The sequence below is a fragment of the Frigoribacterium sp. CF331 genome (genome assembly GCF_057787905.1).
In genome coordinates this window covers 1-54,580 of sequence record NZ_JBYMEH010000002.1, presented here as the reverse complement: position 1 = coordinate 54,580, position 54,580 = coordinate 1, and the positions used below count along the sequence as shown (strand labels likewise).

62 protein-coding genes and 2 pseudogenes (1 of these 64 cut by a window edge) are annotated in these 54,580 nt (G+C 65.7%); 38 read left to right on the top strand and 26 right to left on the bottom strand.

The window, feature by feature from the left end:
* Together AC3CCI_RS15790 and AC3CCI_RS15785 are read right to left on the bottom strand one after the other, a co-directional pair.
* On the bottom strand, positions 1-122 hold the beginning of the coding sequence (locus AC3CCI_RS15790) for a hypothetical protein (RefSeq protein ID WP_488628725.1). Its footprint begins 610 nt before the window's first position; 122 of the gene's 732 nt are visible here — the first part of the coding sequence; its start codon is at positions 120-122; its stop codon lies beyond the left edge, outside the window.
* Entirely contained in the window at positions 109-1,767 is a 1,659-nt protein-coding gene (locus tag AC3CCI_RS15785) for an N-6 DNA methylase (protein ID WP_488628724.1), read from the bottom strand. The genes AC3CCI_RS15790 and AC3CCI_RS15785 overlap by 14 nt, the downstream gene beginning before the upstream one ends.
* 545 nt (positions 1,768-2,312) lie before the next feature.
* On the opposite strand from AC3CCI_RS15785, the gene AC3CCI_RS15780 reads away from it, so the two are divergent.
* The 7 genes from AC3CCI_RS15780 to AC3CCI_RS15750 all read left to right on the top strand — a co-directional run bounded on the left by AC3CCI_RS15780 (position 2,313) and on the right by AC3CCI_RS15750 (position 7,151).
* A complete protein-coding gene (locus tag AC3CCI_RS15780; protein WP_488628723.1) occupies positions 2,313-3,149 on the top strand; it encodes a hypothetical protein in 837 nt (278 codons plus the stop codon).
* 687 nt (positions 3,150-3,836) lie between these two features.
* Positions 3,837-4,022, top strand: coding sequence for a hypothetical protein (locus AC3CCI_RS15775; RefSeq protein ID WP_488628722.1), 186 nt, complete (start codon positions 3,837-3,839; stop codon positions 4,020-4,022).
* A 223-nt stretch (positions 4,023-4,245) separates the two neighbouring features.
* Positions 4,246-5,121, top strand: coding sequence for an alpha/beta hydrolase (locus AC3CCI_RS15770; RefSeq protein ID WP_488628760.1), 876 nt, complete (start codon positions 4,246-4,248; stop codon positions 5,119-5,121).
* 124 nt (positions 5,122-5,245) lie between these two features.
* Positions 5,246-5,446, top strand: a complete 201-nt coding sequence (locus tag AC3CCI_RS15765) for a hypothetical protein (RefSeq protein WP_488628721.1) — start codon at positions 5,246-5,248, stop codon at positions 5,444-5,446.
* 30 nt (positions 5,447-5,476) lie between these two features.
* Complete coding sequence (locus tag AC3CCI_RS15760) at positions 5,477-5,650, top strand: hypothetical protein (protein WP_488628720.1); 174 nt, start codon at positions 5,477-5,479, stop codon at positions 5,648-5,650.
* A gap of 76 nt (positions 5,651-5,726) precedes the next feature.
* Positions 5,727-6,227, top strand: a complete 501-nt coding sequence (locus tag AC3CCI_RS15755) for a hypothetical protein (RefSeq protein ID WP_488628719.1) — start codon at positions 5,727-5,729, stop codon at positions 6,225-6,227.
* A 129-nt stretch (positions 6,228-6,356) separates the two neighbouring features.
* Complete coding sequence (locus AC3CCI_RS15750) at positions 6,357-7,151, top strand: GH25 family lysozyme (protein ID WP_488628718.1); 795 nt, start codon at positions 6,357-6,359, stop codon at positions 7,149-7,151.
* A 63-nt stretch (positions 7,152-7,214) separates the two neighbouring features.
* Here the strand turns inward: AC3CCI_RS15750 and AC3CCI_RS15745 are convergent, their stop codons facing one another.
* Together AC3CCI_RS15745 and AC3CCI_RS15740 are read right to left on the bottom strand one after the other, a co-directional pair.
* A complete protein-coding gene (locus tag AC3CCI_RS15745; protein ID WP_488628717.1) occupies positions 7,215-7,544 on the bottom strand; it encodes a hypothetical protein in 330 nt (109 codons plus the stop codon).
* 668 nt (positions 7,545-8,212) lie between these two features.
* Positions 8,213-8,785: pseudogene (locus AC3CCI_RS15740) on the bottom strand (recombinase family protein).
* A 239-nt stretch (positions 8,786-9,024) separates the two neighbouring features.
* Here AC3CCI_RS15740 and AC3CCI_RS15735 point away from each other — a divergent pair.
* Positions 9,025-9,873: a serine/threonine-protein kinase gene (locus AC3CCI_RS15735; RefSeq protein ID WP_488628716.1), complete on the top strand. Its 849-nt coding sequence runs from the start codon at positions 9,025-9,027 to the stop codon at positions 9,871-9,873.
* The gene (locus AC3CCI_RS15730) at positions 9,870-11,066 is read left to right on the top strand and encodes a hypothetical protein (RefSeq protein ID WP_488628715.1); all 1,197 of its coding nucleotides are present in this window, start codon (positions 9,870-9,872) and stop codon (positions 11,064-11,066) included. The genes AC3CCI_RS15735 and AC3CCI_RS15730 overlap by 4 nt, the downstream gene beginning before the upstream one ends.
* A 21-nt stretch (positions 11,067-11,087) precedes the next feature.
* Here the strand turns inward: AC3CCI_RS15730 and AC3CCI_RS15725 are convergent, their stop codons facing one another.
* Positions 11,088-11,885, bottom strand: coding sequence for a hypothetical protein (locus tag AC3CCI_RS15725; RefSeq protein WP_488628714.1), 798 nt, complete (start codon positions 11,883-11,885; stop codon positions 11,088-11,090).
* Between the two features lie 811 nt (positions 11,886-12,696).
* On the opposite strand from AC3CCI_RS15725, the gene AC3CCI_RS15720 reads away from it, so the two are divergent.
* Together AC3CCI_RS15720 and AC3CCI_RS15715 are read left to right on the top strand one after the other, a co-directional pair.
* Entirely contained in the window at positions 12,697-13,113 is a 417-nt protein-coding gene (locus AC3CCI_RS15720; RefSeq protein WP_488628758.1) for a DUF7882 family protein, read from the top strand.
* A gap of 535 nt (positions 13,114-13,648) precedes the next feature.
* The gene (locus AC3CCI_RS15715) at positions 13,649-13,909 is read left to right on the top strand and encodes a hypothetical protein (RefSeq protein WP_488628757.1); all 261 of its coding nucleotides are present in this window, start codon (positions 13,649-13,651) and stop codon (positions 13,907-13,909) included.
* A gap of 32 nt (positions 13,910-13,941) precedes the next feature.
* Here the strand turns inward: AC3CCI_RS15715 and AC3CCI_RS15710 are convergent, their stop codons facing one another.
* The 3 genes from AC3CCI_RS15710 to AC3CCI_RS15700 form a co-directional block, all read right to left on the bottom strand.
* On the bottom strand, positions 13,942-14,280 hold the full coding sequence (locus tag AC3CCI_RS15710; protein WP_488628756.1) for a DUF2274 domain-containing protein: 339 nt from the start codon (positions 14,278-14,280) through the stop codon (positions 13,942-13,944).
* A complete protein-coding gene (locus AC3CCI_RS15705; RefSeq protein ID WP_488628755.1) occupies positions 14,277-14,894 on the bottom strand; it encodes a nucleotide-binding protein in 618 nt (205 codons plus the stop codon). The genes AC3CCI_RS15710 and AC3CCI_RS15705 overlap by 4 nt, the downstream gene beginning before the upstream one ends.
* A 91-nt stretch (positions 14,895-14,985) precedes the next feature.
* Positions 14,986-15,141, bottom strand: a complete 156-nt coding sequence (locus AC3CCI_RS15700; protein ID WP_488628754.1) for a hypothetical protein — start codon at positions 15,139-15,141, stop codon at positions 14,986-14,988.
* Positions 15,142-15,531: 390 nt separating this feature from the next.
* Between AC3CCI_RS15700 and AC3CCI_RS15695 the strand changes: the two genes are divergently transcribed.
* The gene (locus tag AC3CCI_RS15695; RefSeq protein ID WP_488628753.1) at positions 15,532-15,732 is read left to right on the top strand and encodes a hypothetical protein; all 201 of its coding nucleotides are present in this window, start codon (positions 15,532-15,534) and stop codon (positions 15,730-15,732) included.
* Between the two features lie 11 nt (positions 15,733-15,743).
* Here AC3CCI_RS15695 and AC3CCI_RS15690 read toward each other — a convergent pair whose 3' ends face one another.
* From AC3CCI_RS15690 to AC3CCI_RS15670, 5 genes are all read right to left on the bottom strand, one after another.
* A complete protein-coding gene (locus AC3CCI_RS15690) occupies positions 15,744-16,457 on the bottom strand; it encodes a hypothetical protein (protein WP_488628752.1) in 714 nt (237 codons plus the stop codon).
* A gap of 462 nt (positions 16,458-16,919) precedes the next feature.
* Positions 16,920-17,159, bottom strand: coding sequence for a hypothetical protein (locus AC3CCI_RS15685; RefSeq protein WP_488628751.1), 240 nt, complete (start codon positions 17,157-17,159; stop codon positions 16,920-16,922).
* Positions 17,160-17,229: 70 nt separating this feature from the next.
* Positions 17,230-17,940 (bottom strand): hypothetical protein, encoded by a 711-nt coding sequence (locus AC3CCI_RS15680; protein ID WP_488628750.1) that lies wholly within the window; start codon positions 17,938-17,940, stop codon positions 17,230-17,232.
* A 1-nt stretch (position 17,941) separates the two neighbouring features.
* Positions 17,942-18,676, bottom strand: a complete 735-nt coding sequence (locus AC3CCI_RS15675; RefSeq protein WP_488628749.1) for a hypothetical protein — start codon at positions 18,674-18,676, stop codon at positions 17,942-17,944.
* A 119-nt stretch (positions 18,677-18,795) separates the two neighbouring features.
* A complete protein-coding gene (locus AC3CCI_RS15670; RefSeq protein WP_488628748.1) occupies positions 18,796-19,107 on the bottom strand; it encodes an ArsR/SmtB family transcription factor in 312 nt (103 codons plus the stop codon).
* Between the two features lie 103 nt (positions 19,108-19,210).
* Here AC3CCI_RS15670 and AC3CCI_RS15665 point away from each other — a divergent pair, with 103 nt between their 5' ends.
* The 10 genes from AC3CCI_RS15665 to AC3CCI_RS15620 all read left to right on the top strand — a co-directional run bounded on the left by AC3CCI_RS15665 (position 19,211) and on the right by AC3CCI_RS15620 (position 30,090).
* A complete protein-coding gene (locus tag AC3CCI_RS15665) occupies positions 19,211-20,479 on the top strand; it encodes a MinD/ParA family ATP-binding protein (protein WP_488628747.1) in 1,269 nt (422 codons plus the stop codon).
* Positions 20,480-20,482: 3 nt separating this feature from the next.
* On the top strand, positions 20,483-20,797 hold the full coding sequence (locus AC3CCI_RS15660; protein ID WP_197980908.1) for a hypothetical protein: 315 nt from the start codon (positions 20,483-20,485) through the stop codon (positions 20,795-20,797).
* Between the two features lie 31 nt (positions 20,798-20,828).
* Positions 20,829-21,545: a hypothetical protein gene (locus tag AC3CCI_RS15655; protein WP_488628746.1), complete on the top strand. Its 717-nt coding sequence runs from the start codon at positions 20,829-20,831 to the stop codon at positions 21,543-21,545.
* Between the two features lie 11 nt (positions 21,546-21,556).
* Positions 21,557-23,032: a hypothetical protein gene (locus AC3CCI_RS15650; RefSeq protein ID WP_488628745.1), complete on the top strand. Its 1,476-nt coding sequence runs from the start codon at positions 21,557-21,559 to the stop codon at positions 23,030-23,032.
* Positions 23,025-24,743 (top strand): SCO6880 family protein, encoded by a 1,719-nt coding sequence (locus AC3CCI_RS15645; protein WP_488628744.1) that lies wholly within the window; start codon positions 23,025-23,027, stop codon positions 24,741-24,743. Before AC3CCI_RS15650 ends, AC3CCI_RS15645 begins: the two co-directional genes overlap by 8 nt.
* Complete coding sequence (locus tag AC3CCI_RS15640; RefSeq protein WP_488628743.1) at positions 24,740-26,263, top strand: ATP/GTP-binding protein; 1,524 nt, start codon at positions 24,740-24,742, stop codon at positions 26,261-26,263. Before AC3CCI_RS15645 ends, AC3CCI_RS15640 begins: the two co-directional genes overlap by 4 nt.
* Before the next feature lie 28 nt (positions 26,264-26,291).
* Positions 26,292-27,359, top strand: coding sequence for a hypothetical protein (locus AC3CCI_RS15635; RefSeq protein WP_488628742.1), 1,068 nt, complete (start codon positions 26,292-26,294; stop codon positions 27,357-27,359).
* A complete protein-coding gene (locus tag AC3CCI_RS15630) occupies positions 27,359-27,694 on the top strand; it encodes a hypothetical protein (protein WP_488628741.1) in 336 nt (111 codons plus the stop codon). Before AC3CCI_RS15635 ends, AC3CCI_RS15630 begins: the two co-directional genes overlap by 1 nt.
* A gap of 133 nt (positions 27,695-27,827) precedes the next feature.
* Positions 27,828-29,561 carry a type IV secretory system conjugative DNA transfer family protein gene (locus tag AC3CCI_RS15625; RefSeq protein WP_488628740.1) on the top strand — a complete coding sequence of 578 codons (1,734 nt, stop codon included), beginning with the start codon at positions 27,828-27,830 and terminating at the stop codon, positions 29,559-29,561.
* The gene (locus AC3CCI_RS15620; protein WP_488628739.1) at positions 29,554-30,090 is read left to right on the top strand and encodes a DUF4913 domain-containing protein; all 537 of its coding nucleotides are present in this window, start codon (positions 29,554-29,556) and stop codon (positions 30,088-30,090) included. Before AC3CCI_RS15625 ends, AC3CCI_RS15620 begins: the two co-directional genes overlap by 8 nt.
* 9 nt (positions 30,091-30,099) lie before the next feature.
* On the opposite strand, the gene AC3CCI_RS15615 is transcribed toward AC3CCI_RS15620, so the two are convergent.
* A complete protein-coding gene (locus AC3CCI_RS15615; RefSeq protein ID WP_488628738.1) occupies positions 30,100-30,651 on the bottom strand; it encodes a hypothetical protein in 552 nt (183 codons plus the stop codon).
* Positions 30,652-30,744: 93 nt separating this feature from the next.
* Between AC3CCI_RS15615 and AC3CCI_RS15610 the strand changes: the two genes are divergently transcribed.
* The 4 genes from AC3CCI_RS15610 (at position 30,745) to AC3CCI_RS15595 (ending at position 33,231) form a co-directional block, all read left to right on the top strand.
* The gene (locus AC3CCI_RS15610) at positions 30,745-31,305 is read left to right on the top strand and encodes a hypothetical protein (protein ID WP_488628737.1); all 561 of its coding nucleotides are present in this window, start codon (positions 30,745-30,747) and stop codon (positions 31,303-31,305) included.
* Between the two features lie 216 nt (positions 31,306-31,521).
* Positions 31,522-31,857, top strand: coding sequence for a hypothetical protein (locus AC3CCI_RS15605; RefSeq protein WP_488628736.1), 336 nt, complete (start codon positions 31,522-31,524; stop codon positions 31,855-31,857).
* The gene (locus AC3CCI_RS15600; protein WP_488628735.1) at positions 31,854-32,615 is read left to right on the top strand and encodes a TIGR02391 family protein; all 762 of its coding nucleotides are present in this window, start codon (positions 31,854-31,856) and stop codon (positions 32,613-32,615) included. Before AC3CCI_RS15605 ends, AC3CCI_RS15600 begins: the two co-directional genes overlap by 4 nt.
* 76 nt (positions 32,616-32,691) lie before the next feature.
* The gene (locus AC3CCI_RS15595; protein WP_488628734.1) at positions 32,692-33,231 is read left to right on the top strand and encodes a hypothetical protein; all 540 of its coding nucleotides are present in this window, start codon (positions 32,692-32,694) and stop codon (positions 33,229-33,231) included.
* A 36-nt stretch (positions 33,232-33,267) separates the two neighbouring features.
* Here the strand turns inward: AC3CCI_RS15595 and mobF are convergent, their stop codons facing one another.
* A complete protein-coding gene (gene mobF / locus AC3CCI_RS15590; RefSeq protein WP_488628762.1) occupies positions 33,268-37,239 on the bottom strand; it encodes a MobF family relaxase in 3,972 nt (1,323 codons plus the stop codon).
* A 369-nt stretch (positions 37,240-37,608) separates the two neighbouring features.
* On the opposite strand from mobF, the gene AC3CCI_RS15585 reads away from it, so the two are divergent.
* Both AC3CCI_RS15585 and AC3CCI_RS15580 read left to right on the top strand, forming a co-directional pair.
* A complete protein-coding gene (locus tag AC3CCI_RS15585) occupies positions 37,609-38,010 on the top strand; it encodes a hypothetical protein (protein WP_488628733.1) in 402 nt (133 codons plus the stop codon).
* A gap of 48 nt (positions 38,011-38,058) precedes the next feature.
* Complete coding sequence (locus AC3CCI_RS15580; RefSeq protein ID WP_488628761.1) at positions 38,059-38,478, top strand: helix-turn-helix domain-containing protein; 420 nt, start codon at positions 38,059-38,061, stop codon at positions 38,476-38,478.
* Between the two features lie 86 nt (positions 38,479-38,564).
* Here AC3CCI_RS15580 and AC3CCI_RS15575 read toward each other — a convergent pair whose 3' ends face one another.
* The 3 genes from AC3CCI_RS15575 to AC3CCI_RS15565 form a co-directional block, all read right to left on the bottom strand.
* Complete coding sequence (locus tag AC3CCI_RS15575) at positions 38,565-38,993, bottom strand: hypothetical protein (protein ID WP_488628732.1); 429 nt, start codon at positions 38,991-38,993, stop codon at positions 38,565-38,567.
* 88 nt (positions 38,994-39,081) lie between these two features.
* Positions 39,082-39,996, bottom strand: a complete 915-nt coding sequence (locus AC3CCI_RS15570; protein WP_488628731.1) for an ArdC-like ssDNA-binding domain-containing protein — start codon at positions 39,994-39,996, stop codon at positions 39,082-39,084.
* Between the two features lie 79 nt (positions 39,997-40,075).
* Positions 40,076-40,285 carry a hypothetical protein gene (locus tag AC3CCI_RS15565; protein ID WP_488628730.1) on the bottom strand — a complete coding sequence of 70 codons (210 nt, stop codon included), beginning with the start codon at positions 40,283-40,285 and terminating at the stop codon, positions 40,076-40,078.
* A 333-nt stretch (positions 40,286-40,618) separates the two neighbouring features.
* Here AC3CCI_RS15565 and AC3CCI_RS15560 point away from each other — a divergent pair, with 333 nt between their 5' ends.
* The gene (locus AC3CCI_RS15560) at positions 40,619-40,798 is read left to right on the top strand and encodes a hypothetical protein (protein WP_488628729.1); all 180 of its coding nucleotides are present in this window, start codon (positions 40,619-40,621) and stop codon (positions 40,796-40,798) included.
* A 196-nt stretch (positions 40,799-40,994) separates the two neighbouring features.
* Here AC3CCI_RS15560 and AC3CCI_RS15555 read toward each other — a convergent pair whose 3' ends face one another.
* The 5 genes from AC3CCI_RS15555 to AC3CCI_RS15535 form a co-directional block, all read right to left on the bottom strand.
* Positions 40,995-41,147, bottom strand: a complete 153-nt coding sequence (locus tag AC3CCI_RS15555; protein ID WP_488628728.1) for a hypothetical protein — start codon at positions 41,145-41,147, stop codon at positions 40,995-40,997.
* Between the two features lie 19 nt (positions 41,148-41,166).
* Positions 41,167-41,502 carry a hypothetical protein gene (locus AC3CCI_RS15550; protein WP_488628727.1) on the bottom strand — a complete coding sequence of 112 codons (336 nt, stop codon included), beginning with the start codon at positions 41,500-41,502 and terminating at the stop codon, positions 41,167-41,169.
* 45 nt (positions 41,503-41,547) lie between these two features.
* The gene (locus AC3CCI_RS15545; protein WP_488628726.1) at positions 41,548-41,829 is read right to left on the bottom strand and encodes a hypothetical protein; all 282 of its coding nucleotides are present in this window, start codon (positions 41,827-41,829) and stop codon (positions 41,548-41,550) included.
* A gap of 592 nt (positions 41,830-42,421) precedes the next feature.
* Entirely contained in the window at positions 42,422-43,153 is a 732-nt protein-coding gene (locus AC3CCI_RS15540) for a hypothetical protein (protein ID WP_488628725.1), read from the bottom strand.
* Positions 43,140-44,798, bottom strand: coding sequence for an N-6 DNA methylase (locus AC3CCI_RS15535; RefSeq protein WP_488628724.1), 1,659 nt, complete (start codon positions 44,796-44,798; stop codon positions 43,140-43,142). The genes AC3CCI_RS15540 and AC3CCI_RS15535 overlap by 14 nt, the downstream gene beginning before the upstream one ends.
* 545 nt (positions 44,799-45,343) lie before the next feature.
* Here AC3CCI_RS15535 and AC3CCI_RS15530 point away from each other — a divergent pair.
* The 7 genes from AC3CCI_RS15530 (at position 45,344) to AC3CCI_RS15500 (ending at position 50,182) form a co-directional block, all read left to right on the top strand.
* Positions 45,344-46,180, top strand: coding sequence for a hypothetical protein (locus AC3CCI_RS15530; protein ID WP_488628723.1), 837 nt, complete (start codon positions 45,344-45,346; stop codon positions 46,178-46,180).
* A gap of 687 nt (positions 46,181-46,867) precedes the next feature.
* Positions 46,868-47,053: a hypothetical protein gene (locus AC3CCI_RS15525; protein WP_488628722.1), complete on the top strand. Its 186-nt coding sequence runs from the start codon at positions 46,868-46,870 to the stop codon at positions 47,051-47,053.
* A 223-nt stretch (positions 47,054-47,276) separates the two neighbouring features.
* Positions 47,277-48,152, top strand: a complete 876-nt coding sequence (locus tag AC3CCI_RS15520; RefSeq protein ID WP_488628760.1) for an alpha/beta hydrolase — start codon at positions 47,277-47,279, stop codon at positions 48,150-48,152.
* Between the two features lie 124 nt (positions 48,153-48,276).
* Positions 48,277-48,477, top strand: coding sequence for a hypothetical protein (locus AC3CCI_RS15515; protein ID WP_488628721.1), 201 nt, complete (start codon positions 48,277-48,279; stop codon positions 48,475-48,477).
* A gap of 30 nt (positions 48,478-48,507) precedes the next feature.
* The gene (locus tag AC3CCI_RS15510) at positions 48,508-48,681 is read left to right on the top strand and encodes a hypothetical protein (RefSeq protein WP_488628720.1); all 174 of its coding nucleotides are present in this window, start codon (positions 48,508-48,510) and stop codon (positions 48,679-48,681) included.
* 76 nt (positions 48,682-48,757) lie between these two features.
* On the top strand, positions 48,758-49,258 hold the full coding sequence (locus AC3CCI_RS15505; RefSeq protein ID WP_488628719.1) for a hypothetical protein: 501 nt from the start codon (positions 48,758-48,760) through the stop codon (positions 49,256-49,258).
* A gap of 129 nt (positions 49,259-49,387) precedes the next feature.
* The gene (locus AC3CCI_RS15500) at positions 49,388-50,182 is read left to right on the top strand and encodes a GH25 family lysozyme (RefSeq protein WP_488628718.1); all 795 of its coding nucleotides are present in this window, start codon (positions 49,388-49,390) and stop codon (positions 50,180-50,182) included.
* Positions 50,183-50,245: 63 nt separating this feature from the next.
* On the opposite strand, the gene AC3CCI_RS15495 is transcribed toward AC3CCI_RS15500, so the two are convergent.
* A complete protein-coding gene (locus AC3CCI_RS15495) occupies positions 50,246-50,575 on the bottom strand; it encodes a hypothetical protein (protein ID WP_488628717.1) in 330 nt (109 codons plus the stop codon).
* Between the two features lie 668 nt (positions 50,576-51,243).
* A pseudogene (locus AC3CCI_RS15490) lies at positions 51,244-51,816 on the bottom strand (recombinase family protein).
* Between the two features lie 239 nt (positions 51,817-52,055).
* On the opposite strand from AC3CCI_RS15490, the gene AC3CCI_RS15485 reads away from it, so the two are divergent.
* Positions 52,056-52,904 carry a serine/threonine-protein kinase gene (locus tag AC3CCI_RS15485; RefSeq protein ID WP_488628716.1) on the top strand — a complete coding sequence of 283 codons (849 nt, stop codon included), beginning with the start codon at positions 52,056-52,058 and terminating at the stop codon, positions 52,902-52,904.
* Positions 52,901-54,097: a hypothetical protein gene (locus AC3CCI_RS15480; RefSeq protein WP_488628715.1), complete on the top strand. Its 1,197-nt coding sequence runs from the start codon at positions 52,901-52,903 to the stop codon at positions 54,095-54,097. Before AC3CCI_RS15485 ends, AC3CCI_RS15480 begins: the two co-directional genes overlap by 4 nt.
* A gap of 21 nt (positions 54,098-54,118) precedes the next feature.
* On the opposite strand, the gene AC3CCI_RS15475 is transcribed toward AC3CCI_RS15480, so the two are convergent.
* Positions 54,119-54,556 carry a hypothetical protein gene (locus tag AC3CCI_RS15475; RefSeq protein ID WP_488628759.1) on the bottom strand — a complete coding sequence of 146 codons (438 nt, stop codon included), beginning with the start codon at positions 54,554-54,556 and terminating at the stop codon, positions 54,119-54,121.
* Positions 54,557-54,580: the final 24 nt, after the last annotated feature.

Here is a 54,580-nt window from a genome sequence, read left to right as displayed (position 1 = left end):
AGAGCGACTGCCGCAGACAACTTCTCGTTGTAGTTCTTCTTCGTCGCCTGGGGGGCGTCGTTCCCAGGCTTGGATCCGCAAGAGCGGATCGCAGCGATCAGCCGGTCGTCAACCGTTGCCACGTCGGCTCCTCGCTTCCCGTCGACCGGCCAGCGCCGCACGCGCGGCGCGAATCTCTGCGACTTCGTGTCGGCGCATGCCGAGAGCACGAACTAGGAGCACATCGTCGACGAGCTTCGCCGCGTCCAGGACGTTTCCGTTGCGCAGCTTCCCTGCTACCTGTGGCCGGATCGCGAGCAAGTCGTCCCTCGCGGCCTCTACGACCGAGGGTGATGGTAGGGCCCACAAGTCGGCTTCGCCGGGCTCCATCTTCAACATGCCCCCGCCGTATGCGCGGCCGGTGAATTCTGCGCCGAGCATAGTGACTGAGTTGAGAGCGGCGACGGGCAGGAGCTCGCGGCCGAGCTTCTTGTGCTCGGCCGTGAGGTAGATCCCGTGGACGGAGTTGAGGTGTAGCGCTCCGGCGCTGTTGGTCGTCAGGCGCGGAGTGTCGGCGTTCATGTAGGTCAGCAGCATGTCGGCCTTAGCGACGAGGGGCACTCGCCACCAGTCTTTCCGCACGCGGCACTTGTAGGCCGTGTGAACGGCGTCGGCCTCGCCCTGGGCAATGTATGCGAGGGCCGCATCGGAGGGGTCGACTGAGGGACGGAACAGCATGGTTCTTTTCCCCGCCCGTCCCAGCTCAGTGTGAGCACGAGTCGAGAACTCGAGCCCTCTCAGGTGGCTTGATCCTGGCGGGGAGAGACGTAATACCTCACGGGGAAGCAGGCCTAGCTGCTCTACCTGGTCGGGGCTAAGTGCGAAGTACTTGTTGTTGCCGGTGACCATGCCCAGCGTCGTCTCGCCCCAGGTCTTCAATGCCGTGAACGTGCCGCCGAGGATGAGCTTCGCGTAGATGCCGGCCGCTTCTGGGCTGACCGTCGACCCGGACCATTTTGCGGACGGGTCGGTCGGGGTCCAGGTCGCGGCTGCCGGCATGTCGAGGGTCAGCGCGTCTGCATCTTGAACTTGCCGGATGCGGGCATGGTCGGTGGAGCCGCCGTAACCGTCGGCCAGCAGCAGCAGAGCCTCCGTCTCGGCCTCCGCAAACACCCGCTCCTCGAACAGAACGAGGTCCACCCGCGAGAAGTTCTCGAACAGGAACCGCCGCACTGGAGCGGCGTAGTTCGCGTGCAGCAGCTCCGCCGGAAGGACGTAGCCAAGACGTCCGCCAGGTTGCAGGCTCAACGCGCCGTGCACCGTGAAGGCTGCCCATGACGACGCCAGCCCGGAGAGCGCCACGCCGCCTCGCAGCGCAGCGGCGCGTGCCTTCGCGCGCGACTCGCCGGCGAAGTCCTGGAACCGGATGTAGGGCGGGTTTCCGACGACGGCCGAGTAACGGGCCGCCGCGGGGGTGTCGAAGAAGTCGCCCACCGCCATGTCGACACTGCCGCCCGCATCTGCGATCCGCTCAGCGCCGAAGTCAGCGCTCCATTGATGCAGCTCCACCCCGTGCACATGAGGTTCGGTGGCGCCGAGGTCATGCAGACGGGCGACGGCATGCACAAGGAACTCGGCGTCACCGGCGGAAGGTTCCAGCACGGCATCCTGCGGCGTGCGAACGGCCCAATCCGCCACGAACGCTGCGATCTTGGGAGGCGTGAAGAACGCTCCTCGCGCCTTCCGCAGAGGCGCGCTGTCGAGCGGATCGCGCGCACCAAGAGTCACCACACCATCTTGCCCTGTATCAGCGACGTTTCACTCCGCTGACTACCGCGCCGCCCCACAAGACGGACTGATCACGCGGTTCGGTCGAACCACCCGCGCCCCGCCGTCAGTTCCGGCTCACGGACTCGTGTAGCTGGACACAGAAGTAGCCCCTGGCCGTCATCGCCGCGGCGACTCAGGTCAAGGGCTACCCCGTCACAGCAGAGTCGGCAGACACGACGTCTGGCCCAACCGTTCTCACTGCCGCGCGGGATCCTGGACTTCCGTTGCGGTCTGGCTGCTGTAGACACAACGGTAGCGGAACTTGTCGCCCAACGCAACCTACCCATCGTCAGCGTAGCACTATCGGCTAGGAATTGCTAGGATTAGTTGTCTGCGTAGGGTCAAACCCGTGGTTTGCGTGATGCCTCAGCCATGGTTTGTGTAGCGTAGTATGAGATCACTCCATCGTAATTTCCTGGAAGGTGCCCGACATGGATGCAGTTGACGTGTCTCGGGAGCGTGCAACCCAGCTGGCTGGTCGCCTGGCTCGGAAGCGAGTAGCGGTGCGATCGTCGTTCATCGTCTCGATGGACCCAGAAACCCCGCCACCCATGACGCTGATGATGCGCGGTGGCCGAGGTGGCGAGGTAAAGCTGAAACTTCTTCTCTCGATGCTCTGGATAGCGGTCAAGGAGCCCTACGACGTCCGGCAACCGGCCCGGGTGTGGGCAGAGCTGCTCGGACTAGACGAACCGGAAACCCGAGGGGCAGCTCGAGTCAACGCAGCGGTTCGACGCCTCGTGGAAGGTGACTTCCTTGAAGTCGACAAGCGGCCAGGCCAGCCGTCTCGCCTGATCCTCCGGGAGGAGACCGGTCGGGGTGCCGCGTATACGCATCCGGGTAGCCACTGGGAGAAACGCGAAGGCCTAGCTCTGCCCAAGAACGCACCCCGGTACACGCAGCTACCAACAGGGCTCTGGACTCAGGGCTGGATGGCAACACTGAGCACATCCGCTGTCGCCATGCTTCTGGTCCTGCTCGAACAGACTCGCGGTAAGTACTACGACGACCTCTGGTTCTCCCCCTCTGTAGCCGCGAAGCGATACGGGCTGAGCGAGACCACTCGCCGCAAGGGAATCGATGAACTCGACACTCTTGGAATCATCACAGTGGATCGGGTTCCGGTTGGCCGTGGCTCACTGTCGGCGATTCGACGGCGGAACACGTACTCGGTCGATCTTGCGCGGCTGGACGAGCGCCCCGAGGACAAAGCAAAACGGCTGCTCGTACCTCGACCAGGCGCGCAGGCGCGCGAAACCGACTTCGCGGAATTGATCGAGGACATGAAGCGAAGGCAGGCGGCTGCAATGGCCGAGAGTTCCGTCGCGGCCGCTGAATAGCTGAACCCCCGTCGGCTACAGGATCATCGAGGCGATGACGTGACTGTTGAAGCTGCAAAGCAGATCTTCTAGGCCCTGGCCTTCCGGCGAATGTAAGTAGACATGGCCTCCCAAGCCGTGGCCTCTTCAACAGGCGTGCACTCCGCCTTGCCCTCACTTGAGGTCGCCGTGAATGGGCGCGACTGCTCCTGCGCCTTCACCGTGAGCCGGCCCCTCCTGGTGATGGTGACAAACCTGTGCAAACCCCCTGCTCCTTCAGACCATCTGTAGTCAACGCGAAACTTCCACTCGTGACGGTCCCTCTCCCACCAGGGGCCGTCACGTCGATCTGTGAATGGCACTTTGCGAGCGAGGGCTTCCTTGGCAAATTGCTTGGCCAACCGCTGCCACACTGCCCACGCAGTCTCTGTTGTCATGCCCGCAATTTAGTCCGCGAATTTCTGGAGCCATGAGACGCAGGCCACTACGAGCGCGCCAGGGTTCTCCCCGCTGCGGTTCTCTGCCTGCGAAGACACCGTGGGCATGGTCGAGATGGCCCTCGACCAGCACCGCGGTGATCTCGACACCTGCCGTCCACGTCGACGTCGTTTGGGCTCTGAAGTTTGGAACCAGACAGAAAAATGCGGGTGAGAACTCGCGTGCCCCTCTCGTGGCAACAATGTCGGCGGGTACCGCTACGGTCCGGCCATGGAAATGCTTCACACGGGCCTTGGAGCCCTCATCGCGGCCATCGGAGTCGCCTTCGTCGCGCTCGTAGCAACCAAGACTGCAGCCGGGCTCTGGATCGTCGTCAGTCTGGTCGGGCGCGGGCTGTACTGGGCGACGATCGGCTGGTGGGTCAATCGCATGAAGCGTGCCGTCATGGGCTACTGAGGCGTCTCGATAGACGATCGGCCACCGATCCACGGCGGAGGCTAGCCACTCCCCCGCAGCTACGGGGCGCCGACTGTCTCGATAGGTCAGTCCGAAACGTATCTCGGTGAACGATCCCCTATCGGACGCCTCTCACCGACTCGAATGCTTCTCGAGGTGGACGACATCGGTGCACCCAGCTGGTCCACTTGTCCCATGACCAACAGCACTACGCAAGCTCGTTCTGCGCCCTGCCACTGCTCGCTCGAGACCGGACACCATGCGGTCAACTGATCCGGCTCGTGTCGCATCGAAGATCGCTCACGGGTCTAAGGACACGGTCTCCGTTCGCTATTACGGCCCAACAGCGGGCGGGGAATCGGCCTCAGGCCCCACCCTGCTCTGGCTGCATGGCGGTGGCTTCTTCCGAGGCAGCCTCGACCAACCGGAAGCACATGACGTTGCAGGAGCGCTCGCACGGCAGGGACTGGCTGTGGCCACCGTGGGCTACCGCTTGGCGCCTCCTCCGGGCTTGAGCTGGGTCAGATCACGGACAGGACGTGCTCGAGGGCGATTCCCTCTGCCATTGGATGACGTCCTCGCGGCGTATCGCGAAGTGAGTGCTCGATCACCTGAAGGCGTGATCCTAGGTGGGGCAAGTGCGGGGGCGTGTCTCGCCGCCGCGGCCACCCTTCGTGCCATGGATGAGGGTCTTCGCCCGGAAGGCGCCATCTTCGTCTACGGCTTCTTCCACTCCGAGCACCCTCGAGCGCGAGACCCTCGTCAGCGATCTCGTCAGCACCGCCGGATCACTCACGCTCCGTGGGCGCTGGACGTGATGAACCGCAACTACGCCGGGTCGAGAGCTTCACTGAGCCATCGCCTCGCATTCCCGGGTGGCCACGAACTCGGCGACTTCCCTCGCACCCTCGTCGTCAATGCCGAGCACGACAACATGCGCGCATCCGGTGACCTCTTCGCCGCCGAACTCGGCGCCACGGGAGTCGATCTGGAGCATCACGTCCTCCCTGGGACACGGCACGCATTCCTGAATAGGCCCGCCCTCGACGAGTTCGCCACGACGATCTCCATGATCGGTGCATGGAGCCAAGACGGTTGACGATCACGGGCGCGGCTGGTGCCGCGTCTCGGGCTGGCCGAACCACCACGAGACCGGTGACCGATCCCCATCTGGGACGGCCTCTGAAGCGATCAACGATCCATCTCATGACAGGATCTGCACCGTGACCCTCGCGCTCGTGTGCCTCACCGCAGGCCTCACAGGTCTTTGTGCCGGCGTGTTCCTCCTTCGGAACCGAGAGGTCGTCAGTGCGAAGTTCAGCGTCGCGGCCGGCGTGGTGATCATCGTCGGATCGCTGGTACCGCTGTTGATCGGTGCCGTGGTGCTGCTGGTGACGGTGGCGCCGGGCATCTCCATCTCGTAGCCGGCCATCGACGCTCTCGAAAGGACCCCGGTGGCGTTCTCCCTGACCTTGATCATCGTCGGCGCCCTCGGCGTGGTCGGCGGCATCTGGCTGGCGATGGACAAGCGCGCAGCGAGCGTCGTCGGTGGCGTGATCATCGCGCTGCTTTCCCCGGTGCCGGTGCTCGTCGGGGTGGTCTTCCTCACCTGGGACACTTCCGTCTGACGAGTCATCCGCAGGGCGCACCCCTTTCGGGCGCCAGGCGGACGCGTCCGTGGTCGCCGTCGCTGAGGATGGGCAGATGGACGAGTACGCCCCGCCCCGGCTCGGCCGGCAGCTGCTTCTGCTCGTCGGCCTGTTCTTGGTCATCGGGCTCATCGTCGCGGGTGTCGTGGCGGCGCCGATCATCGCGGTGAACACGAAGCTGAACGAGCCGGGCGAGTACGGCGTCTGCAACCCCTTCTCCACGCGCTGCCACGACGTACCGCTTGAGACCATCAGCGCCGTGACAGGGGTGGACTTCCCCGAGGGGGCCAAGGTCATCACCTCGGAGGCCGTGGAGCATTCGATGCTGGGCATGGGCATCGAGTACGTCGAGGGCGCCGTCGAGGTGCCCGACGGCTGGGTCATCGAGCAACTGCCGGACAGTCCCGGGTACTCCACGATGGTCGAGCAGGAGCTCCTAGACCTCGGGGCCGACTCGATCGTCGTCTCCTCAGAGAGGACGGGCTACCTGCAGCACGGTCAGGGACAGGTCGGCGGCCAGAACGTCGTTGCGGTCTGGAGGCGCACCAACCCCTGAGACCAACCGGCTCGCTCGACGCCCCGCGAGCTGCAGCACGCACTGGGATCATCTGCCGGAACCGGTAGCGGGTTCGAGAACGTGCCCGCTCGCCCTGCCCCCGTAGCCTCGTCTCCTGTGGAGCCCAACGTGAACGAACACGAGAACAGAGACGACGCCTCAGCCCGAGCAGGCGCGCTTCCTCGACGACGCCGACAGCGCCGAGTCGCCATCTCGGCCGCCGCAGTCGCCCTCACGTTGCTCGTCATCGCCGCACTTCTCTTCACGGGCACGCTCTGGCCCACTCGCACAGCGGCCCTCCGGTACCCGGTGCAGGGCGTCGACGTGTCCGCGTACCAAGGCACGATCAACTGGGACGTCCTGGCGTCGCAGGACATCGACTTCGCCTGGATCAAGGCGACGGAAGGCTCGAGCTACCAAGACCCCCGGTTCGCCCGCAACTGGGCCGAAGCCCACGACACCGACCTGCTCGTCGGCGCCTACCACTTTCTCAGCGTCGACAGCCCGGGAACCGACCAAGCAGCCAACGTCATAGCCACCGTCTCCCGGAACCGGGGCGACCTGCCCGTCGTGGTCGACGTCGAGTGCTACGCCAAGTACTGCGATAGCCCTCCCCCGGCAGCCACAGTCAAGGAAGCGCTGGACCCGCTCCTGCTTGCCATCGAACAGCACTACGGCCGACCGGCCGTGCTGTACGCGACCCGCGACTGGTACGAGCGATACCTCGCCGGGAGCTACCCCGACAACCCCATCTGGTTCCGCTCGGTCGCCACCTCCCCGCATCTCACCGACCACCGCGACTGGGCCTTTTGGCAGTGGTCGGCACGCGAGCAGCTCGACGGGTACGACGGCGACGAAAAGTTCATCGATATGAACGCCTTCAGAGGCAACCGCGAAGAACTGGAGTCGTTGCTGCTGCCCTGACACCCCGCCGTCGCGTCCGCCCTGACGCCCGGAGCAGGATCCCCTATCGGGCGTCGTGGCTGACTAGGTCCAGTCGTCGGGCAGGCTTGTCCCAAGCCGCTTCTCGGAGTTTCGCGATGATGAGGTGCGTTTCTGCCGTTCCTGTTCCTCGAACTTCGCGTTCCAAGCTGCTTGTTCTGCCCGGTTTAGACGAGCGTCCTTGATGCCTCTGTAGATGAAGCCAACGAACAGGACGACGAAGACGCCTAGCCAGAGCATCCACGAGGCAAAGGTGGGCACGTCGAAAATGGCTCGGTACAGGAATGTCCCCTGCACGCCCATCGCAGCCATGGTCAAACCAGCAGTACGAACCCCGCGCTGAGTTTTTCCCGGAAGAGGGTCGTACTTGTTCATGGCCACCTCCGAGTATCGGACCACTTTGTGCCCAGCTCCCTGGACGATGGCTTACCGGACGCTGCACCTACCAATTCAGGTTCAGGAAGCTAAGAACGATGCCCAATGTTCCGATGGCCACAAAGCCGATTCCGGCGGCTTTGGCGTTCCGTGAGGTGTAGGCACCATCAACTCCCTCGCGACCGGGCACTCGACTGCTCGTCTTTCCTAGCCAAGACGCGAGAGACGCTGAGTTCCGGAGGACAAGAGCACCCGAGACCAGCAGCACAAGACCGACGATGAGAGCGGGCCAGAACACAGTCATGCCCTGAGGCTAGGGCCCCGTGCGGTATTTGGGTTAGGGACCGGCGACCGGGCAGACCTGCGAGGGGTGTTCGCTCTATGTTCGTACTCATGCCCAAGCCCGCACGTAAACCTGCAGGTTGGGCGGTCGTCCCCTTGTACGCCGCCGGGGTCGCATTCATCGCCGACAGCTCGTACCGGTGGGCGACGACTGTCCCTGATGACTTCACGGAATGGTCCTCAGGAAGAAGCCTTGCCCTTCCGGGCTGGGGCTGGATAGCGCTCGGATATGGCTTGGGTCTCGCGATGCTCGCGTTCGCAACTCATGCCGAGCGGTGGCGTCGACGCTGGAGGTAGCGGACCCGCTGCTTCCGTTGAGCCCAAGCTCATTGGGCCTGCTCTCCACGCTGGATGGCTCGATACACCGTTGACCGGGCGACACCGAATAGCTCGGCGATTTCGCTCGTGGTGTGCTCTCCGGTGCGGTGCAGCTGCACGAGGTGCTTCTCCTGCGAGGCGGTGAGCTTGGGCTTTCGTCCGCGAAGCTTGCCAGCGGCCTACGCGATCGCCATGCCCTCCCGCGTGCGGGCACGGATCAGGTCTGCCTCGAACTCGGCCACCATCCCGAGGACATTGAACAGCAGCCGGCCCACGGGATCGGTGGGGTCGTAGACCGCTCCCCCGAGGTTCAGGGCGACACCCTTTTTCGTCAGCTCGTCGGCAATGTCTGTCGCGTCACGGAGGGACTGGGCCAACCGGTCGAGCTTCGTGACCACGAGGACGTCGCCGGCGCGGCAGGCAGCGAGCGCCTCGCGGAGGCCTGGCCGTGCTCGAGTCGTCCCTGAGAGGCCGTGGTCAACATGCACGTGTTGATCGCCAACACCGAGCGCTGAAAGACCATCACGTTGTGCTGCGAGATCCTGTCCGGACGTTGAGACGCGGGCGTAGCCGATGAGCATGCGACGGCTGTAGCGTTTGCACCCCCTTCACCGGGCAATTTTGCGGGACAGGCATACGCGAATCCGCAGGCCAGGCGCCACTTGATCTCGGCCGACCGTGGCAGGCCCCGAAGAGTGTCCCGATGAACGACCGCCTATCGGACACCTCTAGCCGCTCACCAATGTCACCTGTTTGCGGCCTAGAACCTTTAGTTGAAGATGCGTCAGTATGAAAGCTGGATGATCAGACAGGGGAATGCGTGAACCAGCCGACATTGACGCCGGCAGACGCCGCGACCGCGGTCGGGGGAACGACATCGACGTTCCTCGGCGCGGGGACATTCGGGGAGACATGGCGGGTCGACGATGTCCTCATCGACGGTGAACCTCGTTCGGCGGCCGTCAAGTTCCTACAGCCACACAACTTCCACCCGGGCTTGGTGGAGCGCGAGATCGCGGGCCTAACGGACATCTCGAGCCGGCGGATCATGGGGTTGCACGAGGTTCGCACGGTCTCAATCGGCGGTACGGACTACACCGCATTGCTTTGCGAATACCTGCCGGGTGGCAGTGTCCAGGACAACCTGGCCACCGACGGGGTCCCTGGGCAAGCGGACGCCCTTGCGTTCGCCACGGAGCTCCTGCATGCGGTTAAGCAACTGCATGCCGTAGACCGGGTGCACCGTGATCTGAAACCCGAGAACATCATGCTCCGCAACGGCAGCTGGGACAGCCCGGTCCTGATCGACCTGGGACTGTCGAAAGCCGCCACGGAGACGACGATGACGCGCTACCCACAGAGGGTGGGGTCGCTGCTGTTCATGGCGCCGGAGCAGCTGCGCGGCGAACGCGCCCGAAAGAGCTCTGATCTGTGGGCGTGCGGCGTAATCCTCTTCACCGTCCTGACTGGGCAGCACCCCTACATCACCTCCCTCAGCGGGAAAACTGAAGACGAGGTTGCGGAAGAGATCACGGGCCCCCCTCGAGCGCTTCCCGCACACCTCCCCGACGCCCTCCGCGAGGTCGTTCTCCGACTGCTGAGCGAGGACGCGTTCGAGCGCGGTACCGCGAAGCGTGCCCTCAAGGACCTGCGAAAGGCCACCAAGTGACAGACCAGCCCACCACCGCATCCCTGAACCGCATGCTCCGCGGGAAGGTCCCCACCTTCATCACCCAGCGCAGTGCACAGCACATGAACCGGCTTCCGGAGGTGTTCGACGCGCTCATGGATGAGCACGGCAAGAAGCTCGGCGTCGGGACCGCGATGAAGATGTGGGGCAACACCGAATCCGCGATCAGCAAGTACTTTTCCTCGGTCGGGACCGTCCCGCTGCGCATCGCAGACCCCGTGTTGTTCCGACACCCACTTTCCACCTGGGAGGGGATAGGAAAACTCGAGCCCGCGAAACGTGATCCCACCTTCACGTTCTACAACACGCTCCCCACCGCCGTGGACGCAGCGTGGATACGCAACGTCATCCGGGCCCAGTACCGGGTGGGCGCCACCGTCGCGCTCTCGGCCACGGGATGGGTCGGGACGATCAATGCCGCGGCAGCGCTGGACCAGGCGATGTTGATCGTGCGCGAGAGCCGAGCAGTCGTGGAAGACGGTCCCATGTTCGTCAACCTGACGATGGACAAGCAGTGGCTGATTAATCGGGAGCTGCGAAACCTGCTACTCCGCGAGCTAGTGGAGTCGAACGAGCAACACTGGTACCTGCGATTTTGGTGGCCGGACACCGCAAACTCCTATGGCCAACTCGCCGACCCAGACATCCTCCGCGGGTACCGCATCCTTACCGAGACCGCTGCGCGCGAGGACAAGAAACTTTTTCTCGCCAATGCGTCCCTCACCGGGTGGCTCATGGGCGCCTTCGGCGCTGCAGGGTTCTCGACCGGTGCGTCCGCTGCCGATCAGACGTTCGCACGACCACGACCGATGGGTCGCCGGCCTGGGCAGGCGCCCCCGAAGGAAATCCCGAGACTCTTCGACCGTTTCTTGCTGCACACGATGGATGCCACCGTCTTCGATCGCCTCCGAGCCCTCCCCGGACACCGCGACTTTCGAACTAGGTTCCTCGATGAAATCGACAGAGACGGGCACTCTAAGCCGGTCGCAGGGCTGCACTACCTTAACGCGGTTGGAAACCTTCAAGCCAAGATGCAGCCTGCGGTCCGTGTTGCCTTTGCGCGCCGCGCGATCGATCGCGGACTTGGATGGGTGAACGCGCTAGCTCAAGTCGACAAACCGGCCGGAGCCAACAGTCCTACCCACCTCCCCGTCTGGCAGACGATCCGCTGACACGTCACGGACCACCGCAAGTCAGTCGGGGGGTGTGTTCGTCGGGGGGAACCAGCCGAACACAGGTGACACCTGTCCGGTGCGTTCTCCGCGTGACCAGAGGGCGTGACTTCGTTCGGCTAGGAGCTCACGACCAACGGCGGTTGCCCGGCGGTCAAGCACTCGATGTGGGCGAGCGATGACGCGGTGACGCCTAGTGTCCGCGTTGACCAGGATCACTCCGACGCCGCGCTGGGCGATGGCATTGACCTGATCCTGCAGAGAACCGCTGGAGCGTTCGTCAAGGGCGATATATGCCGCATCGGCGGAATGGTACTGGTCCCGCGCCTGGTTGAAGGCGCGGAACCAGTCGCGCAGCTTAGCCTCAACCGTCACGACGCGCCGCCCAATTGGCGCTGTTCCCGGACAAAGCACGACGTCCTTGGCTTGCAGTTGTAGCCACCCCAGCTGTTCCAGCATCGGCAACGCGGAGCGCCGTAAATACTCCGGCGGTAAGCCTGTCCCTCGAGCGATGTCGCCGCGATCGAGACTACCGGCGCGGCGAAGGAGCTGCACGATCCGCACTTCACGATCGCTGCTCAGCGGCTGGACCGCATGGGCGGCTCGCGCCCTGAGCGCGACTGGGTCGAATCGAACCATAACCAGATCGGGCACCCCGCGCGCCGCCGGGACTTCCCGGAAGGTGACGACGTCAGGATCTCCGCGCCGGAACACAGAGTCCGCCACAGTAGGTGAAAGCGCTTCGACGAGGTCCGTTTCGTATCGAAATTTGCCCGTCGTCGTTGGCATCTCCGACGACGTGGTTATGGACCTGGTCATCGCGTGCGGCTTCGACGACGACGCCCTGGCGCCGTCTGAACGAACTGCATCACAGTCATGGTCCCACCCTAGGTGGAACCGACACGGCACGCCTGGACCCTCCTCGTCGTTTGATGACCTACGTCACCCGACTCGGGGCAGGGGCGCCGGACGGCTGGCGATGGAAAGGTGGACCATTCGCCGTCGGATGCTTGTGGCGCTGACCACTGCGACAAAGTCAGTCCAGGCCGCGAATGCCCTCGCGCTGCCGGCCAAGGTTCTGATCGATGGAGCTCACCCGGATGTACACCACGACCCACGTTTTCTGCTGCATCATTCCTAGACCCTGACGCGTATCTGTGGCGAAAGGAGCGAGACACGCTCTAATGCCACGCACGCCGTGACACTAATTGGCCGTTGCATTGGGGTATGCCCCAGTGAATCTCCACCTAGGCACTTCGCGGGGCGCAGACCTAGCAACTTCCCTTCCTTATGTCCAGATCTATTTCGTTAGGGGCTGCACCCACCAGCCTTACAGGACCCGAGAACGGTTCAGGTTCTCGAGGTGCGCAGCTCGCCCCCCTCCCCCGTGGGCGCGTACGGGCTGCTGGCGGCGGGGTCCTGTCGGGTCAGGACCCCGCCCCTTCTGTTCGGGCGATGTACTCTCAAAGCTCTGAGGAGAGCTAAGCGGACACATCACCGATGTGGTTTCGTCACCACAGGTGGCACCGCCAAAACGGCCGGCACAGTGCGCAGTGACATCCGCACACCATTCACAGCCCAAACTCTGCTGCCAGCACCGTTTGGCTTCCCCTTATCGGAGCGCCCTCTCATGGGATACATCGTCTACGACGGCGACGTCCTCGAATTCAAGGTCGAAGACCGCCTCCTCGCCCACCTTCAAATCGTCATCATCAATAAGTTCCGCCAGAACGAATCCTTCATGTTCTCTTGGAAAGAACCCATCGAAACCGGTGACGGCCGCTCCACCGTCTGGTTCTCCCCTCACATCAGCTTGCGATTCAAATTCGCCGGCAGCCGAACCGTGGACATCAACCCCACCTGGCTTGCCGCCCTCTACGCCAGCGCTTCCTCCGGCCGTGGCCTTTACCCAGAACCGGAACCCACCCAGGACCCCAAAACTCACCTCCCCGGCACCACCGGAAACCAAGTCGACTGGGCCAATGACCGTGCAGAAACGGCAAAGACCCGAGCCGCACGACCTTCAGCAAGCTTCAAAACCACCTGACGGAACCGCCAGATCAAATGGGTCTCGACACCAGAAACTAGGGTGCTTATCCTTTCTTCTGTTTGGGGTGGTTCCCCAGCACGGACCAGCAGCAAATACCGCTACCTGATCCGAGGCGACGAGTGTGGTTTCACGACGTGCCCATACCTGAACCTGGGCACGCAGTCCCTCCCTCAGCCTGACCGTGAAAGACCCTGGACCGCGAACGCGGGACAGGAAGAGGGCCGGAAAGCAACGACGCTTTCTGGCCCTTTCCCCGTCCGCCCTCACGACATATTCTGACAATGTCGGCTGAGCGGTCATCACCCGGACCCCGCCGGCTGGACGCCCTGCCGCACCTCTCGCATCCCGGCAGGGCGTCCCCAACCAGGATCGCTCACGGGACGATCGACAGCCGCGACCACTCCCCCAGATCTCCGGGCGACAGGCCGTCCCCGGCAGCCACCGATTCGGCCGTGACACTCCCCCGGGACGACGCCTGATCTCACAGCCGTATTCCAAGAACGAGGGCCGGTGAGGCCATACTGTGCTGGCCATGACCTCGCTGGCCGAAGGTGCCCATATCCACCGCGACGTGCCGGTCAATTCATCTGGCGGAGGCGGTGCATGGCTGTTGACTCTCGCACCAGAAACCGGCGAATCCACCACTGTCATCCTGCTGACCCGCGATCGCCACCACGACCCCGTCCCAGAAGCAGACAAGCGCCTGAGAGACGAGGGTTACCGGGCCGTCGCGTGGTACTCGAGCGGCGCAGAGCGCTGGGCTACGGACCTTGAGGCAATAGACGGCCAGTAGCGTAAGTCCGTATTTACTGAACTACGGACGGTCTAATCATCGAGTTGAGCGCGAACGCGGCGGGCTATGGCTCCCTGCAGCTCGTCGTTTTCCAGCAGCTCTGCAACGAGGGCGCGAGTGACGTGCACGTGCGCGACGCGGACGCGGCCCTGAGCCTCTGCTAGGCCTGCGGCGTAGTCGATGAGGCCTCGATAGACCTGGGGCGACAGGTCGGCGGTGATGCGTACGGGCTTGGCTCGAATGACGTTCGGCCGGGGTGCTGGCGTCGCCTCGGCGGCGGGCGCTCCGGGCTGGTTCTGCTCGGGCGTCGTCGACGCGCCTCTCTGCGTCGCGCGGGCGGCTCGTGCTCGCAGCTCTTCCGCTTTGCTCATCGTCCTGCTCCCAGGGTCTCGATCTCGTCGGCGGCGTCGGCGTACTTGCCGAGGTCGGTGACCGGGCCACCGAAGGCCTGGGCGATGGGCTCTCTCCGAGGAATGGTCGTCGACAGGACCGTGTGTCCCTCGTCGGTCATCAGCTCGCGGAACATTGGCGTGCTGTTGGCGTTGGTGACGGTGCGGTTCATCAGCACGGCCGCGACAAGTGGCGTCGCGCGCAGCGGCTCCACGTCGTCGATCGCGGCCCACACCTCGGGCAGACGCTCGTACTCGCCCATGGTGGGGGCCATGGACACGATCGCGACGTCGGCGATGCGAAGAGCTGAGGACACGATGCCGGCCTGGTCCTCGAGCGGGGGCGTATCGATGATGACGATGTCGGTCGAGGCCGACACGATCCCGGCGAGACGCTTATGGAGATCCTTCACCGGGAGCGCAAGCGTCGGGATGCTCCACTCCCCCTGCTCGCTCCATCGAAGGGCTGAGCCTTGCGGGTCGGCGTCGACGACCACGACACTGCGACCCTTAGCGGCGAAGGCATGAGCGAGGTACGCACTCGTCGTCGTCTTGCCGGAACCACCCTTGAAGTTGGTGACGGTGATTATCCTCATAAAACGAGTATATACGGATTTGCGCGTTTCAGTAAATCCGTACTCACGCTTCTACGGATTTACGCGCTTACATACCCGCGTACCTACGGAGCTACGGCCCGGCGCAACGCCAGCGAGCGGTCGGCTCCGCCTCGCGGTACCAGCGCGGCAGCAGGAACTGCGGCAGCCAGAACGCGAACACGATGCCGAGCACGCAGGCGGCGAGGCCGACCCCAGCCCACGCGAGATCGAACCGCCAATGCAGCACGGTGTGGAGTTCGACCAGCTGCGCCAGGCCCCGGTGTAGGAGAGCAGCCCGAGCACGAGCAGCAGGGCCTCGATGACGAGGCGACGATCCTGCCGCGACCGGCCCGGAGTGAACCTCCGCGTCCGTAACTCCGTATCCGCGTAATTACGGAGAGCAACGAGTCAAGTCTTTGGTCGGATTCGTGGGCAAGGGGGAGCGGAGCGCACCCGCGGCGGCCCGCCTGTGGCTTCACGCTCTGCCGTCCCGTGCGAAGCTCGAATGACGACCCGGTACCAGCTCAGGTGGGACGACTCTCGTACTGCTCGCATGCGCCGCGAGGACGCCGGGGATCTCCGACCGCTGGCCTGGTTGCGGTTGTCGTACGCAGGCGCTAGCCACGAGGTCAGCCGAGTGGACGTGTACACGCATGCCGAGCAGCTGCGGGGTCGGCTGTGGCGGGGGATTGTCGATTCGGTCGGAGCTGCGGTCGCGTTCTGCGAGGCTCATGAGGTCGAGCTGGCGGCCGCGGCCGCCGGTGAGGACCTTCTTGACGGTGTGACCCGAGCACCGGTGCATCCGTGGGCGTTGGCCACGATCGTCGACGGCATTTGAGACATCACAACTCACGGCCGAAGGCCGTACCAGCGGGCGTGGAGGGCTGCGAGCTTCATCCTGACGACCAGGTACGCCTCGGGGTCGTTGACGTCGCCGGCGTTCTTGGGGGTCTGGCCCATGCTCTCGTCGATCGCTTGCCAGATGGCGATGAGATCGCCGTAGGAGAACCGGTCGACGTCGAAGCCGGATCGGTGCACGATGCGCTGCACGCGGAGCGTGGAGAGGTCGTCGGGCAGCCACGGGAGGCTGCTCACGAGTCGGGCGGCGAGGCGTTGCAGGGGGAGTGATCGAGGTTGGTCGGCCCCGGGGACGAATTTCGCCTGCTTTTGTCGTTGCTGTGCCCGCGGAGCGGGCTCCGAGTGCGGCTTGCCGCGCTTTGGAGAGTTGTTAAGTGAGTGGGTTGTCGGGTTAAACCGTGAAGCGGTAGCTAGGTGCTCATTTAGAGCAGAATCCTTGACTTCGGGCATCGTGAGGGCACGGACGGATGCGGCGCGTAGCTGCTGCCCGCCGTGTCGGGCGGTGGCTGCGAGGCGTTCCACGCGGGTGAGGTAGCGGCCGGGCTCGACGGTCACCAGGCAGCCCAGGGCCTCCATGAGGGCTCGGGCTCGGCGGGCGGTGATCTTGCTCATGCCGACCATGCGGGCGAGGGTGTCGTGCGACGTGGTGATGCCTCGGCCGTCTCGGGCGCCGGCCATGGATGCTTCGGCTTCCGCGAACTTCATGAACGTGCTCAGCCGAATGGAGACGCGGCGACGGTGGGAGTCCCCGGCAGGTGACATGACGACGGCCAAGAGCCGGTTAAGCCATGCGCGGCGCGAGGTCGGCAAGCAGAGGCCCCTGTAGGCGCTGTCTGGCACCGGCAGCGGGTACGAGCCGCCGGGACGGGAGAAGGCCTGTGAGGGTCGCGCCGGGCGTCGCCGGCCGACGTGGTGGGACCGCTCGGGATGTGCCGGGCGCTCTGGGGACACAGAGCGCTCGGACACGCCGGAGACACGGGGATGCGCAGGCGCAGAAACGGGAGTTATGATGAGTCCGTTCTCACTTGGTCGCCCAAGTGGGTACGTCAAAGGCCCGGCCCTGAGAAGCCGGTTCTTTACCTAGGAGCTCGTACCCTGACTGTCGCCAAACAAGAGCAGGTTCGAGCTAAGAGCTTTAGGCCCTCGCGAAAGCGGGGGCCTTTCTCGTTAAGCCGTGTTGATGGGCAGCTCCTCGCTACGGTCTTTCTGGGGCAGCCATGAGGGGATGCCCTGATCGGTCAGCTCGTTGTCGAGCATCCGCAGGATTAGCAGCTCGATCAGTTCGGAGCTGCCAATATCGGCCAGGTCTGCCACCGCGTCGAAACGGTCTTTTGTGGATCCGGAGACCAAGTAGCCGAGCTGCTTGGGGTCCAGGACCTCGCCTCGTCGGCGGCGTCTAGTGGCCATGCGCCACAGTTAACCGTAAGCCTCAACTTAAGTGGCGACTGTGGCGGCGTGTCGCGCGACGAACCTGCCGCTAGTTGTACTGGCGGCGGGCTGCGCGCTGGCGGCCGAGGCGGGCGAAGAACGCCGTGGCGAGGCCGAGGGCGACGAAGATCGCGGCCACGCCGCTGACGACCTGGCCGACGTAGTACGTCGCCGGCAGAAGCAATGTCATGAGTCCGAGCACGAAGCGCACGCCGGCCAGAACGAAGCCGACGAATAGGAAGCGCGATGTCGCTTTGGTCGCTCCCTGTGAGGAGCTGAGGCCCTTGCGGACGTGGGGGAGGAGCAGTGCAGCGATGTAGGCCGGGTAGGCCGTTGCGAGGGTGGAGTAGAGCCGGACGAGCGGGCTCGAGAGGTTGTCTGCGAGGTCGGGGGCTGAGCTGGTGGTGTGCACAACGGCGAAGATGACGACTTCCGCGACGAAGACGCCGAGGAAGACGAGGACGCCGGGCAGGCCTGAGATGCGGCGCTGCGTCTCCGGGGCCCTCCATGCCCGGGCGACCTGTGTCCCGGCGAGGAGCAGGCCGGTGAACAGGGCGAGTTTGGCCACCAGGTCGAGCAAGTTCGGGATGGGGGAGAAGCGGTCTAGGGCGGCGTAGACGTCCGGGGTGATGAGGGCGAAGGCGAGCACGACCGCGGCAGCCGACGAGGCGATGAGCATGTTCCTGCCGTGGATTGCGCCGGGAAGGCGGGTCAGGGCCAAGGCGGCGAGGACTACGGCGATGAGGTATCCGGTCAGCATGTCAGCCCAGCGTTTCTTCGATTCGTCGCGCCTCAGCGCTATCTGCGGCAAGGCGTCGGGCCCCGCGTTGCGCGGCCGTGAGGCGCGCCTGAACGAGGTCGTTCAGGGCAACGTCTGACAGGTGTGTGACCGCGTGGGAGCGGGCACCGTCCGGCCAGCCGGCCTCTTGAAGCGTAATCACCCCGCCTACAGCGAGCCCGCTCGTCAAGGAAGTGTTGGCGATGCGGGCGGCCTCGACGAGGTGGCGGGGTCGCATCTTGTTGGCGGTGATCTGAGCCGAGAGGTTGGGGGGAGCGATCCCGAGGCGTTCCGCGAGGTCACGGCGAATGTGGCCGGGGTCTACGGCGTCGATCCACGTTCTGAGCCCGTCCGGCTGGGGCGGGTCCTCCCAGGTGTGCACCGCAGCGATCGCGTCGCCGTATGCGGTGTTCCGGCGGCGCAGCAGCTCGATTGATGCGTCCGTGAGTGTGACCTGGGACAGGATCTCGACCGGTAGCGGTGGGCGCATTTCCCGGTGCAGCTCGTCGTACTCGTCGAAGCTCGACAAGGCGACGACGGGCTCGACTCCGACCGCGCGCGCGGCGGCGATGACGACCGCCTCACGGACGCGGCCGCGGAGGAGCTGCGCCTGCACGGTCGTGCGATTGACGCCGATCGCGCGTGCGAGGGGGAGGGCTCCGGAGGGGAGGTCGACAGTGCTCGCCCACTGCTTGAAAGCGGCGGCCGCTACGGACACGGGCGCTCCTTTCCTGGGACTCACGGACGGGGTACGGAGCAGTCGTCCCTTGGGGGGACTAGTGCACAGTGTGAATCAACTGTCGTAGGAATTATGTATTGTTGGCACCCGGACGGGGGTCAAGTCAAGTGCTTATTCAGGGTGTCTCTGAGGTCGTGGATTGCTTCGCGATCCGCGGACCAGTAGATGATCGGGCCGCGGCCGCGGGGGTGAGTGGCGCGTCGTTCGTGGATCATGCCGGCCTCGGTGAGGGCGGCTAGGTGGTATCCCACGGCGCTCCGTGTGAGGTCCAGCGCCTCCATGACGTCCTTCGCCGTGACGTCGCCGCCGTCCATGACGACACGGAGCGTCCGCAGTCGAGCGGGCGTGGCTGCGATGGTCGCGCACGCCTCGTCGAGGCGCGCTGCGTCGGCAGCGGAAAGGGCGGACACACCCTTAGTTTACGGGCGAAGACTTGCTAAGCTTTAAGATATAACAAGCCTTCGCAAACAACCGGCGGACGGTCGGGACAAGCAGTCGAGATGGGAGAACAAGATGAGCGATCCGAACCAGAGCGGTGACGTGTTCGGCGCAGCCTCACGCGCTAGCGACTACATCGAGGAGGACACGGTGGGCGTGGAGCGCCTGAGCCGGCGTTGCACTCCGGTGGACGAGGCCACTAGCCTCCGACCGATTCCGCCCATGCCGGCGTCGCCGGCACAATCCGAGGAAGCCGTCGAGCCGGCCCCGTCGCTGGCGGTCGTGTCGGAGGTTCCCGAGGACGTCAAGGCCCCCGAGGAGTCGCCGGCTGCGCGCCGTCCTCTGGACCGTGAGGCGTCTGCGTCCGTGCTGTTCGGTGGCGCTGCACCCGTGGCCCCCGCCGCGGCCACGGGGAAGGCCACCAAGGGATTCCGTGGGGCCCTGGCGAGCATTGGCCTGCCGGTCAAGCCGAGCGCCGCTGAGGCGGCCGAGCTGGCTGCGGCGAACGAGAAGGAGCTGCGGCACTCCCAGAACGAGACGGTCATTCGTCAGGCCACGTGGACGCGTGCCGTATCGATCCTCGTCAACAACCCCAAGGGCGGCACGGGTAAGACCCCAACGTCGCTGCTGCTCGGTGGTGTCATTGCCTCAATCCGTGGAGGATCGACGGCGATCGTCGAGTTCTCCGACGATCCTGGCGCGCTGAACTACCGCGCCGAGGGCAGCCCTCGCCTCGGTCTCGGTGAACTGGTCCGGGACGTGTCCGGCATCAAGACCGCCGGCCAGCTCCACGGCTACACCGCCCCTCAGACGTCCTTCGCGAACGTCATCGCCTCCACCGGACGACGCGATCGCCTCAACGGTGATGCTGTGGTGGCCGTGTCGAACGTGATCGACGAGTTCTACGGCATCCGCGTCATGGACACCGGCAACCAGCCGACGTCCTCCGCGTTCCGCGGTGCGGTGTCGGTGGCCGACGTCCTCGTGATCCCGGTCCTGAACGCGGGCGACTCCGTGCTCGAAGCGATCCAGCTCCTCGACGAGCTGCGCGACGCGGGCGGGCAGCCGGCCGAGCTGGCAGACCGTGCGATCGCCGTTCGCCTGACGGACGGACGCCCCGAGAGCGAGTCGGTGCGCGAGGAGGTCACGCGCCTGCTGCGCGACGCCGGGGTGCGGTCGTTGCACGAGATTCCCTACGACGAGCACATTGCCGCCCGCGGGCAGCTCACGCTCGGCTCCCTGAACCCTGCGACTCGAGACGCGTTCGCGTCGGCGGCCGCGGCCGTGGTTCGCACTTTGCAGGAGGCCGTCGCCCCTGCCTCTACCAACAACCGGAAGGCCTGACCCATGCACGACCTGTTCCTCGCCGCGGCGATTTCGAACCCTCTCGACGGCCTCCTGCCGGACTTCTCGTTCGGCGGTGCCGAGTTCACGCAGCTCTGGCAGAAGCTCGTCGCTGCGGTCTGGGCCCTCGGCATCATCGTGGCGATCGTCTACCTCATCACCGGACTGGTCGCTATGGCCGGTGCATCCAACGACATGAACCCCAACCCCCAGGCGCACGCCCAGGGACGGGCGAAGGCCCTCGGCGCGTTCGTCGCTCTGGTTGCCCTCGCCGCGCTGGCGGTCATCGTCGGCGTGACCCTCTCGTTCGCGAGCTGACCCACTCAGAAGGAGACACACCATGCCGCGCATGTACTCATCCACCGGCCGGTCCCTTTGGCCCCTGGTCATCGGGGCCGCCGCTGCGGTCATTGTCATCGGCGGGGGAGTCGTGTTCGCCACGACCCTCGACGGCGAGCCGACCGCCGCGCCGACGTCGAGCGCGCCGGCTGCGTCTGTGACTCCCAGCCCAACGTCGACCGGCTCCTCCGGTGCCGGCGACGACGAGGACGCCGCGCCGCCCACGGGGTGCCTCGGCGGTCAGGACCGCAACGCCGCAATGGTGCTCGCAGCTCAGGAGGCTGCGAGCCATTCGTCGTACGGGGCCGTTGAGGTCGCCACGGCGTTCTACCGGTTCATCTGGCAGTCGCCCGTGCCGTCCGGCTCGGACGTGCAGACCGTAGAAGGCAGCATCTTCTCCTCGTCCGCACCGACCTCGTTCTCGGACCTAGCCGCCACTTACGAGCAGTATCCGAACCTCAGCCAGGGGGACGTCGCGGATGGGACTCCGTTCCACCTGTCGACAACCAACGGCCTGTGGATGGTCGACCCGAATTCGACCGCCGATCGGGTCACGGTCAATATTGCCGCCGGCTACGTCGTCGACGGCGCGCTGAGCCCCACCAAGTCGACGGCTCAGGGCTTTGTTTTGCAGTGGGAGGACGGCGCGTGGCACGTCGTCGAAGGCGTGCAGCCGGACGGTGAAACGCTCGCCAATGGGGGCGTTCGGTACACGGGTGGTTGCTGATGAGCGGGCCGGTGATCCTCGCGGCTGCGGGCGGGGACGATGAAAAGTGCAGCAATTGGGCGAGCTGCGCGATTGACACGGGTAAGGACCTCGTTGGCGACGCGGTGAACGGCACCAAGGACGCGATCAGCACCGCGCAGAGCATCGGTGACTTCTGGTCCGACCCGGCCGGGAACACCTACAAAGCACTCAGGGACGCGGCCAAGGGCCTCTCCGACAGCGTTCTGCCGGCCCTGACCCACGCGACCCTGCCCGACCTCACGGCGGACTGGTTCATCAGCGCCTACCGAATCTCCTTCGGCCTGGCGATCTTCGTGTTCGTCATCGTCCTCATTCCTCAGTTCATCGACACGGCCAGGGGCCGGCAGTCGGGGCAGGAACTCGTCGAGACGCTGACCCTCTATGGGCCCGCGTTCATCATCGGAGCGATGTTCGGACCAGCGGTCGGAGCGTTCCTCGTCAAGTTCTTCGGGGCCCTGTCGGACTCGCTCATCAAGACGATGTTGTCGACCACGACAAACAGCATCGTCGACCAGTTCTCAACGATGATCGGGGACGACGACGGCTCCGGGATCGTCGGCGGCGCAGTCATCGGCGCGATCTTGATGTTCTTCATGATCCTGGCGCTGCTGCTCGCGCTGCTCGTCCTCGTCGTGCAGCTCATCACCCTCTACTTCTCCGGCGTGCTGTTCCCGCTCGGCTGGGTGTGGATCGTCGACAAGAAGAAGCGCTCGTTTGGATCAAAGATCCCAATGGTGTGGCTCGGCATCCTCGCCGCCCACCCGCTGCTGTTCTTCCTGCTCGGCGTAACGTTCTCGTTCGTCGGGTCCAACATCGACGTGTTCTCCGGCCAAGCCGACCTCCAAAAGACGGTCAGCCTCGTCGTCTCGATGCTCGCGCTGTTCATCGCCGGGCTGTCACCGCTGCTGCTGTTCAAGTTCGCGCCGATCTTGCCTATGGGCGGGGCCGCGGCCGCGGGCGGACCGAGCATCGGTGCGAACTCTCCTCAGGAGGCCGACAAACGCTACAGCGCCCCTCAGGGCGACGGTGGAGGCTCCGGGCAGGGCTCGGGTACGCCGTCGACGACGGCCACTGAGGAGCCTGCGTCGACCGGTGGTGGCGGCGGTGGCGCTGGCAAGGCTGCCGGCGGCGGCGGTGCCGACGAGGCGGCGGGCTCGTCGATCAAGGAAGCCGCCGCGGCCGGCGGCAAGGCATCCACGGGTGCTGAGGCCGGCGCTGGCGCGAGTGCCGGCGGTGCAGCGGCCGGCGGCGGTGCAGCGGCCGCCGAGGGCGGCGCTATGGCCGCCGGCGCCGCGGAGTCCTCGACGGGCGTCGGTGCCGCTATCGGCATCCCGACGATGATCGCCGCCGGGGCGAAGGCCGGCATGGACAAGGCCAACAGTGCGGCGACGGGCGCGGCCGACATGGCTGCGGCCCCCGTCGATGACCACCAGGAACAGTACGGAAAGGACTCGACCCATGAGTGACGTTCAGGAGCAGAGGACGCACCTTCGCTGGGTCGGCGGCGAGTCAGGGCACCGGTCGTTCTTCGGTGGCACGCACTCGAAGTCGCGGATCATCGGTATCGCGATCTTCGTCATTGGCGGCATGGTCGGGATGATCCTCGGCGGCGGCATCCCCCTGCTGATCGCGGCGCTCGTCGGGGTGGGCCTGACGATGCTCGTCACGCAACGGACGCACAACGGAACCATCCAGGAGCGACGTCGGAAGCGCTCGCGCTGGGCAGCCCGCAAGCGGCTCGGCACGAACGTGTTCGTGCCCTACAACGTCGCCGGGTGGGACCAGATTCAGTCGGCAGCGTCAGGCGCCGACAAGGCCGAGCGCCGCGCGGCCGAGGTCGCCTCTCGCCAGATGCGGGCCAACCCGGACGGCTCGGACGGCATGGGCTGGTTGCAGTACGGGTCGAACATGCCCGGTATCGCCTGGCACGCCCCCGTGGGTGAGCAGCCCTACCTCTCGGTCGCCTTCTCGGTGTCCGGGCAGCTCCGCGGCATGGAGACGGCCGGGGCCCTGAACCGGGCCGCGACGTCGTGGGGGAAGTTCCTAGCCCACCGTGCCGCGCCGGTGTCGCTGATCCGCGACGTGCAGACGCTCACGCGCGTTCTGCCGCCGGACACCGCCAAGCACGACATTTGGTACAACTCCAAGCGCGAGGCCCGGCCCGTCGGGGCCGACGACTCGTCACTGGCGCTCTGGGACGCGCAGCAGCTCTCCTACGCGGAAGTGCGTCGACGCGCGGCCGCGGACGCGATGGTGCAACGGCACTTCGTCGTGCTGTCGTGGCCGCTGTCGCCGCTGTTCGTCGAGTCGGCCGCGAAGTACGGGCCCGGCCGCGACGGCTGGCGTGCGCTCATGGCCGAGCAGATCGAGGCATCCCTGCACGGACTCCGGGAGGCGCGCATGGGGCAGGTGAACTACCTGACGGCCCGCCAGACGGCGGCCGTCATCATGCACCAGCAGAACCCGTCGATCCCGATCGACCTCCGCTCCGCAAAGCACATCACGCCCCTGTCGGTGGGCATCGGGGCGCACGACGAGTATTCGGCGCACGTCGTCGACGGCGGGTACGACCCGACCGTCCTCGCAGACGGTGACGCAATCGAGGCGGCTCCGGCCGTCACCTGGTGGCACCGCACTGCGGCTATCCACGGCGAGGACCTGGCCTCGGCCGGGCGGTCGCCGTTGTGGACGCTGGACCTCATGATCGGCCGCGAGCTGGGCTTCATCCGCTCCGTCTCGTTCCACATGCACCTGGTGCCGGCAGCTCAGGCGAAGGCAGCAGCACGGCAGGACGTCGTGCGCGACGCCGCCGGCCTCTACGCCCAGAAGAAGAAGGGCGTCATCGTCTCGGACGAGTCCGAAGGCCTCCTCAGCGCCGCCGAGCGTCGACGTCGTGACCTCGCCGCCGGCAGCCACCACCACGGCGTCTCGTGGATCGGGTACGTGACCATCACGGCCCCGACCCGCGAGGACCTGGCTCAGGCGTCCCGCCGGTTGGAAAGCGTCTGCGACACCGGGCTCGGTGTCGACCGGCTCGACTGGCAGGACTCGTTTCAGGGCGCTGCGTCAGGGACGACGTGGCCGATCGGCCGCGGCCTCCGCCCCGACAACACCACGACGGCCACGCGGCTGATGAACACCCTCGCTGGGCGAGGCGACAAGGAGGCGCTGTCATGACCGACACCAAGAACCCGGCCCCGCACGGCAAGCGCGCGGCGTCTAAAGCGCCCTGGTACGCCAACGTGCCCGGGTTGAAGATGTTCGTTCCGCCCGAGGTTCGACAGGACCTCGTGACGGGTGAGGAGGGCCAGTCGGCCGAGGCGCTACGTCGCCCGGTGGACGTATCGCCGTTCGAGCTGCCCGGCAGGCAGCTCCGCACGTCGGTGGGCGCTGCGACCCGCGGGTGGTACTCGCCGCGGCTCACGGGCTCCCCGTCGACGACGAAGCAAGCCGAGATTTTGAACTCGGCCGTCATCGGCAACCCGACCGGGGACGAGGGGATCGTGAACGGCCGCGACAACCTGTCGCAGTCGATGATTTCCTACGACGCCCCGACCGCGTACAACGCGGAGCCGCGGCAGATTTCCTCCCCGAACGTGATCGTGCTCGGCACGGTCGGGTACGGGAAGTCGTCACTGACCAAGACGTGCGGTGTCGCCCGCCCCCTCGGGCTGGCCAACCGGCGCGCTGTCGTGTTCGACAAGAAGGACGAGGGCGGCGCGGGCGAGTACACGCCTATGGCCCACAACCTCGGTTCGGAGCCGCTGCACTTTGACCCGGCCGGCGGCGGTATTCGGCTGAACCTGCTGGACCCGCTAATCATGCGCGGCTCGGGGTTGCAGGGGCAGATGGAACTCATCAACGCCGTGGCGCGCATCGCCCGGAACGACGTCGCGGCGACCGAGTGGGAGGAGAAGGCGACCCGGTTCGCCCTCCGCCGCATGTTCGAGGAGCACGGCGACGACAAGCGTGCCCTGACGACGACGGACCTCATGCCGTGGCTCGGCCAGGTGCCGGACGACGAGGGACTGACGGGCCCCTCCGGTGAGCGTTTCCACCAGGCGGGCCTCTCGATCCGATTCGGGCTCGAGAACCTCCTGGAGACGTACGCGGGCGTGTTCGACGGCGAGACGTCGAAGGCGGTCGACCTCGGAAGCAAGCTGACGGTGTTCGACGTCTCCCAGCTCCCCGACGCCGGGCCCGCGGTCCCCACCGTCATGGCGGTGGGGCACCAGTGGCTCCTCGGCCGTCTGCGCCGCGAGCGTGGATTCATCACGAACGTGGTCTACGAGGAGGGCTGGCACATGATCGGTGGGCCCTCGGCCCGCCTGGTCAAGTCGAACCAGAAGCTCTCCCGGTCCCTCGGTATCTCGAACTGGTTCGTGATGCACAAGGGCACCGACATTCCCCGGGAGTCCGAGGGCTACACGGTCATCCAGGAGGCGCAGACGATCTACGCCTACCGCCAGGACCGCCCCGAGGACGCGGCGTGGGTGCAGGAGACGTTCGGGCTCGCGCCCGACACCACCGATCTGCTGATGAACCTGAACCCCGGGCACTGCATCTTCAAGTACGGCTCGAACCCCGAGACGCACATGCAGCACCTCCGCTCCGACTGGGAGGCAGCAGTCACCAACACCGACGAGGGCATGGCCGGCAGCGGCGCGAAGCAGGCCGTCGTCGAGGTCGAGGCGTAGCCGGGGCTCGGTCATGAAAAAGGGACTGATGATCGCACTGGCGGCCTGCCTGGTCGTCGTGTTCGTCGGGATCGCCCTCGTCACTGGGGGCGGTTCCCAGAACGGCGCGTGCGCGGCCACGGCCGCGAACGCGACCGCCGCGGCAGCTCACGATGAGGTCGACGGGTACTCCGGCGACCAGCTCGTGAACGCCGCGGCGATCATGAACGCCGGGGCCGCCCTCGGCGTCGACGTGAAGGGGCAGACGATCGCCGTCATGACGGCGATGGGCGAGTCCACGCTGACGAACATCGAGTACGGCGACAAGGCCGGCCCCGACTCCCGCGGGCTGTTCCAGCAGCGCGACACCTGGGGCACCCTCGCGGAGCGGATGAACCCGACCCAGGCGGCGACGTTCTTCTACCAGCGGCTCTTGAAGGTGCCGAACTGGCAGACGATGACGCCCTCAGCGGCCGCTCACGCCGTGCAGATCAACGCCGACCCGAACCACTACACGAAGTACTTCAACTCGGCCACAGCCGTCGTGACGGCTCTCGCGGGTGGTTCCGCTGCCTGCGCCGCTGGGGTGTCCGGTGATGCTCAGGCCCTCGCGAAGAACCTCGTGGACCTGACCAACCAAGGCAAGATCGCGTGGCTCTCGCCGTCGCACTTCCCCGAGGTGCAGGCGATCGCGGACGGCAAACCCAAAGAGAACTGCAACGTCGATACGCGCATCCTGCAAGTCATCACGATTGCGACCAAAACGTTCCAGTCCATCGGGATCTCCGATATTAACCGGCTGTGCTCGGGGCAGCGGCCTGGTGCCGGCAACCTGTCGGCGCACGTCGTGAACGGCGGCGGCCACGCCGTCGACTTCTACGCGTTCGACGGCACACCGACCACGGGAGCGGACGCGAACGCGATCAAGCTGCTGCGGGCCCTCGGGCCCGTCATGCCGGACGGCTCCGGCACCGGTCAGGTCGAGTGCCGGGCTAGCGCCGGCAGCTCCATCGACTTGCCAATGGCGCAGTTCGCGGACTCCTGCAACCACGTCCACGTGCAGGTCGACCCGAAAGGCAATCAGCCTATGAAGCTCACCAGCGGCGAGAGCAACTGATGGTCGAGGCAGAGGCCTCGAGCCCGGTGTCGATCGCGAATCTCGCGCGCGACCAGTGGACCGTGCAGAGCGTCGGTCGGCCGGCCGTCGTGACGGCCGGCCTCTGGCTCGACGAGGCGATCGCGGAGCACCGCGAGGAGTTGGCCGCGGAGGGCGTCAGCGGGCCACTGACGCTGCGCTACCAGCTCGACGGCCGAGACGTCGACGGAGAGATTCGTCGCGTCCGGGCGTCGTCGAGGAGCTGCACGAGCACTACCGCCGCATCAAGTCGGCCGACACCCTGGCCCGACCCGAGCGGTACGCGCTGCTCGAACGGCTCTCGGCGGCCCGGGTGATGCCCTCTGAAATGGCCCTCATGGTCGGCGTCGACGTGCGGCTCGCAGAGCGGTTCGCCGGGGACGACGAGGAGGCCCGGATCGCCCGGACCCTCCTGCACAGCATGACCAGCGACCACAGAGGAGTCGACGCATGAACCTCAACACCATTCGCACCAACGCCCTGACAGGTGGCCTCCTCGTGCTGATCGTCGGCGGCACGGTCCTGGGTATCCACGTCGGTGCCGGCATCGCCGGGACCGGTGACGCCTACTCGTGGAACCCGATCAAGCTCGCGATGGGCTTCGTGAGGGGCGACGCATGGCCCGGCACAGCCGCGACGATCGCCGTCGTGGCCTTCATCGTGGCGGCGCTGGCGCTGTTCACGTGGTTCCTCATGGCTCAGGCCAAGCACGGCGCGAAGAAGCGCAGCGGGGCCTCGATCAAGCTCATGAGCGCGAACCCGTCGAACGCGATTCTTCGACAGGCCGCCCGGGCCAAGGAGGCCCGCCGGCTGCACCCGAAGGCCGAGAACATCGGACCCGGCCAGAAAGTCGCCCGCATCGTAGGCACGACGAAGTGGGTCTACCAGGGGTGGGAGGAGACGGGTGTCTACCTGTTCGGCACTCGGCGCGGCAAGACGTCTGGCGTCGTCGTCAGGCACGTGGTCGAGGCCCCCGGGGCCGCGATCATGACCTCCAACAAGGTTGACGGGGTGCGCGAGGCGATCCGTGGCCGTCGCGGCCGCGGTGAGACGTACGTGTTCGACCCGAACCGCATCTACCGTCACGAGGACGGCCCCGACTTCGTTTTCAACCCGCTCGACTACGTGAAAAGCGCCGAGGACGCGCGCGAGCTTGCGGAGATTTTCGAGGCCTCGACCCGGAAGGAAGGCGACCGGGGCGGCGATCCTCAGTTCGACGAGCCCGGCCGCGACATGCTCGCGTACTTCCTCCTCGCCGCGGCGCTCGACGAGCTGCCGCTGTCGCGCGTCTACCGGTGGCTCACCACTCAGGACGCGGACGTTGTGATCGGCATCCTGAACGCGAACGGCAAGAAGGGGCCGGCGACGGCCCTCGTCGGCATGGAGAACTGGGCCGACAAGACCCGGCAGAGCGTCTACGCGACCGCGCAGCGCATGGCGGGGGCGCTCGCCTACGACGAGCTGCTGGAATGGACCTCGGCCGAGGGCGTGCGCAGATTCGACGTCGACGCGTTCGTGCAGTCCGAGGACCTGCTGATCCTGCTGTCCAAGGACGGCGTGGGATCAGCCGGCGCGATCCTGACATCCCTCGTGCGAGCGATCTGCAAGACCGGGGAACGTCTCGCGCAGCGCTCCGGCGGCCGCCTGCCGGTCCCGCTGGTGATCGAGCTGGACGAGTGCGCCAACATCGTGCGGTGGCCGGCGCTGCCGTCTGTCTACTCGTTCTACGGGTCGCTCGGCATGCCGATCAACACGTACTTCCAGTCAAAGGACCAGGCCGTCGAGGCGTTCGGTCAGAACGGCTGGGGCGCGATCTGGGGCGCGGCCGTCACCCGCGTCTTCGGCGGCGGCGCGATGGACGACCAGTTCCTCAAGGGCCTATCGAACCTCATCGGTGAGCGCGAGGAAACCACCTACGGCGGATCAACTCAGGACAGCGGGGCCTACTCGACGTCGACCAGCACCCGCCGGGTGCCGATCTTGAACGTCGACGACCTCGCGAATCTGCCGCTGTGGCGCACGGTCATGTTCAACTCGAACACCCGGCCGGTGATCCTCGACTCCGTGCCGTGGTTCAAGGACAAGAAGCTAAAAGCGCTGATCGAGGGCGACGGGCCGGCCACGGCCGGCGCCGCCCCCGTCGCGATCGCCACCAGCTCCAAGGAGGCGACAGCTCGTGGCTGACGTCGATGAGCCCGACGTCGACCCGGGCAGCGGAGAGGCCGTCGCCCCCGGCGGGGGCGACGGCCTCGACGAGCTGACCGACGAGGAGCGCGACGCGCTCAACGACGCCGACGTGACCGCGTACGACCGGGCCCCCGAGGATGAGCCCGACGGCGACGAGGAGGAGTTCGACCTGTTTCCGGCGTTTCTGGAATGGGTCGAGGAGCACCTGTCGGTCGTCGAGTACACGCACTCCGACAAGAGCACCGCGGCGTGGTGCCCGGAGTGGTGGAAGCACCCCGAGGCCGTCGAGCGGCTGTGGGCGTGCTTCGAGGCTCGACAGCAAGCGACGATCGACTCGGGGGCGCACGCGGATTCTCTGTCGAATTGGTGGCTGACGCACTGGGACCGGCACGCGGCGATCCTGTTCGACGCCAGCGCCGGCCCCTTCCGCAAGTGCGATCGGAACCTTGGCCACCTGCACGACTCGGACGGCTCCGCGCCACAGCGGGTGCCGTACTACCCGCCGCCTGAGGACTGGCGGCGCTAGCGCTTGCAGCTACTCCTCATCGAGGCGCTGCACGCTCCAGTAACGCCCTTTGTAGACGGAGTACCGATGCCCGCGCTGCGTCTCGAAAATCACCGGCCGGTTGCCACTGCCCGCAGCTACAGGTCGACCCGCGTAGGTGATCGCCTCGATCGGCATGGGGTACTTGTCTTGCAAGCGCTTTACGTGGTCCTTGAACTCGTCGTAGACCGCCGAGTTGAGTGCCGCTGGCGACTGCTTGCCCTGCGGAGGTTTGGAATAAGTTTCGAGCTGCTCGCGCAGTTCGTCGCTCTGCTTTACGAGACGGTCGGTGTCCCCCGAAGTGATCAAGTAGATAGCGAGTGCAAGGAGCAGCGCCCAGACCGTCGCAGATAGCCCCACCACGTCGAACAGCCTCAAGTCATCCGTGACTAAGAGCAGAAAACCAGCGACGAGGGCAGTCATACCCGCTGTAATGGCAATGACCCGAATGGGGTGAGCCGCGAAGAAGGCCCTGGCTTTTCCCCACAGGAGCTGTTTCGCTTCTAGCTCCTCAGTCGGTTCGACCATCTGATCTGATGTCACACCCGCAATGTAGCGAACGAACGCCCCGCAAAGATACGTGGGGCGTTTCTGCTTCTTAACGGCTACTGCTCACGCGCTCATTACCCTGGCCACATGGACGACGCAGCTCTGACTCTCCTTGGCATTGCTATCGGTGCTGCGGCAACTCTCGTCGTCGGGTTCGGAGGGGCGATCGTGTCAAACCTGCCTGCATGGACTTTGGAAAGTCGACAGTCAAAAAAGGAGGCCCGAGACGAGGTACGGCGGCTGCTATCAGAAATGGTGGCACTAGCTACGGACTACGTGATTCGGGTGGGAAGTCGGAGCGTCACCGAAAACGCCGGGCCAATGCTGCGGCTCCTAGCGCTTCGATCTCAGCTGAAGTTCGTCATTCCTGCAAAAGACAGGGCTCTCGCCCCATTCCTCGAACCGACCATCGCGCTCCTCATCAAGCAAGGACCATCCATGACCGAGGAGATTCGCCGGCAGGTCCTCGTAGCGATTACGGACGTCCTGCCGAGATGGTTCATCGGGACTATCCCGAAAAAGGACATAGCCGTTTTGACGGATACGTTTGCCCAGATACTGGCCCTTCTTAAAGAGGAAGATGCTGCCGCAAAGGATGCCGGCGGCGGCATCCCAGTGGCTGCCGAAGAAGGTGACGGGACGACTTAGGACAGGACCTGTTGTGTTCGTCGGCGATCACCTCGACGCCCTTTGGCGCGAAGGCTGGCCCCCTCCGCAAGTGCGACCGAAACCTCGGCCACCTCCACAAGCCGGACGAGAGAGCCAAGCAACGTGTGCCCTATTACCGCCCCCAGCACGACTGACGACGCTAGGGAGGCATGGCTGGGACCTCCACGCCGGCAAACAATCCGGCAGGATGAGCGCATGTCACGTAAGGCGAAAAAGACGGGTGGCGACCCACGAAAACGAAACCAAGGCCAGTCGCCTTTCTCCGGCGGTGCAGAAGGTCTGAACTCGTTCGAGATGAACCAGGCCTTTGCGCGACAGGCCAGAAAAAACTGCTCTGAATGTGGCTCGGTACGCATTCGATGGACAAGCGCCGGTGCCTTGGCAATGCAGGACGGACCGAAACAAGCCGTCGACGCGGCCAAAGAGATAGTGCCTGTCTTCGGAGCCGACGCAGAAGCTTGGTGGTGTGAAGACTGCACTGGGGCTGGGTTCTTCGAGCAGGAACTGCATGTCGAAGGCTTCGACCAATGAATACAGCCGACGCCATACAACTCATCGACGCAACCATCGAGACGGCTGCCAGCGACGGTCCTGCCATCGCCAACAGTGAGTCCCGTCACCTCGGGTGGAGCGAGCAGGCTCGAAGCCTCCTTGTCGGCACGCTCGGATCAACTCACCGACTTGTGCGCGTGTGGGATGTGGAGAGCCATATCCGACGTGAGAGCTACGTCATCGACGGCACCAATGGGCGTCGAACTCGTTCTTCCTGGCGAAGTGATGCTCTGAGACGCGGTGTCGAAATACTCGAGGCCGCCAAGTTCGCCATCGCCTCCGTCCCCACGGAGGGAGAGGCAATCGGCGCGGCAACGGTCGACGTGGAGCTGTGGGAACACGTGGGTGGGCTCGTGACGGATGGCGCATGGGACAAAGTGCCCGCGAGTACGGCGATCTTCGTCGAGGACAGCATTCGCCGCTGGGCGGGGGACCCGAAGGGAAGGGACGGCGGGGCGCGCGTTGGCAAAGACCTATACGCGAACGTCTTCGCACCAGATGGACCCCTCCGTCTTGGTACGCAAGCGAGCGAGTGGGAGGGCTGGCGAGCGATCGCGATGGGCCTCGCCCAAGCGATCGGAAATGTCGACCGTCACCGCATTCAGCGGCGATCCGACCAGCGCCAGTACGCCATGGGCGTACTCGGCCTGGGAAGTCTGCTCCTGACGCAAGTGCGGCGCGAGCACCCCGACCAAATCGTTAGTCCCAAGCTTGATCCGAGGACAGAAGGCGGGTAGTAGCCAAGCTCTACGGCCAGCACGACGGCCGCTAGCCAATTGGCGCAACCAGGCCGATCTGAGCTAGACCGGCAGCATGACGCCCAGCCCAAGCCCCGTCCTCATCCAGCTTGTCGGGCAGAACGCGACACCTGTCTGGCTGACTCCCGTCCTCACGGGAGTCTTCGTGCTCGCCGCCGCCGTCATTGCTGGCCTTCTCGGCTTCCGCTCGCTGCGAGAAAGCGATCGCAGAAAAATTGCAAGAGAAGCCGACGCCCAGTGGAACTCAGAGCTGAAAGCCTCGTACATCGCCCTACGCGAGGAGGTCCTGAAAGTGGCTCGGGCTCTAGCGTCCACGCAGCGTGTGAATGACGACGGACACGAACTACTCGAAACTCTCGAGGCAGCCATGATCGCGTCGAGTGAACAGGTCAGCCTTTTCGAGCTAATCGCTTCGCCAAAAGTCATCGACGAAGCGCGTGGGGTGAGCCTGCACCTCTCGAACGTGTGGCAACGGACCTTTGTCTCAACTATGCAGGACGACGTTGACCTGAGATGGACGGCCCAGGAGGCTATGTCTATTGACGGCCGCCTCGACGGGCTGCGTGACACCCTCCGCGAGTCACTTCGGGGCTAACCCGATCCCAACAACGGCCAGAATCGTCCTAGCGAACTAGCGTTCGCGGGCATCGTCGCTGCGGGACCGGTCGCGACGCTGACGCTCGCGCTCGCGCTCGGCCGCCTCGCGTGCACCGCTGCGGCTAGGGTCCTGCGCCTCGGGGGCTCGGCCGGCGCGACGGAGCTGCGCGGCGGCACGGTCGGCCTGCGCCTTGTTGCGAGCCTGTAGGGCCTCAGCGACCGTCTGCGGCTTCCGTGCGGGCTGCGTGGGCGTCTGCGGCGTCTGCGGCGTCCGGGGCTGTGCGGGGCGCTGCGCTGCCTCTCGGGCCTGCTGGGCGACCGCGGCGGCCTGCTCGGCCGCGCGGGCGCGGACTGCCTGGTCGGCCGGCGGCTCCTTGATGAGCGCGGCCGACTTGTGCATGGCCGTCACGCGCTCTTGCAGCTCGGCACCGATCGCGCGCTCCCGGTACTGGTTCGGGATCGCGTCGGGGGTGGCCTCCTCGATCGCGTAGCGGCCGCGGAACGCGTCGACCTCGGCCGCGAGCTTGTTCCACTCGGCGCGACGCTCGGCGTCCGCCGGGACGTCTCCGAGCTGTTTGGCCCATTCGGGCTGCTCGGCCGCGATCGTCGCGCCGCGCTCCTCCAAGCGGACGGCGAGGTAGTCGTAGCGCTCGGCCAGGTGCTCGCGCCACGCGGGGTCGGTGTGGTGGGAGTCGAGCGCGCCGCGGTCGACGATCCACATCGGTACCCGGTTGTCGCGGTCGGCAGTACCGAACTCGGACGAGTAGGCGCGCACGTCGTCCTGGATGCGGGAGGCGAGCACGGCCGGCTTGTTGCGGGCGTTCTCGAGTGTGTCTTTCTCCCACGCCTGGTAGAGCGCGTCGGCGGGGTCGTAGCCGGCGCGCTCGGCACCGCGGAGGGAGGCCTGCAACGCGCCCCAGCCTTCGTCGTCGCGGAGCTGCTGCGCGGCCTCGGGGCCGACTGCGGTTCGGGTGATCTTCTCGAACCGCACTTCGTCGGCGCGCTCGGTGACGTCGCGGTACTCGTCGACCAGGGTCACCAGGTCGTCGACGCGGGCCTGCTCGGCGCGGATCGTCTCGTTGGCGCTCATCATGCCCTCCGAGTTGTTGGCGATCTGGGCGAGGACGTCGGACACGGGCTGGGCGTCGTCGACCTCGACGTAGAGCCGGTTCGACTCCTTGCCGCGGGTCATGGCCACGTACGCCAGGGACCGCGACGTCGACGAGTCCGCGAGGACGTGGGAGGTGTCGGCGGTGAGGCCCTGGGCGCGGTGGACGGTGGAGGCGTAGCCCAGCTCCACGTGGTCGCGCACGTAGTCAGCCGGCAGGGTGATGCGGCCGCCGTGGCCGTCGTGGGCGACAGAGAGGGAGCCGTCGCGGTTCACCTTGTCGACGGTCCAGAGGTCGTTGTTCTTCACCCGGTCGCGGCCGCGGTCGGTGCGGAGCCGGGAGTCGTTCTGGCGGGTGACGATGGTGTCGCCGCGGTGGGCGCGGAGCCCGTCTCGGAGGTCGGCCGCTTCGCGTCCGGTGACGGCACCCTCACTGATACGGAACGCCTGGGCGCGGGCGTTGAGGTCGGACACGGTGGCGTTCTGCTGCGCGAGCATCACGGATCGCTTGCCGGCGTTCGTGTCGGCCTGCCAGGCGGCGAATACTTCGCCGGTCATGCGGTCGACGTCGCCGCCGACGACGCGGCCCTGGTCCACGTACCAGGTGAACGGGTCGCCGGTCGTGGCCGGGTCGCGAAGCTTCTCGGAGGCGTCTGCCTCGGCGCGGTTCACGGTGCCGTCCGCGTTGCGGAACCGGTGGATGGTGTCGAGCTGCACGGAGCCGACCTCGCGCTCTAACAGGCGCAGCGCGCCGCCGGACTCCACGGCGTCGAGCTGGCGGGAGTCTCCGATGAGGCGGACGTGCGCGCCGTGGGCCTCGGCAACGTCGACAACCTTCGCGAGGTTGCGGGTGCCGGCCATGCCTGCCTCGTCGACCACGATCACGTCGCCGGGACGGATCTTCATCGCCTCGGGGTGCTCACTCTCGGGGGTGGCATCTCCGCGCAGCTCGTAGGCCTTCAAAAAGCCGTGGATCGTGTTCGCCTCGACGCCTACGGCTTCCTTGAACACGTCGGCCGCGGCCGCCGAGGGAGCGAGCCCGATCATGCGGGAGCCGGCCTGCTCGGTGGCGCGGGCGGCGAGGGCGAGGGCGGTCGTCTTGCCGGCACCTGCGGGGCCGGTGCCGACGAGGACGAGGCGATCGGACGTGGTGAACTCGCAGGCGAGGTTCCTCTGACCGTCGTCGAGCGGCCCAGTGTGCTCGGCCGCGGTGCGGTCGAATTCGGCCAGGCTGACGGGTGCGACGGTGCGCGTCCGAGCGGCGTCGATCAGGCGGTCCTCGGAGGCGAGGATGCCAGCGGACGTGTAGATCGCCCGGCCCTTGTGGACGTAGATGCTCTCCCCGTCCTTGCGGGTGAGGGGCTGGAATACGCCGTGCGTGGCCGGCGGGGTGACGGACACCGAATCGGTGTCGAGGGCGTGCCGGGTGATCGTCTCGACGGCCCCCTCGGGCACGTCGATGCCTGCGATGCGGGCGGCCTGGACGTACCGGCGCGCTTCGGCCTCGATCATGTGCGGGCCCCAGGTGGCGTGGTGCTCGGACACGGTGTCGACGACCTGCTGCGAGGCGGACTCGATGTCGAGGGGTTGGGGCTCGTCGGTGTCGGAGCTGGCGTCGCTGGCGCGCTGCGCGGCATCGCGAATGGCGGTGAACATGTCCGCGATCCCGTCACGGCCGACGACCTCGACGGCCCGGGCCTGCCACACGTCGCGGAGCGCGGACAGGGAGCGCGCGCGCTCCTTCGCCGGGCGGGTGTCTAGCGTGGCCTGCTGGGCGAGCTTGATCCGTGCGGCCTGGTTGGGCTGGCGGCCGTGGTCGCGGCGGTAGTCCTTTTCGAGGGCGGCGAGGGTCGTGCGAATGTCGGCCGAGCGGGTAGAGAAGCCCTTGGTCAGGCGGTCGTCAACCCCGGCAATCTCGACCACGGGGCGCTTGCCGGGGCTGACCTCGCGCAGCTCGGTGGCGACGCCGAGGGCGTCGGAGACACGCTCCATCACGCGGGAGTTGTAAAACTCCGAAGCGGCGACACCCTGACGGTGGAGAAGCTTGGAGTCGATGGTGCGCCACTTCCCATCGGACCCCTTCACCTTGTTGGCAACGACCAGGTGATCGTGAATTTGCGGGTCGCCGTTCCGGGAGTCGTAGTGGCGGAACTTCGTCGCGACGATGCCACCCTCGACGTCGATCTGGGCGACACCGTTTTTCCCGGAACGGGTGGCGATCGCCTCCCGTTCGAGGTAGCCCACGGTGTCCGCGATCGCGGCGTCGTGGGCCTGCTCGATCGCCTTCCGGGTGTCGTCATCCCCGAGGGCCCAGAGCGTCGACACGCTCTTGGATGGGGAGAACACCAGGTCGAAACCGGCGACGGCCTGACGGGTGGGCCGGGTCGCTGCGGTGATGTAGCGGCCCAGCTCCTCCTTGTCGGCGGGCTGCCGGCCCTTGGCCTGCCGGAACGCCTGCGCTCCCTCTCGGGTGCGGATCGCGCGGCGCTCGTTGACGTCGGGCTCGCGGTGCTCGGTGCGTTGGAAGCGTGCGTAGCCCTCGTCGATCGCCGCCGACAGGTCGGTACCTGCGGTGCCGTAGGCGTAGTAGGAGCTGCCGAGCTTCGCGGCGTCGGTGGCCTCCCCGACGCTCTTGCCGGCGGCCTGTGCGTCGGTGATGATCTGCTCCGCGTTCGGGTGCAGACCCTCACCAAACAGGGCCTTCATCTGGTCCTCGGTGACGGTGCCTGAGACGCCAAGTGCGGCGAGCCCAGACCCGAACCAGACACCGGGAGGGTTGCCGTCCGCGGTGTAGTAGTCGCCCAACTCGCGGCCCTGATCCCGCTTAACGTCACCGGTGGCCGTCTCGCTCGTGTAGTAGGCGTAGCCGTCCCCTGCGCTGAGCTTGTGCAGGGTCATCACGGGCGAAAGACTACCTCACTGATAAAGATGCCAGAGGTGTGACGATCTAGGGAGCGAGGAACGAGTGGACTGGCGGCCAGGCTCGTAGAGGCTGCGGCTGTGCTGGGAGACCGGGAAGAGAACGGGAGCGGCTGACGAGGAACGAGGAAAGTCGCGGGAGTGAACGTCGGTCGAGCAGCTAAGGCCGAGCCGCGCTCGTGGCTGCACGTCGGGCTCGGGAACCGGGCCGCGGGCAGACCGAGCCGCTGGCCCGACCAGGGCCACGACGACCCCGCCGGGATCGTCACCGGTGCCAGAGCACCGAGCCATCCCGAGCCGCACGAAGGGTGCGTGCATACTGGAGGCACCAATAGGAGGGGGCCGCTCATGGCTGAGGTTCGGAAGTCCGCCAAGCAGACCGAGGCGCGCCGCCGGGCGCGCGAGAAGGCTGCCGATTTCCGGGAACGGCAGGACAAGCTCGAACAGCTCGCGGTGGACTACTTTGTCGCCGCGGACTCACTCGATGAGATCGAGGTGGCGACCGAGAGGGAGGTCGCTGCCGTTCGCGCTCGTGCGGAGAAGCGGAGCACTGACGCCCGCACCGAAGCGGAGTCGGTTATGCAGAAGATGCTGGCTCTCGGCATCACACGCGCCGAGGTTGCATCGCGTCTCGGAGTCGCGTTACGCGACGTCAAGAAGGCACCGGCCGGGAACGACGGTGACACTTTCCCCACCGCGGCGACGCAGCCGACCGAAGGCGAGGGCGAGTCCGCCGAAGCGGCTGCGTAACAACGTGGCCGCTTCTTTGCGATCACGTAAGCCATACCTGTGACGGAAATGCTCGAAAGCACTATTTGTGAGTCCAGCTGCACCCTGGGCGCGGCTGAGGTCGGGGCTCAACTTGGTCTTGGTGCGGCGACGATCAACGCGTGGGCGAAGACAAACCGCATGCCGGCGTATCGGATCAGAAAGTCATGGCTCGTGCTGCGGGTGGAGTTCGAAGCTTGGATGGCGAGTACCTCGACCATCCCGGGACAGTCATCGTCGATGTGGCCTGACCCGCTGGCCTCGTTGCCGCCGTACCTCTCCCTCAATGAGACAGCCAAAGTTCTACGGGTGTCAGCTCCGACGCTGAGCCAGATGCTGACAGAGGGCGACATGCCGCACCATGACCTGGGGTCACGGAAGCGCATCAGCCTCGACGCTCTTCGTGCGTTTCTCGACAGTGTTCGAAACGACGCGCCACGCGTGCTTTGAAGCTTCGTCGACCATTGGCTCATGGCGGGGAGCGCGAGGGGCTGGCCCCTCGCCCGGCCGCTCGCGGGCGGCCGGGCACCGCCGGGTCAGGCGGGACAGGTCGAGCTGGTGACGGCCACGCGCACGTGGTCGTGATCGCACTCCCAGAAGTTCGCCAGAACGTCGGCCGCGATCCGGTCGGCGGCGACGCCGGTCGAGGCCGACTTGGGGAATGTCACGGTCACGGTGATGGTGTGCACGGGCTCGGGAGAGGCGGGGCCGTAACCGGCCCCTCCGTGCTCGTACGCCCACGCGATCGCGACGGCTTCGGCGGGTCCGTCTCCGAGCTGGCCGTACACGGCGCGGTGCTCGTCGTCGGTGTGAGCCGGGCGGCGGGTGCAGCTCCACGGGGTGCCGATGACGTCGACCGTTTCGGCCTGGCACTCGTACCCGTCGGGGTCGAGGTCGGCGGCGGGTGCTGCGGGGTCGAGCTGCTTGGGGGCGAGGTCCTGGGGGCGGCTGTAGGTGATGATCACGGCGGTTCTCCTGCGGGGTCTTGGGCTCTGGTGGCGGCTGGGCCGCTGGGGTGAGGGGCCGCGGCGCTAGCCGCGGCCCCGGCCGGTGTCAGGCGGCGTCTGCCTCGTCGGTGTCCTCGTCTTCGGGGTCGAGAATCGCGGCGATCTGGTGCGCGGTGGCGAGCACTTGGGCGGCGGCCTCGCGGATCAACTCGACGTCGGCGTCTGCCCATCCGGCGACGTAGCCGACGCTGTAGGCGCTGGTGTCGAACCCGACGAGCCCGGCGACGACGTAGGCGACGCTCTCGGCTTCTGTCTCCATGAGGCCGCGGTGCTCGGCGTACTCCGCGAGGTCGTCGACGTGGCCCATGAGCACGTGCGCCGTCTCGTGAATCATCGTTTTTGCGGCGTGCTCGGGGCTGAGGTGGTTCCCGATCACGACGCGCTGCCCCTCGGGGCCGCTGTAGCCGTTGCGGCCGCCGCTGAGGTCCTGGCGCTCCACGGTCCAGCCTTCGCCGTCCAGGTAGGCGCTGAGCGCGTCCACGATCCCGTGGTCATCGGCGCCGGTGAGCTGCCGGGCGATCGTGCGGTCCGTCTCCCCCTCGATCACGTCGGTTTGGGCGATATCGAACACGGAGAGGATGGGGAACCTGGCGACGCGCTTTTCCACCTCGTCACCGTTCTCGTCCTCCTCGGTCACCTTCTTGGTGCTGTAGCCGAAGATCCGCACGGCCTTCTCGCCCTTGCGGACCTGACGGCCGAGGCCCTGCCACTTGCGGAACCCCGCGACGCGCTCGGCGTCGGGGCGCTGGCTGAGGATCAACAACACGTTGTTGAGGCTGTACGAGTGGAACGCGGACGCGAACGTGAGAAATGCGGTCCAGCGGTCCGAGTCGCGGAGCGCCTCGACCTGCGTCGCGATCGACTCGTGAAGGGCGGCGGCCTGGGCCTTCTTCTCCTCCATGCTCTTGCGGGGCGCGGCGGTTTTAGCGGGGCGGCGGGTCTTGGTAGCGGTGGTGGTCATGGTTCCTGCTCCTGGGTCGATCGGTGATGATGGATGGAGCGGGAGGGACCTAGTTCGAATAGGTCCCTCCCGTCCTGTGTCACTCACTGTCGGTGCGGGTGAGGGTGTCGACGAACGTCATGACCTCGGGGCCGGTGATGGTCGCCGTGTGGGCGAGTTCCCACCCGTTCCGCGCGAACGTCGAAAGGTCCGAGTCGCGCTCGCCCAAATTGCGGAGCTGGCGCTGCAAATCGCCCTCCCCGACGACCGGAACGAACGTGGTCACGGTGGTTATCTGCTGCTTCTGCATTTGCTTCCTCTCCCTCTCGTTTTTTTGCCGTGAAGGCGGTTTTCCGCCTTAGCGACCGGAGGGCGCAGTGCAACCCGGAGGGCGGCAGGGGAGAGAATTTCGGCGCGAAATAAGGGAGCCCCGCGACCGCGTGCCGAAAATCTCGGAGGAGCCGGTGGCGTAGCCACTTGAACGGAGACCCGGAGGTGGCTACGAGGGAGCGCAGCGACCGAGCCGCCGAAGGCTTCACGGCAAAAAGACGTGCCCGAAGGGCACCCAGCGCCGCGCAGCGGCTCCCCGGGAGCGCAGCGACTCCCCCGGACTGCGCAGCGGGCGGTTCGCTACGGTCGACCCGTGATGATGCGAGTCGTAATCCTTCTAGGCGTCGGCGTCATGGTGGTCATCGCCGTGGTCGCGATGGTGCTCATGGTGAGAGACATTCGCGCCAATCGCTCTATGTCTCGCCGTGCACTCGTAACGCTCTGCGCGGCTGGCGTCGTCGGGGCTGCGACCATCGCCTACGCCGTCATCTGACGCAAGCTCTTTTCGGCTGGCACCGGTCTCGAGAACGGTCTGCGCGCACGAAGAAGCCCCCGCCCGGCTGGGGGGAGTCGGAATGCGGGGGCTGCTGCTGGCTAGCGGGTTAGGGGCCGCCCGGCAGCTCGTGGCCAGCTTGGGGCGAAGCTGACCGGGGCCAAGCTACGCGCGGCCCCTGACGGCTCTCTCGGGCTCAGTAGGGAGCGACCGAGGTCACGATGCGATCCTCGGGCAGCGTGGCGCGCACCTGGTCGATCGCGTCGGTCGGCGTCGGAGCGTTGACCTCGACGGCCACGGCCTCGGCGCTCGTGTCGCCCTTGGGACGGTGCCTGACGAACCAGCTCATGACCGGGCGCTACCCGCGGTCACGACGGCCACTCGTCCGGCTCGGGGCGCAGGCGGCCCGTCAGGGCCGACAGCTCGGCCTCGTGCTGGATCATCCACGCGACGGCGCTGTTCAGGCTGTCATCTCTGCGTAGCCAGGGCCGCCCGCCGGCATCGTCCCGGCCGTGGGCGTAGCAGTGGTAGACGATGCCACCCAACTCGGCGCGCGAGAGAACGTAGCCGAGGGGCGCAGAGCGAACCCGGCGGACCTGCCAGACACCGAACTGTCCCGGTGCCGGCGGCACCGCGAACGGGTGCGTCGGGATCGGCCGGCGCAGAATCTTCGCCGCTGCCTGTCCTGACCCTCGAACTCCCACGGCGGGAGCGTACGTTCCACCCCCGTCAAGACAGTTTGATTACCTCTAGCGCAGGCGAGCTCGCTGCCGCAGCTCTTCCACCGGGCAGACATCACCGATGAAAACGGCGGTCGCCTGCGCGTCCCACGTAATTACGTAGTCGTCGTCGCGCCCGGGCACGTTGAAGGTCGTCACGCGCGAAACGTGAGGAGTTCCATCGATGCCATGCCCGCGAGGATTGCCCTTGATCGCTCTCAACTCCGTACTGGCCGCCGAGTAGAGCAGAGGGTCGTTGTCGCGCCAGAAGCGAAGTCGCGCTTTTGTAGCGTCCTGATACCGAAGTTCCATCTACCTAGTCTAGCAGCCCAATGTGGGCGCATGGGATACGGGGTCATTCGGGCAGTTGGGTAGTAGACCAGAGTGGGTGTATTGTCAGTGACGAGTCATTGATTAGTCACTTGGAGGACCCGCATGACGATGATTGAAATCGACGTCGACGAACGTGGGCGTGCATCCCTGAAGAGTGGTGGCGTGGCCGCTGGCCGTTACCGCATCTCCGCCCTGCCTGGCGCGTTCAAGCTGGAACGGGTTCAGAGCCACACAGCAGCTGAGCTTCTAGCCCTAGGAGACTCTGACATCGTTGCGGCTCATAGGGCGATGCGCAGCTCGCCGGAACTTTTCACGCCAGCCGAAGACCTGCCGTAAAGCATCGACCGACACTGGGCCCTAGGAAACTGGGGCCCAGTGTCGTTTTTCTTTAGCGTCGGCTTCAGTAGCCGATGTGTCGACGACTCTGACCAGGAGCGGCCAAAGGTGCCCGAAAGACGATCGCCAGTCGGACGCGACGAATTTCTGAGGCATGCGTGCACTGCCGGGAGGTTCGTTGTACCCGGCTTTTTTGCAGATACGCGGCTGAGGTCAGCAGATGCTCGAACGCGGGTCAAGCCTTGCTGACGTGTCCGTCGAGCCCTTCGTACAGATCGAAGTTCCGCTCGCCGATCAGGGCGACAAGGGTGTTGAAAGCCTCAGCTAGTGGGACCTCGGTAGCGAGGTCGTTCGCCTCGAACGCGCGAAGCGAAGGCGCCGTGTCATTGAGGTCGGCCAGAAGGACGTAGAACTTCTCGTACTGCTCATCACGCCCCGCTGGGTCCTGACGGCCAGTAAACAGTCGCAAGCGGGGACCCGCGTTAAGGAACGTGGATTTGCGTCGCCCAGTGCCGTCGCTCTCGGCACCGACGTCGAAGATGAGCAACGCGGCCAAGACGGCGTAGGGGAAGCGTCGGTGCAGGGTGACCGCTTCATTGAGGAGGTCGGCGCGGCGGTTTGTGAGGTTTTTTTGGAAGTTCAGCGTCTTGCCGTCGCGGAAGAGAATCGTCTTGACGCTGACGGCGAGAATCAGACCCGACTCCTCGGTGGCCCAGGTGACGTCGACCTTCTTTGCGCCGATGCCGCCTGCGAGCCGCCGCTCGGCACCGCTCGTGCCGGCCTCCCCTGGTCCGGTGGGTCGTGCGCCGTCCATGCCTCGCGCGCGCAACTCTGACGAGACCGCGAGAGCGACTGCCGCAGACAACTTCTCGTTGTAGTTCTTCTTCGTCGCCTGGGGGGCGTCGTTCCCAGGCTTGGATCCGCAAGAGCGGATCGCAGCGATCAGCCGGTCGTCAACCGTTGCCACGTCGGCTCCTCGCTTCCCGTCGACCGGCCAGCGCCGCACGCGCGGCGCGAATCTCTGCGACTTCGTGTCGGCGCATGCCGAGAGCACGAACTAGGAGCACATCGTCGACGAGCTTCGCCGCGTCCAGGACGTTTCCGTTGCGCAGCTTCCCTGCTACCTGTGGCCGGATCGCGAGCAAGTCGTCCCTCGCGGCCTCTACGACCGAGGGTGATGGTAGGGCCCACAAGTCGGCTTCGCCGGGCTCCATCTTCAACATGCCCCCGCCGTATGCGCGGCCGGTGAATTCTGCGCCGAGCATAGTGACTGAGTTGAGAGCGGCGACGGGCAGGAGCTCGCGGCCGAGCTTCTTGTGCTCGGCCGTGAGGTAGATCCCGTGGACGGAGTTGAGGTGTAGCGCTCCGGCGCTGTTGGTCGTCAGGCGCGGAGTGTCGGCGTTCATGTAGGTCAGCAGCATGTCGGCCTTAGCGACGAGGGGCACTCGCCACCAGTCTTTCCGCACGCGGCACTTGTAGGCCGTGTGAACGGCGTCGGCCTCGCCCTGGGCAATGTATGCGAGGGCCGCATCGGAGGGGTCGACTGAGGGACGGAACAGCATGGTTCTTTTCCCCGCCCGTCCCAGCTCAGTGTGAGCACGAGTCGAGAACTCGAGCCCTCTCAGGTGGCTTGATCCTGGCGGGGAGAGACGTAATACCTCACGGGGAAGCAGGCCTAGCTGCTCTACCTGGTCGGGGCTAAGTGCGAAGTACTTGTTGTTGCCGGTGACCATGCCCAGCGTCGTCTCGCCCCAGGTCTTCAATGCCGTGAACGTGCCGCCGAGGATGAGCTTCGCGTAGATGCCGGCCGCTTCTGGGCTGACCGTCGACCCGGACCATTTTGCGGACGGGTCGGTCGGGGTCCAGGTCGCGGCTGCCGGCATGTCGAGGGTCAGCGCGTCTGCATCTTGAACTTGCCGGATGCGGGCATGGTCGGTGGAGCCGCCGTAACCGTCGGCCAGCAGCAGCAGAGCCTCCGTCTCGGCCTCCGCAAACACCCGCTCCTCGAACAGAACGAGGTCCACCCGCGAGAAGTTCTCGAACAGGAACCGCCGCACTGGAGCGGCGTAGTTCGCGTGCAGCAGCTCCGCCGGAAGGACGTAGCCAAGACGTCCGCCAGGTTGCAGGCTCAACGCGCCGTGCACCGTGAAGGCTGCCCATGACGACGCCAGCCCGGAGAGCGCCACGCCGCCTCGCAGCGCAGCGGCGCGTGCCTTCGCGCGCGACTCGCCGGCGAAGTCCTGGAACCGGATGTAGGGCGGGTTTCCGACGACGGCCGAGTAACGGGCCGCCGCGGGGGTGTCGAAGAAGTCGCCCACCGCCATGTCGACACTGCCGCCCGCATCTGCGATCCGCTCAGCGCCGAAGTCAGCGCTCCATTGATGCAGCTCCACCCCGTGCACATGAGGTTCGGTGGCGCCGAGGTCATGCAGACGGGCGACGGCATGCACAAGGAACTCGGCGTCACCGGCGGAAGGTTCCAGCACGGCATCCTGCGGCGTGCGAACGGCCCAATCCGCCACGAACGCTGCGATCTTGGGAGGCGTGAAGAACGCTCCTCGCGCCTTCCGCAGAGGCGCGCTGTCGAGCGGATCGCGCGCACCAAGAGTCACCACACCATCTTGCCCTGTATCAGCGACGTTTCACTCCGCTGACTACCGCGCCGCCCCACAAGACGGACTGATCACGCGGTTCGGTCGAACCACCCGCGCCCCGCCGTCAGTTCCGGCTCACGGACTCGTGTAGCTGGACACAGAAGTAGCCCCTGGCCGTCATCGCCGCGGCGACTCAGGTCAAGGGCTACCCCGTCACAGCAGAGTCGGCAGACACGACGTCTGGCCCAACCGTTCTCACTGCCGCGCGGGATCCTGGACTTCCGTTGCGGTCTGGCTGCTGTAGACACAACGGTAGCGGAACTTGTCGCCCAACGCAACCTACCCATCGTCAGCGTAGCACTATCGGCTAGGAATTGCTAGGATTAGTTGTCTGCGTAGGGTCAAACCCGTGGTTTGCGTGATGCCTCAGCCATGGTTTGTGTAGCGTAGTATGAGATCACTCCATCGTAATTTCCTGGAAGGTGCCCGACATGGATGCAGTTGACGTGTCTCGGGAGCGTGCAACCCAGCTGGCTGGTCGCCTGGCTCGGAAGCGAGTAGCGGTGCGATCGTCGTTCATCGTCTCGATGGACCCAGAAACCCCGCCACCCATGACGCTGATGATGCGCGGTGGCCGAGGTGGCGAGGTAAAGCTGAAACTTCTTCTCTCGATGCTCTGGATAGCGGTCAAGGAGCCCTACGACGTCCGGCAACCGGCCCGGGTGTGGGCAGAGCTGCTCGGACTAGACGAACCGGAAACCCGAGGGGCAGCTCGAGTCAACGCAGCGGTTCGACGCCTCGTGGAAGGTGACTTCCTTGAAGTCGACAAGCGGCCAGGCCAGCCGTCTCGCCTGATCCTCCGGGAGGAGACCGGTCGGGGTGCCGCGTATACGCATCCGGGTAGCCACTGGGAGAAACGCGAAGGCCTAGCTCTGCCCAAGAACGCACCCCGGTACACGCAGCTACCAACAGGGCTCTGGACTCAGGGCTGGATGGCAACACTGAGCACATCCGCTGTCGCCATGCTTCTGGTCCTGCTCGAACAGACTCGCGGTAAGTACTACGACGACCTCTGGTTCTCCCCCTCTGTAGCCGCGAAGCGATACGGGCTGAGCGAGACCACTCGCCGCAAGGGAATCGATGAACTCGACACTCTTGGAATCATCACAGTGGATCGGGTTCCGGTTGGCCGTGGCTCACTGTCGGCGATTCGACGGCGGAACACGTACTCGGTCGATCTTGCGCGGCTGGACGAGCGCCCCGAGGACAAAGCAAAACGGCTGCTCGTACCTCGACCAGGCGCGCAGGCGCGCGAAACCGACTTCGCGGAATTGATCGAGGACATGAAGCGAAGGCAGGCGGCTGCAATGGCCGAGAGTTCCGTCGCGGCCGCTGAATAGCTGAACCCCCGTCGGCTACAGGATCATCGAGGCGATGACGTGACTGTTGAAGCTGCAAAGCAGATCTTCTAGGCCCTGGCCTTCCGGCGAATGTAAGTAGACATGGCCTCCCAAGCCGTGGCCTCTTCAACAGGCGTGCACTCCGCCTTGCCCTCACTTGAGGTCGCCGTGAATGGGCGCGACTGCTCCTGCGCCTTCACCGTGAGCCGGCCCCTCCTGGTGATGGTGACAAACCTGTGCAAACCCCCTGCTCCTTCAGACCATCTGTAGTCAACGCGAAACTTCCACTCGTGACGGTCCCTCTCCCACCAGGGGCCGTCACGTCGATCTGTGAATGGCACTTTGCGAGCGAGGGCTTCCTTGGCAAATTGCTTGGCCAACCGCTGCCACACTGCCCACGCAGTCTCTGTTGTCATGCCCGCAATTTAGTCCGCGAATTTCTGGAGCCATGAGACGCAGGCCACTACGAGCGCGCCAGGGTTCTCCCCGCTGCGGTTCTCTGCCTGCGAAGACACCGTGGGCATGGTCGAGATGGCCCTCGACCAGCACCGCGGTGATCTCGACACCTGCCGTCCACGTCGACGTCGTTTGGGCTCTGAAGTTTGGAACCAGACAGAAAAATGCGGGTGAGAACTCGCGTGCCCCTCTCGTGGCAACAATGTCGGCGGGTACCGCTACGGTCCGGCCATGGAAATGCTTCACACGGGCCTTGGAGCCCTCATCGCGGCCATCGGAGTCGCCTTCGTCGCGCTCGTAGCAACCAAGACTGCAGCCGGGCTCTGGATCGTCGTCAGTCTGGTCGGGCGCGGGCTGTACTGGGCGACGATCGGCTGGTGGGTCAATCGCATGAAGCGTGCCGTCATGGGCTACTGAGGCGTCTCGATAGACGATCGGCCACCGATCCACGGCGGAGGCTAGCCACTCCCCCGCAGCTACGGGGCGCCGACTGTCTCGATAGGTCAGTCCGAAACGTATCTCGGTGAACGATCCCCTATCGGACGCCTCTCACCGACTCGAATGCTTCTCGAGGTGGACGACATCGGTGCACCCAGCTGGTCCACTTGTCCCATGACCAACAGCACTACGCAAGCTCGTTCTGCGCCCTGCCACTGCTCGCTCGAGACCGGACACCATGCGGTCAACTGATCCGGCTCGTGTCGCATCGAAGATCGCTCACGGGTCTAAGGACACGGTCTCCGTTCGCTATTACGGCCCAACAGCGGGCGGGGAATCGGCCTCAGGCCCCACCCTGCTCTGGCTGCATGGCGGTGGCTTCTTCCGAGGCAGCCTCGACCAACCGGAAGCACATGACGTTGCAGGAGCGCTCGCACGGCAGGGACTGGCTGTGGCCACCGTGGGCTACCGCTTGGCGCCTCCTCCGGGCTTGAGCTGGGTCAGATCACGGACAGGACGTGCTCGAGGGCGATTCCCTCTGCCATTGGATGACGTCCTCGCGGCGTATCGCGAAGTGAGTGCTCGATCACCTGAAGGCGTGATCCTAGGTGGGGCAAGTGCGGGGGCGTGTCTCGCCGCCGCGGCCACCCTTCGTGCCATGGATGAGGGTCTTCGCCCGGAAGGCGCCATCTTCGTCTACGGCTTCTTCCACTCCGAGCACCCTCGAGCGCGAGACCCTCGTCAGCGATCTCGTCAGCACCGCCGGATCACTCACGCTCCGTGGGCGCTGGACGTGATGAACCGCAACTACGCCGGGTCGAGAGCTTCACTGAGCCATCGCCTCGCATTCCCGGGTGGCCACGAACTCGGCGACTTCCCTCGCACCCTCGTCGTCAATGCCGAGCACGACAACATGCGCGCATCCGGTGACCTCTTCGCCGCCGAACTCGGCGCCACGGGAGTCGATCTGGAGCATCACGTCCTCCCTGGGACACGGCACGCATTCCTGAATAGGCCCGCCCTCGACGAGTTCGCCACGACGATCTCCATGATCGGTGCATGGAGCCAAGACGGTTGACGATCACGGGCGCGGCTGGTGCCGCGTCTCGGGCTGGCCGAACCACCACGAGACCGGTGACCGATCCCCATCTGGGACGGCCTCTGAAGCGATCAACGATCCATCTCATGACAGGATCTGCACCGTGACCCTCGCGCTCGTGTGCCTCACCGCAGGCCTCACAGGTCTTTGTGCCGGCGTGTTCCTCCTTCGGAACCGAGAGGTCGTCAGTGCGAAGTTCAGCGTCGCGGCCGGCGTGGTGATCATCGTCGGATCGCTGGTACCGCTGTTGATCGGTGCCGTGGTGCTGCTGGTGACGGTGGCGCCGGGCATCTCCATCTCGTAGCCGGCCATCGACGCTCTCGAAAGGACCCCGGTGGCGTTCTCCCTGACCTTGATCATCGTCGGCGCCCTCGGCGTGGTCGGCGGCATCTGGCTGGCGATGGACAAGCGCGCAGCGAGCGTCGTCGGTGGCGTGATCATCGCGCTGCTTTCCCCGGTGCCGGTGCTCGTCGGGGTGGTCTTCCTCACCTGGGACACTTCCGTCTGACGAGTCATCCGCAGGGCGCACCCCTTTCGGGCGCCAGGCGGACGCGTCCGTGGTCGCCGTCGCTGAGGATGGGCAGATGGACGAGTACGCCCCGCCCCGGCTCGGCCGGCAGCTGCTTCTGCTCGTCGGCCTGTTCTTGGTCATCGGGCTCATCGTCGCGGGTGTCGTGGCGGCGCCGATCATCGCGGTGAACACGAAGCTGAACGAGCCGGGCGAGTACGGCGTCTGCAACCCCTTCTCCACGCGCTGCCACGACGTACCGCTTGAGACCATCAGCGCCGTGACAGGGGTGGACTTCCCCGAGGGGGCCAAGGTCATCACCTCGGAGGCCGTGGAGCATTCGATGCTGGGCATGGGCATCGAGTACGTCGAGGGCGCCGTCGAGGTGCCCGACGGCTGGGTCATCGAGCAACTGCCGGACAGTCCCGGGTACTCCACGATGGTCGAGCAGGAGCTCCTAGACCTCGGGGCCGACTCGATCGTCGTCTCCTCAGAGAGGACGGGCTACCTGCAGCACGGTCAGGGACAGGTCGGCGGCCAGAACGTCGTTGCGGTCTGGAGGCGCACCAACCCCTGAGACCAACCGGCTCGCTCGACGCCCCGCGAGCTGCAGCACGCACTGGGATCATCTGCCGGAACCGGTAGCGGGTTCGAGAACGTGCCCGCTCGCCCTGCCCCCGTAGCCTCGTCTCCTGTGGAGCCCAACGTGAACGAACACGAGAACAGAGACGACGCCTCAGCCCGAGCAGGCGCGCTTCCTCGACGACGCCGACAGCGCCGAGTCGCCATCTCGGCCGCCGCAGTCGCCCTCACGTTGCTCGTCATCGCCGCACTTCTCTTCACGGGCACGCTCTGGCCCACTCGCACAGCGGCCCTCCGGTACCCGGTGCAGGGCGTCGACGTGTCCGCGTACCAAGGCACGATCAACTGGGACGTCCTGGCGTCGCAGGACATCGACTTCGCCTGGATCAAGGCGACGGAAGGCTCGAGCTACCAAGACCCCCGGTTCGCCCGCAACTGGGCCGAAGCCCACGACACCGACCTGCTCGTCGGCGCCTACCACTTTCTCAGCGTCGACAGCCCGGGAACCGACCAAGCAGCCAACGTCATAGCCACCGTCTCCCGGAACCGGGGCGACCTGCCCGTCGTGGTCGACGTCGAGTGCTACGCCAAGTACTGCGATAGCCCTCCCCCGGCAGCCACAGTCAAGGAAGCGCTGGACCCGCTCCTGCTTGCCATCGAACAGCACTACGGCCGACCGGCCGTGCTGTACGCGACCCGCGACTGGTACGAGCGATACCTCGCCGGGAGCTACCCCGACAACCCCATCTGGTTCCGCTCGGTCGCCACCTCCCCGCATCTCACCGACCACCGCGACTGGGCCTTTTGGCAGTGGTCGGCACGCGAGCAGCTCGACGGGTACGACGGCGACGAAAAGTTCATCGATATGAACGCCTTCAGAGGCAACCGCGAAGAACTGGAGTCGTTGCTGCTGCCCTGACACCCCGCCGTCGCGTCCGCCCTGACGCCCGGAGCAGGATCCCCTATCGGGCGTCGTGGCTGACTAGGTCCAGTCGTCGGGCAGGCTTGTCCCAAGCCGCTTCTCGGAGTTTCGCGATGATGAGGTGCGTTTCTGCCGTTCCTGTTCCTCGAACTTCGCGTTCCAAGCTGCTTGTTCTGCCCGGTTTAGACGAGCGTCCTTGATGCCTCTGTAGATGAAGCCAACGAACAGGACGACGAAGACGCCTAGCCAGAGCATCCACGAGGCAAAGGTGGGCACGTCGAAAATGGCTCGGTACAGGAATGTCCCCTGCACGCCCATCGCAGCCATGGTCAAACCAGCAGTACGAACCCCGCGCTGAGTTTTTCCCGGAAGAGGGTCGTACTTGTTCATGGCCACCTCCGAGTATCGGACCACTTTGTGCCCAGCTCCCTGGACGATGGCTTACCGGACGCTGCACCTACCAATTCAGGTTCAGGAAGCTAAGAACGATGCCCAATGTTCCGATGGCCACAAAGCCGATTCCGGCGGCTTTGGCGTTCCGTGAGGTGTAGGCACCATCAACTCCCTCGCGACCGGGCACTCGACTGCTCGTCTTTCCTAGCCAAGACGCGAGAGACGCTGAGTTCCGGAGGACAAGAGCACCCGAGACCAGCAGCACAAGACCGACGATGAGAGCGGGCCAGAACACAGTCATGCCCTGAGGCTAGGGCCCCGTGCGGTATTTGGGTTAGGGACCGGCGACCGGGCAGACCTGCGAGGGGTGTTCGCTCTATGTTCGTACTCATGCCCAAGCCCGCACGTAAACCTGCAGGTTGGGCGGTCGTCCCCTTGTACGCCGCCGGGGTCGCATTCATCGCCGACAGCTCGTACCGGTGGGCGACGACTGTCCCTGATGACTTCACGGAATGGTCCTCAGGAAGAAGCCTTGCCCTTCCGGGCTGGGGCTGGATAGCGCTCGGATATGGCTTGGGTCTCGCGATGCTCGCGTTCGCAACTCATGCCGAGCGGTGGCGTCGACGCTGGAGGTAGCGGACCCGCTGCTTCCGTTGAGCCCAAGCTCATTGGGCCTGCTCTCCACGCTGGATGGCTCGATACACCGTTGACCGGGCGACACCGAATAGCTCGGCGATTTCGCTCGTGGTGTGCTCTCCGGTGCGGTGCAGCTGCACGAGGTGCTTCTCCTGCGAGGCGGTGAGCTTGGGCTTTCGTCCGCGAAGCTTGCCAGCGGCCTACGCGATCGCCATGCCCTCCCGCGTGCGGGCACGGATCAGGTCTGCCTCGAACTCGGCCACCATCCCGAGGACATTGAACAGCAGCCGGCCCACGGGATCGGTGGGGTCGTAGACCGCTCCCCCGAGGTTCAGGGCGACACCCTTTTTCGTCAGCTCGTCGGCAATGTCTGTCGCGTCACGGAGGGACTGGGCCAACCGGTCGAGCTTCGTGACCACGAGGACGTCGCCGGCGCGGCAGGCAGCGAGCGCCTCGCGGAGGCCTGGCCGTGCTCGAGTCGTCCCTGAGAGGCCGTGGTCAACATGCACGTGTTGATCGCCAACACCGAGCGCTGAAAGACCATCACGTTGTGCTGCGAGATCCTGTCCGGACGTTGAGACGCGGGCGTAGCCGATGAGCATGCGACGGCTGTAGCGTTTGCACCCCCTTCACCGGGCAATTTTGCGGGACAGGCATACGCGAATCCGCAGGCCAGGCGCCACTTGATCTCGGCCGACCGTGGCAGGCCCCGAAGAGTGTCCCGATGAACGACCGCCTATCGGACACCTCTAGCCGCTCACCAATGTCACCTGTTTGCGGCCTAGAACCTTTAGTTGAAGATGCGTCAGTATGAAAGCTGGATGATCAGACAGGGGAATGCGTGAACCAGCCGACATTGACGCCGGCAGACGCCGCGACCGCGGTCGGGGGAACGACATCGACGTTCCTCGGCGCGGGGACATTCGGGGAGACATGGCGGGTCGACGATGTCCTCATCGACGGTGAACCTCGTTCGGCGGCCGTCAAGTTCCTACAGCCACACAACTTCCACCCGGGCTTGGTGGAGCGCGAGATCGCGGGCCTAACGGACATCTCGAGCCGGCGGATCATGGGGTTGCACGAGGTTCGCACGGTCTCAATCGGCGGTACGGACTACACCGCATTGCTTTGCGAATACCTGCCGGGTGGCAGTGTCCAGGACAACCTGGCCACCGACGGGGTCCCTGGGCAAGCGGACGCCCTTGCGTTCGCCACGGAGCTCCTGCATGCGGTTAAGCAACTGCATGCCGTAGACCGGGTGCACCGTGATCTGAAACCCGAGAACATCATGCTCCGCAACGGCAGCTGGGACAGCCCGGTCCTGATCGACCTGGGACTGTCGAAAGCCGCCACGGAGACGACGATGACGCGCTACCCACAGAGGGTGGGGTCGCTGCTGTTCATGGCGCCGGAGCAGCTGCGCGGCGAACGCGCCCGAAAGAGCTCTGATCTGTGGGCGTGCGGCGTAATCCTCTTCACCGTCCTGACTGGGCAGCACCCCTACATCACCTCCCTCAGCGGGAAAACTGAAGACGAGGTTGCGGAAGAGATCACGGGCCCCCCTCGAGCGCTTCCCGCACACCTCCCCGACGCCCTCCGCGAGGTCGTTCTCCGACTGCTGAGCGAGGACGCGTTCGAGCGCGGTACCGCGAAGCGTGCCCTCAAGGACCTGCGAAAGGCCACCAAGTGACAGACCAGCCCACCACCGCATCCCTGAACCGCATGCTCCGCGGGAAGGTCCCCACCTTCATCACCCAGCGCAGTGCACAGCACATGAACCGGCTTCCGGAGGTGTTCGACGCGCTCATGGATGAGCACGGCAAGAAGCTCGGCGTCGGGACCGCGATGAAGATGTGGGGCAACACCGAATCCGCGATCAGCAAGTACTTTTCCTCGGTCGGGACCGTCCCGCTGCGCATCGCAGACCCCGTGTTGTTCCGACACCCACTTTCCACCTGGGAGGGGATAGGAAAACTCGAGCCCGCGAAACGTGATCCCACCTTCACGTTCTACAACACGCTCCCCACCGCCGTGGACGCAGCGTGGATACGCAACGTCATCCGGGCCCAGTACCGGGTGGGCGCCACCGTCGCGCTCTCGGCCACGGGATGGGTCGGGACGATCAATGCCGCGGCAGCGCTGGACCAGGCGATGTTGATCGTGCGCGAGAGCCGAGCAGTCGTGGAAGACGGTCCCATGTTCGTCAACCTGACGATGGACAAGCAGTGGCTGATTAATCGGGAGCTGCGAAACCTGCTACTCCGCGAGCTAGTGGAGTCGAACGAGCAACACTGGTACCTGCGATTTTGGTGGCCGGACACCGCAAACTCCTATGGCCAACTCGCCGACCCAGACATCCTCCGCGGGTACCGCATCCTTACCGAGACCGCTGCGCGCGAGGACAAGAAACTTTTTCTCGCCAATGCGTCCCTCACCGGGTGGCTCATGGGCGCCTTCGGCGCTGCAGGGTTCTCGACCGGTGCGTCCGCTGCCGATCAGACGTTCGCACGACCACGACCGATGGGTCGCCGGCCTGGGCAGGCGCCCCCGAAGGAAATCCCGAGACTCTTCGACCGTTTCTTGCTGCACACGATGGATGCCACCGTCTTCGATCGCCTCCGAGCCCTCCCCGGACACCGCGACTTTCGAACTAGGTTCCTCGATGAAATCGACAGAGACGGGCACTCTAAGCCGGTCGCAGGGCTGCACTACCTTAACGCGGTTGGAAACCTTCAAGCCAAGATGCAGCCTGCGGTCCGTGTTGCCTTTGCGCGCCGCGCGATCGATCGCGGACTTGGATGGGTGAACGCGCTAGCTCAAGTCGACAAACCGGCCGGAGCCAACAGTCCTACCCACCTCCCCGTCTGGCAGACGATCCGCTGACACGTCACGGACCACCGCAAGTCAGTCGGGGGGTGTGTTCGTCGGGGGGAACCAGCCGAACACAGGTGACACCTGTCCGGTGCGTTCTCCGCGTGACCAGAGGGCGTGACTTCGTTCGGCTAGGAGCTCACGACCAACGGCGGTTGCCCGGCGGTCAAGCACTCGATGTGGGCGAGCGATGACGCGGTGACGCCTAGTGTCCGCGTTGACCAGGATCACTCCGACGCCGCGCTGGGCGATGGCATTGACCTGATCCTGCAGAGAACCGCTGGAGCGTTCGTCAAGGGCGATATATGCCGCATCGGCGGAATGGTACTGGTCCCGCGCCTGGTTGAAGGCGCGGAACCAGTCGCGCAGCTTAGCCTCAACCGTCACGACGCGCCGCCCAATTGGCGCTGTTCCCGGACAAAGCACGACGTCCTTGGCTTGCAGTTGTAGCCACCCCAGCTGTTCCAGCATCGGCAACGCGGAGCGCCGTAAATA

Coding starts and splice junctions, on each gene's coding strand:
- AC3CCI_RS15555 (WP_488628728.1), bottom strand. CDS start 41,147: ATGAGCTGGTTCGTCAGGCACCGTCCCAAGGGCGACACGAGCGCCGAG.
- AC3CCI_RS15635 (WP_488628742.1), top strand. CDS start 26,292: ATGATCGCACTGGCGGCCTGCCTGGTCGTCGTGTTCGTCGGGATCGCC.
- AC3CCI_RS15545 (WP_488628726.1), bottom strand. CDS start 41,829: ATGGAACTTCGGTATCAGGACGCTACAAAAGCGCGACTTCGCTTCTGG.
- AC3CCI_RS15610 (WP_488628737.1), top strand. CDS start 30,745: ATGGACGACGCAGCTCTGACTCTCCTTGGCATTGCTATCGGTGCTGCG.
- AC3CCI_RS15705 (WP_488628755.1), bottom strand. CDS start 14,894: ATGAGGATAATCACCGTCACCAACTTCAAGGGTGGTTCCGGCAAGACG.
- AC3CCI_RS15475 (WP_488628759.1), bottom strand. CDS start 54,556: ATGCTGGAACAGCTGGGGTGGCTACAACTGCAAGCCAAGGACGTCGTG.
- AC3CCI_RS15640 (WP_488628743.1), top strand. CDS start 24,740: ATGACCGACACCAAGAACCCGGCCCCGCACGGCAAGCGCGCGGCGTCT.
- AC3CCI_RS15715 (WP_488628757.1), top strand. CDS start 13,649: ATGACCTCGCTGGCCGAAGGTGCCCATATCCACCGCGACGTGCCGGTC.
- AC3CCI_RS15725 (WP_488628714.1), bottom strand. CDS start 11,885: ATGACCAGGTCCATAACCACGTCGTCGGAGATGCCAACGACGACGGGC.
- AC3CCI_RS15525 (WP_488628722.1), top strand. CDS start 46,868: ATGGAAATGCTTCACACGGGCCTTGGAGCCCTCATCGCGGCCATCGGA.
- AC3CCI_RS15570 (WP_488628731.1), bottom strand. CDS start 39,996: ATGACCACCACCGCTACCAAGACCCGCCGCCCCGCTAAAACCGCCGCG.
- AC3CCI_RS15495 (WP_488628717.1), bottom strand. CDS start 50,575: ATGAACAAGTACGACCCTCTTCCGGGAAAAACTCAGCGCGGGGTTCGT.
- AC3CCI_RS15685 (WP_488628751.1), bottom strand. CDS start 17,159: ATGGCCACTAGACGCCGCCGACGAGGCGAGGTCCTGGACCCCAAGCAG.
- AC3CCI_RS15645 (WP_488628744.1), top strand. CDS start 23,025: ATGAGTGACGTTCAGGAGCAGAGGACGCACCTTCGCTGGGTCGGCGGC.
- AC3CCI_RS15745 (WP_488628717.1), bottom strand. CDS start 7,544: ATGAACAAGTACGACCCTCTTCCGGGAAAAACTCAGCGCGGGGTTCGT.
- mobF (WP_488628762.1), bottom strand. CDS start 37,239: ATGACCCTGCACAAGCTCAGCGCAGGGGACGGCTACGCCTACTACACG.
- AC3CCI_RS15565 (WP_488628730.1), bottom strand. CDS start 40,285: ATGCAGAAGCAGCAGATAACCACCGTGACCACGTTCGTTCCGGTCGTC.
- AC3CCI_RS15775 (WP_488628722.1), top strand. CDS start 3,837: ATGGAAATGCTTCACACGGGCCTTGGAGCCCTCATCGCGGCCATCGGA.
- AC3CCI_RS15580 (WP_488628761.1), top strand. CDS start 38,059: ATGCTCGAAAGCACTATTTGTGAGTCCAGCTGCACCCTGGGCGCGGCT.
- AC3CCI_RS15505 (WP_488628719.1), top strand. CDS start 48,758: ATGGACGAGTACGCCCCGCCCCGGCTCGGCCGGCAGCTGCTTCTGCTC.
- AC3CCI_RS15665 (WP_488628747.1), top strand. CDS start 19,211: ATGAGCGATCCGAACCAGAGCGGTGACGTGTTCGGCGCAGCCTCACGC.
- AC3CCI_RS15755 (WP_488628719.1), top strand. CDS start 5,727: ATGGACGAGTACGCCCCGCCCCGGCTCGGCCGGCAGCTGCTTCTGCTC.
- AC3CCI_RS15630 (WP_488628741.1), top strand. CDS start 27,359: ATGGTCGAGGCAGAGGCCTCGAGCCCGGTGTCGATCGCGAATCTCGCG.
- AC3CCI_RS15585 (WP_488628733.1), top strand. CDS start 37,609: ATGGCTGAGGTTCGGAAGTCCGCCAAGCAGACCGAGGCGCGCCGCCGG.
- AC3CCI_RS15680 (WP_488628750.1), bottom strand. CDS start 17,940: ATGCTGACCGGATACCTCATCGCCGTAGTCCTCGCCGCCTTGGCCCTG.
- AC3CCI_RS15600 (WP_488628735.1), top strand. CDS start 31,854: ATGAATACAGCCGACGCCATACAACTCATCGACGCAACCATCGAGACG.
- AC3CCI_RS15625 (WP_488628740.1), top strand. CDS start 27,828: ATGAACCTCAACACCATTCGCACCAACGCCCTGACAGGTGGCCTCCTC.
- AC3CCI_RS15655 (WP_488628746.1), top strand. CDS start 20,829: ATGTACTCATCCACCGGCCGGTCCCTTTGGCCCCTGGTCATCGGGGCC.
- AC3CCI_RS15595 (WP_488628734.1), top strand. CDS start 32,692: ATGACGCCCAGCCCAAGCCCCGTCCTCATCCAGCTTGTCGGGCAGAAC.
- AC3CCI_RS15710 (WP_488628756.1), bottom strand. CDS start 14,280: ATGAGCAAAGCGGAAGAGCTGCGAGCACGAGCCGCCCGCGCGACGCAG.
- AC3CCI_RS15720 (WP_488628758.1), top strand. CDS start 12,697: ATGGGATACATCGTCTACGACGGCGACGTCCTCGAATTCAAGGTCGAA.
- AC3CCI_RS15605 (WP_488628736.1), top strand. CDS start 31,522: ATGTCACGTAAGGCGAAAAAGACGGGTGGCGACCCACGAAAACGAAAC.
- AC3CCI_RS15660 (WP_197980908.1), top strand. CDS start 20,483: ATGCACGACCTGTTCCTCGCCGCGGCGATTTCGAACCCTCTCGACGGC.
- AC3CCI_RS15690 (WP_488628752.1), bottom strand. CDS start 16,457: ATGAAGTTCGCGGAAGCCGAAGCATCCATGGCCGGCGCCCGAGACGGC.